Raw genomic sequence first — 57,671 nt, 5'->3', positions numbered from 1 at the left:
GGATTTCCTATAACCTCACGACGATTGGCCAATCATTCTCTGTCCTGACCGACGCCGTTCTTGCTGCACTTGATCATGACGATGGCCATGTCTCGACGCAAATAGTGCCCGTAGAGCTTATAGAGCGCGGCACCGTCCGTTCCTGATTAGCGAAAACCTTTCCAGTGAACGGATCTGGGGTTGCCATGCTTGCACACGTGTGCAACATTGAACACGTGTGCAAGGGAGAAGACTATGCCTGATAGTGAAGTTCCACGGAGCGACATCCAAGAACGCGCTGAACTGTGCCACGCGGTCATCCGCTCGGCAGGTGCATTGGCGCTTGAAGGTTTCAAGCAGGTGTCGAAGGGCGGTTTCACGATGAAAGGCCCTCAGGATTTTCTGACCGAGACCGATGCAGCCTCTGAAGATCACATCCGGAGCGCGATCTTGGCGGCTTATCCCAACGATGGCTTTTTCGGCGAAGAAGGCGGTGGTGAAATACGCGACCGCGTCTGGGTTGTCGACCCGATCGACGGCACCGCAAACTTTGCGAGGGGTATCCCCCATTTCTGTATTTCCATCGGCTACGTCGAAAATGGCGTGACCCAGTTTGGCGCCATCTTTAACCCGGCCCTTGATGAACTCCATTTCGCACTGCTGGGCCAAGGGGCGACGCGCAACGGAACTTCGATCGCGACCGCTTCAACGACACGGTTCGATACCGCTTCAGTGGAGCTCGGCTGGTCGACGCGGATTCCGAACGCGACATATCTCAAAGTTGCTGAAGCCCTTCTTTCGAAGGGTGCGAATGTTCGCCGTTCCGGCTCTGGAGCGCTTGGCCTCGCCTATGTGGCCGACGGAAGATCGGACGCCTACGTCGAATTACACATGAATTCCTGGGATTGTGTACCCGGTCTACTGATCGTCGCGGAGGCTGGCGGGGCTGTCTGCCCATTCACGGAGCTTGGCTCTTTGCGTCATGGAGGCCCCGTACTCGCATCCGCTGCGGGCCTCGCATCTGGAATCAGCGAAGCTGCGAACGTCCCACTGACGTCTGGGAAGACTGTTCTCAGCCCGGACAACGAGGGAGCCCGAGTACAGGTCGCCTAGGTCTTTGGCGAGACGAAAAATTGGAAGTGGCGTGCGGCCTGGAGAGCCGTTTGGGAGGACATTATGACGACTTTAGCGGAAATCGAGACGACGCGGCAAAGTGGACGAGCAGGACGATTGTCGCGACGTGTCGGCCAATTTCTCTCAGCCCCTGACCGCCTCATCGCGCTTATCATGGCAATTATCCTCTGCCTGCTCGTTATTGTCCCCTTGTTCCAGTTGATCCGGGAAACGGTCACAGTCCAACCTTACGATGCCGTCTACCTCCCCGGTCGCGCAGTTGGTGAATTGACCTCTTTCCACTACGAGCGCGTATTCACCGGTCGTATGTCCTGGGCGCTATTCTACAAGCCGTTCATGAACTCCCTGGTCACAGCGTTCGGAGCAACAGCAATCTGCCTCGCGCTTGGCGCACTGCTTGCCTGGGTGGTTGTACGCACGAACGTTCCTTATCGCGAGTTCGTCAACACAGCTGTCGTTTTGCCATACATGCTCCCATCATGGGTCATGGCGCTTGCCTGGGTAACGTTTTTCAAGAACGACCGTGTGGCAGGCGCTTCCGGCGTTTTCGCTTACCTTTTTGGTGTTCAGCCGCCGGACTGGATCGCGTTCGGCAGCCTCCCCATAATTATCTGCCTTTCGCTGCACTACTATGTCTATGGCTTCCTGATCATCTCTGGCTCACTCTCGACGGTGGACAGCCAGCTCGAGGAAGCCGGTGCCATTGCCGGCATGTCGCGGTTTCGCCAGTTCGTCTCGATTACGGTTCCGCTCGTTGTGCCAGCCGTCGGCTCCGCCGTCGTCATGACATTCATAAGGGTCATCGGATCGTTCGGCACGCCGGCCGTTCTGGGAATGCCTATCCGCTATTTTGTTTTACCCACGCAAATCTACGCCGCCATCGGATCGCGCAATGTGGGTGACGGCTATTTGCTGGCACTGGTTCTGGTGTTGCTCGCCGTGCTCTTCATCTGGATTAACCAGCGCATGATCGGCGTTCGCAAAAGCTTCGTCACGATGTCAGGCAAGGGTTTCCGACGCAGAGAGATCGACCTGGGCCGTGCCCGCTGGCTGGTGTTCGCGTTGGTCATGCTCCTCATGTCCATCACCGTCGTTATGCCACTCGGCTTGCTCGTGCTCCAGTCATTGTCTCGAACGGCCGGAAACTACGATCTATCGAACCTGACACTACACTACTGGATCGGTGACCGCGGCGGCGTAAATGCTCTCTATGCCGGCGTGTTCAAGAACCCGCATATACTGAATGCCGCTTGGAACAGCTTGCGACTGGCATTCTTCACGGCGTTGGCAACGGCTGTTCTTGGTTTTCTCATTGGCTACGTCGTCGTTCGCAACCGGGGTACGCTTTCGTCTCGGGCGCTCGAGATGGCGGCATTCCTGCCTTACATTTTTCCAGCGGTAGCGTTTGGCGCCATCTATATCGGCATGTTCTCCCAGTCCTTAGGGCCAATCCCTGCGCTATATGGCACGTTTGCATTGCTCGTGCTGATCGCGACGGTGAAGAACCTGCCATACACCTCGCGTACCGGCATTGCCGCGATGCTCCAGATTGACAAATCGCTCGAAGAATCGGCACGCGTCCAGGGCATTGGCTGGTTCGGCCGCATTCGGAGAATTGTAGCTCCGCTCGCCGCTTCAGGACTCGTTTCAGGTATGCTGCTGAGTTTCATCGGAACGATGCGAGAGCTGTCGCTCATCATTCTACTGGTCACGCCATCAACAGCAGTTCTAGCCAGCGTCATCTACACCTACCAAACGGATGACGTACCCCAGCTGATCGGGGCAGCCACCTTGCTTCTCGTCGCGCTGGTTGTTGGCTGCAACCTGCTGTTCAGGCTCGTTTTTCGAAATACGAAGATGGGATTTGCTTGAGGAGGCAACCCGAAAGAGGAGGAAGACTATGAAGACTTTAATGAAGGGCGCAGCAATCGCCACCTTGGGCTGGATGATAGGCTCTGCGGCGTTGGCGCAGGACGCGTTCGAGACATGGATTAAAACATCAGAACTGGGAGCCAACCAGCCTCCGGAAGAGAACTGGGACGAGATCACCCGCAAGGCGAATGAAGAAGGTGAAGTGACGATCTACTCATCGTCATCCAGCGTCAGCGCACTCGCCGAAGACTTCATGAAGCTCTACCCGAAGATCAAGGTAAACGCCTATGATCTTGGTTCGGAGAAGACGATTGAAAAGGTTGTCCGAGAACAACAAGCGGGCATCTTCAACGTCGATGTGGTGAACACTGCGGGCACGGCTCAAATGATCTTCGACCTTCTCCCCAACAAACGTATCGTCAATTATGTACCGCGGTACCTGACAGACAAGATCCCGGAGGAGCTTCGTGAACCACTCCTGACGCAGGTCATCGAAGCGACCGTCCTGATGTACAATGCCGACGCTTATAAGGACGGTCCGCCTGTCAAGAATGTCTGGCAATTGACAGAACCAGATTGGAAAAAGCGCTTCGCAATGAAGAGCCCCCTAGGATCGCTGACATCACTGGCATTGCTTGCTTCAATCGTGGAGCACTCCGATAGCTTTGCGAAGGCCTACGAGACGTATGCGGGCAAGCCAATCGAGCTGTCGGATGGTATCGAAAACGCCGGCTACGAGTTCTTGCATCGCCTGCTGAAGAACGATCTCGTTATTTACGATTCCGGTTCTAAGCTCGCGACCGCCTCGGGACTTAAAGGGCAAAATAACCCGCCCATTACGTTCTCCAGCATGCACTACATAAACAAAAATGGCAGCGACGATTACGCCAACGCTATCCTCTACGATATCGATCCTGCAGGTGTGTTCGCCTATTCGACTTATACATCCATAGCCGGGCAGGCTCCGCATCCCAACGCCGCGAAACTTTTTATCGCGTTCCAAATGGGTTCGAAGGACCTTACGCCAGACACCAAGGTCGAAAAACCTTACCGTGAGGGTGAGAGCCTGAAATTGCTTCAAGGCATGGCCGCCTATTTCAAGGTCGGCACGTTCTCGCCTCGCACAGACGTGCCGCTACCCAAGGGTGGAGAGAAGTGGCCGGAGGCAAAGAAGATCTTCGGATCCGCCGAGTTCCAGCGTGACAACGTTGCTGCGGTCAACGACTTCTGGGTCGTTGAGACGAGCCAGTAAAGAGCCTTGCTCAGCCGACCGGCGCGCCAGCGCATGCCGGTCGGTGCTTACGATCTCCGGAGGAAGTCATGAACGAAGTATCTCTCAAAGGCATCACCAAATCCTATGGTGCACACCTCGCCATTCCACCGCTTGACCTGGATATTCCCAAGGGGAAATTCGTCACTCTTCTGGGTCCGTCGGGCTGCGGCAAGACGACGACGCTCAGAATTATCGCCGGGCTCGAACAGCCCTCGGATGGGGAACTTACATTGTCCGGAAAGTCGGTATTTTCTGGTCGCAACAGCCATTTCGTACCACCGGAAAAACGCGGTCTTGGTTTCATTTTCCAGAGCTACGCTCTATGGCCTAATATGAAGGTTGATTGCAACATCACGCTCGCTCTACAGCAGGCGCGAAAGCCGAAGGACGAAATCCAGGAGCGGCTCGGCGAAGCGCTCAAGAAAGTACAGCTCGAGGGGTATCAGGATCGGTTTCCATCGGAACTGTCGGGAGGCCAACAGCAACGCGTAGCGGTCGCTCGATTGATCGCCGCTAGAAATTCAATTCTGTTGATGGACGAGCCGCTTTCCAATCTCGATGCGGTGCTACGCACGGAAATGCGCACGGAACTGAAGCGGTTGTCCCGAGACCTCGGTGCGACGACGATCTACGTCACCCACGACCAGGTCGAAGCCCTGACCATGTCTGACATCATCGTCGTGATGAAGGATGGCGTGATTCAGCAGATGGGCAGCCCCTATGAGATCTACCACCAGCCAAGCAACCTGTTCGTCGCTGAGTTCATCGGTGATCCGCGCATCAACCTGTTTGACGCGACTTTGGAACAGCGCGACAGCCGTAGCGTCCTGCACATCGGTGAAATCGAGATAAACCTGCCGCACGCCCTGCCGCAGTCCTCAGGACCGATGCGACTTGCGATCCGGCCGGAGCGGCTTACGCTTCATGATGCACCTGTCGCGAATAGTTTGCCCGCAGAGGTCGATGTCGTTCAACCAACCGGATCGCAGACGATCCTGTCCCTCACATCGCAAGGCAATGCGGTGACTGTGCTTATTCCTCGGTTCGTTGAGCGCTGGCCAAGCCGAAAGGTCTGGCTTGAACTGGACGCCGAGCACATCATGATCTTCGATAGTCGATCGGGGCAGCTTCTACAGACCACAGGCGGCCCAATCCGACAAGAGAATGCTGCTTAGCTCTTGCCGCGCTGGCTGCTCGCTTGTGTCACATATGCGCCGCCCAGCTTCGAGGCTTCTATAATAGAGATTGGCGCTGTCTTTCATTGCGCCTGAAAATGGATCGAGTGCTGCATATGGATGCACCCTTTTACGAACGACCGCCCATCAGCCTGATTACGCAAGGGCTCGGACCGCATGATTCCAAGCTGTACATCGGCGGTCTGGAAGGCGCGCGAGACCTTGGGCTTCTGAAAGCTCACGGTATCGGCATAGTCGTCAACTGCGCCGTCAATCTGGATATCAACTTCGTACGAGACCCTGCCAATGCTGAGGACGGGGAGCTTAGTGCAACAGGCTACGCTCCTATCCGCTATTACAAGGTCGGCATGATTGATGGGGGTGGCAGCCCGGACACAATGATGGTGGGCGGATATTATATTCTCCATGGCGCGCTGCATCAGACCATGCCCAAGCGTGCGACCTATCCATTCGAAGATGGAGGAAATGTCCTGGTCAATTGTCGCAGCGGTCGCAGTCGCTCGGTATCACTTGTGGGTCTCTACATCCACAAACAGCAACCCGACCGTTTTCCGACTCTCGAGGCGGCAATCGCCCATGTCAGGGAAAAGCGCCTCTTGCGACCGGACGAATGGTTCGAGGCGCCTAAACCCATGCTTTATAAAGCTGCTCGTCTCGCATCAGACTGGATTGATATGATCGAAAAAACCAGATTGCGTGAAGCAATTGCATAGCCATACCCCTGTCGCCGTCATCGCTGATGCACACTATCATGACCTCGAAGGCAGTTTCGGGCAGCAGGAACCTGTGTCCGGTGACGGGCTGACAGCCAGAAGCTGGTCAGAGACACGCTGCTCTACGCGTGTGTTTAACGAAAGCTTCGCGGCTTTTCCGGCTGCTCTTGATGCGATCGCCGGTCGTGGCATCAGACATGTTGTCCTTCTCGGCGACTATAGTGATGACGGACAGAAAGCAACGGTACAGGCTGTTGCCTCCCTCTTGAAAAGTTGTGCTGAGACGTTTTCGCTCTCCTTTTACGTCTTACCGGGCAACCACGACGGCTATGCGCTGAGGGGTCGACACCAGACGAAGGAATTCCTGACTCCGGATGGGGACGCCGTCGTCATCACCAGCGATCCCAATATTAAGCCTTCAAATATCGTGGCGCTTTGCTCAGAGACAATGTACTGCGCCGGCTACCCCGATGCACTGGAACCTCTCGTAGAGCATGGTCTGACGCGCCAGGCGGATTACCTTCACTGGGAAACGCCTTTCGGGACGTCTGACACGTTCGAGGACCGGCAATACCGATTAGCGTCCGCTGACGGGACGAACGAGGCGTTGTTGATAGATGCTTCCTATCTCGTTGAACCAGAAGATGGCCTTTGGCTTTTGATGATCGACGCCAACGTGTACCAACCTTCAGACAGAGCGACTGGCATTGATCTGGAAAGCGACTTTATTGACAGTACTGGTGCTGGCTGGAATGCCGTCGTCAAGCAACGCCCTTATTTGATTTCGTGGATTGCAGACGTTCACCGGCGTGCGGGCGCTCTGGGGAAAACACTTTTATGCTTTTCGCATTATCCCGTCGTGGACGTGTTCGCAGACAATCTGGCGAGTGAACAAGCGCTTTTCGGACAAACGAACGTCGCCAATCGCACTCCGCAGGACGGCGTGGCTACTGCTCTCATGCAGGCCGGCATGACACAGCACTTTAGCGGCCATATCCACGTCAACGGATCGACCAGGCGAACCGTCGGCAACACGACCTTGACCAACGTTGCTGTCCCTTCCCTGGTCGCGTTTCCGCCTGCATTCCGGATCGTGCACGGATCGACCAACGAAACCAATATCGAGACCATCAGTCTGGGCAACCTGCCGATTGATCGTCGTCTAATGCGTCTCTACCATCGCGAGTGCGAACGGAAGGGAGAGCCCAACCATTCTGCGTTTAGCGCGAAATCATACGGTGACTTCCTCTACGCTCACCAGGAAGCGCTCGTCACTCATCGGTTTTTCCCCCGTGAATGGCCCAGAGACATGGTTGAGATGTTTTCCGGTTCGACACTTGGTCGTCTGCTCACGCAGCTTGACCTGCCTTCATCTGTGCTGGTCAAAATTGCACAGTCCGCTGGTGTTGATCCGGAGAGCGCCGCGTCATTATCGTTGCTGCATTTCGTCACCGATTGGTACGCGTTGCGCCAGGCGCAGGAACTTGCCCTTCCCTTCATTCGCGCGGAAAACCTGTCAATTTATAAGGCGCTGGTCGTTCACCAAAAGGAATTTTCAGGTTCATCCGACCCAAAAGAAAATGCTTCGGCCGCATCCTTTATCAAGACATTTCTGACTGTGCTGAAGGTGTCATTGCAGCGGGCACGCGCATAGTCGACTGGGAATAGGATCGTAATGGCAGCAAAAAGGAGAAAGACTTGAGTTCCACGGTCGTCATGATCAATTTGCTGGGTGCTGTCGCTTTGCTGCTCTTGGGGCTCGCGCAAGTCAAAGACGGTGTATCACAAGCTTTCGGTGCGAAACTCAAAATTGGTCTAGCGACCGGGACCAGCAACGGACCGCGCTCATTTTTCTCCGGATTGATTGCAACGATTGCTCTGCAAAGTTCGACAGCCACCGCGCTCATGACCGCGTCGTTTGTTGAACGAGAACTGATTAAACCGCGGATGGCTCAAATCGTTCTCCTTGGAGCCAATGTGGGAACTGCCATTACCGCCTGGATCGTCGCGGCGGGACTGGAATGGCTTTCCCCTCTGGCTGTTTTAGTCGGTGTGATACTCCTTCGTGGCTCATCATCTGCGCGTCAGGGCGGCGGTAAAGCGCTTGTCGGTATTGGGCTGATGTTGCTCTCGCTCCATCTTTTGAGTGCAGCCACGGAACCCATGCGCAGTTCCCCGGCCCTCATGGCTTTCGTCGCTTTGTTGGACAATGCTTGGCCGGTCGCTCTCATTTTTTCAGCGATGATTGCGTTTGTGTCGTCCTCGAGCCTGGCGGCGGTCGTGTTAATCCTTTCGCTCGCGTCAGCCGGCGTGCTGTCCACCGGCCTCATCATTGTCCTGGTACTCGGAGCCAATCTCGGTGGCGCTGTTCCTCCCGTGCTGGCATCTTTGTCGGGTCCCGCTTCGGTCAAGCGTGTCACGCTCGGCAACCTCATCGTCAGAGGCGCTGGTTGCGTGCTGGTCCTCCCACTCGCAGACTATGGCGCTGGGTTGTTGACCATATTGCCATTGACGCCAGCCAAGCTTCCCGTCGACGCTCATCTCGCGTTCAACGTGTTTCTGGCCGCCTTGGCGTGGCCCTTTTCGCGCGCGGTCTCGGGGATCGTGAAGTCCTTAATCGCCGACGATGCAGCCGCAGAGTTCGGTCCGAAGTACCTCGATGAACAAGAACTCTCGACACCGGTCGTCGCGCTCGCCAGCGCCACTCGTGAAGTGCTGGGTATCGGCGATCTGGTAGAGCGCATGTTAGTAAGAACTGCAGATTCGTTCGACCGCTACAATCCATCACGTTTACAAGAGGTCTCGCTTCTTGAAGGACGGGTCGACCTACTGCAACAAGAGGTAAAGCTGTATCTCTCAAAGCTTGGACGTGCTGGCTTGAACATGGAAGATGGTGGGCGTTCGGCGGCCATCATCGATTATGCAATCAACCTCGAGCATATCGGCGACATCCTGGAAAAGAGCTTGGTACCGGAAATTGCCAAGAAAGGAACGCAGGGTCTCCAGTTCTCGGAGGAGGGACACGCGGAGGTCAAAACGCTCTTCGAACTGACACAGGAAAATATACGTATTGCCCAGACAATTTTTGTCACGAGGGACTTTAACCTTGCACGTCGAATGATGGAGTTGAAGGTGGAAGTTCGTAAAATGGAAAAGCAGTCGGCAGCCAAGCATCTCGCCCGTCTGCGCGATGGTCGCGCCGACAGCATGCGAACGAGCTCATTGCACCTGGATATCCTGCGCGACCTAAAGCGTATCAACGCTCACATCGTGGCTACCGCGCATCCGATCCTAGATGAGAGTGGGCTGTTGATAGAAAGTCGCCTTCGCTCTACCAGCTAGCTTTGAGCGGTCGAGACCACCATGATTTGTTAAAGCAGTCGGAGTATGTTGACCGGCCACTTGCAAGCGTTGCGTACTCGGCGCCTGCTGCTCGCGAAGCCGTTGGGCGAACATTGCCGAAATCCACCTTCTTTCTGAGTCGCAACAGCGCACGCTCCCTATCCGTTCCTTTTAGTCGGACTAAACGCTATCTTCGCTTAAACACCACAGAATGCAGATTCTCGGTAACATCTCAAGATACTACGTCTCGCTTCTGCGTCTGTGCTTCGAAACACCTCTAAGCAAGTTGTGCCATCGACTGCGCCGGGGGTGTGGCGTTGGCACCAGGCCCTACCAAACCGCTCATTAGAAACATCGCGAAGGAAATGCTCTATCCTGATCACTCCCTGTGAAAGGAGGAGATTCAACTCTCAGTGTTGGGGTCGACTGGTAAATAGATCATGCCATGTTGCGGCGCGCTGAACGCGACGGCCCGAACCCATCCGCCTGAGATCATTGACGAATTTTCTCCGGGAAGACTCTACATCTGACGTCACCGATTGCGCCGGTAGATATTATTATTCGCTCCGCTGTCAGCCCAGTCCCGACCGTTTTCGCGGCGCCAGTCGCAAATCCCTGCATAGGGGTGCGATATGTCGTTTTCACCGTTGCCGCATGAGCGGTTATGGCCCACGCCCGCAGAATACCCAGTCCCGCGGTAGCCGCGATCGTCTACGCAACCGCTTAGAATGCCGACAGACAATATGCAAATCACCGCGCTGAAAATCTTCATAACTTTATCTCCAAGTGAACGAGATTAACCACCTTTGCCTTTCCCAGTTCCATCTTTGCCAATCGGTAAACCTCAGAATACTGGAATGCCAGTCACCGAAAATCTACACCCAAGGAAAGGGCCATATGCGGCCGCCGAAATGCGGGGACACCAATGGCAGTGGGTTCAGGGCGTATTCGGTTCACGCTTCAAGGCTGCTTCAGCAACACCAGCTCTTTTCAAAATCACGAGAACCGCGTTCTTGCTTTGCCAACCGCTCAACAAGACAGACACCCAAGCTATTCTCGGCCCACCCTCTAATGAGCAGTTGGATATATTCCCGACATAAAACGCAAGTCGGATTGCTTAGTCGTCACTTTCTTTTTTTTGACGCAGGATCTTTTGGCGCAAACTCTGAGTGCGTGAAAGATCAACAACATTATCGAGGTCCAGCGCTGGCCGACCTGCAAACAGGCGCTCAAATTCCGCTTTGGCCTCAAGAAAAAAGGCAATTTTCAAGAAATATTAAAGGGAAAATTTGACGGTTTCTTCAGCTAACCTCAGAGACCCGTAGGAAGCTTTAAATCCTGCAACCGAACGCACTGGGTCGATTCATACTCGATCCGTCGACGTTTTACTCCGTCCGCCTTATCAGTTTTTCTCCACACGAGACGGTGGCTGTCTCATCGAACTTCTACTGAGGCTGTGGTTGCGCGGATCTCACGATCCCAACATAACCCGGAAAAACTTGAAGTTCAGCCTGATAGGCGATATTGCGGTAACCTCGTGATCAACATACGAGGACATCATGGCAACCGGCACAGTTAAATTTTTCGCACAGGATAAGGGCTTTGGCTTCATCACACCAGACAACGGCGGCCCAGACGTCTTCGTTCACATCTCCGCGGTCAGCTTCGGCGGCGCTCTGACCGACGGTCAGAAGGTTAGCTACGATGTCGGCCAGGATCGCAAGACCGGCAAGTCGAAGGCCGAAAACGTTACTGTTCTGTGAAAGAGAAATGGCCCCGTCAACCTTGTCGGGGCCACCCGTTCCTGGTCGATTGGTGCCTAATCCAACCGCTCCACGCGGTTCGTAATTGCGTGTATGCCGCCGGAGCACTTATCGTAGCACCAAAGGCCAGCAGCGCTCCTGCGCACGACGCTGTTCTAGGCTCGTTGCAAAATTCGTTTTAGTTAAGCACCGACTGCCGTCGCTAGCCTTCTTCATTAGCTGTATCAGCAACGAACGCGCCACGCTCTCGCGTGGGCTTGGGCACGCCAGTCGTTGGATCCTTTCACGTTTGATGCTCAAGCTCGGCGTCGATTTCAGCGCCAACCATCAAATAACGACTGAAATCTACACCCGGACGATCAGAACGATCAGGACACCGAGAGTGCCGTAGAAGCGCCAACCTGACTTCTTGCCATCCGCGCGTCAAAGTAGAACGAGCGACGCCAGCGACATAATGAGTGCCGGGAACATCACGACCGTACCGAGCTTCAGAAATTTCCAGCTACTGATATCGAGACCCTCACGACGAAGGGCCGACAGCCACAGGATCGTCGCCAGTGAGCCTGTGACCGAAAGGTTGGGGCCGAGATCAACGCCAATCAAAATCGCACCTGCGACCTTGTCCGAGACGTGCGCTGCCTGAACCACACTTCCGGCGAGCAAGCCGGCTGGCAGATTGTTGACGAGATTACAGATGACAGCGACAAACGTCCCGGCCACGCCAACGGCATAACCATCAGACACCGAAGCCAAAGACACCAATTGATTGGCCAGAATGGTCGTCACACCCGTGCGGTCAAGCGCTTCGACGATGACAAACAACCCTGCCACCAACGGCAGGACGCTCCAGCTGATACCCTTTATCGTCTCCATGGGGCTCTGCCGTGTCAGCAAGAGAACGAGGATAGTCGTGATCATCCCGGCAACAAAGGTAGGAACACCGAGGTCAGCATGCAGGGCAGATGCAACGATCAGGACGATCGCGGTGATCACGATGCCCCATCCTGCAAGGCTGGCGCTACGGCTAAGGACTGGTCGGTCCGCAGCGGCAGCGAGGCTCTCTTCCGACAAGGCACGCCTTTGCGTCCAATAGAGGCATATGAATGTTACGACGATGGAAATGAGCGATGGCAGCAAAAACGTTGCCAACCAGCGCGACAGAGGCGGCATTTCGCCGCCAGCGAAGATCACGAGATTGGCAGGATTGGAGATCGGCAACACGAAGCTCGCAGCATTGGCGATAAAGGCGCAGATCAAGAGGTAAGGCATCGGATCGCGAACCCGGCTCGCACGGCAGGCTGCATAGACGGCTGGCGTCAGCACAACTGCAGTGGCGTCGTTCGACAGAAACACCGTCACGACAAGGCCGACCAGATATACGAGCACAAAAAGACGCTTGGGCGAACCCTTGGCATAGGACGTCGCAATCGCAGCAACCCAATCGAAAAGGCCCTCTTTGCGAGCCAACTCGGATAAAAGCATCATGCCGATCAGGAAGAGATAGACGTCAATCCCTTTAGCAACACCTGCGAGCGCATCGGCTGGCCCAATCAGTTGGAAAAGGAGAAGGAGAACAGCACCAACAACCGCCCAGACGGCCTCCGGCCAACGGAACGGCCTGGTGATCACACCAGCCGCTGTCAGCCCCGCGATACCCCATACGATCGCATTCTGAGTCAAAGGATTCGTCCCTGATATTAGTGAGGCGCAACGGCCATAGAGTGCGAGAATCTGGATCTTCCAGCCGACCCCGATACATCACATCTTCATCATCAGCAACAGGTTCCGCCGACTGCGAGAACAGCCGAAACCCTTCATTAGGCTTGCCTTGAAAACGCGTTCGGTTCAAAAGCAATCTACAACATGATACCGAGCAGGCGCTTTGAACCGCGCTGGATCCTAAAGCCACGAGTCACATCGCCACATAGCGCAATTGGTAATAAGGTTCCGATTTCGCTGATGAACGGCTCATTGGCACCCCCACCGACCTGGGCCAAAACCCCGTAAAATTTCAGCTCACGCTGGCCCAAAATCGGAGATCACCTTACTGTGCCCAAGCGGGTGAGAGCAGTAGCGCTATAGGCTCAGCCTTCCACATCAAATGCTCGAGGTCGAGGCCCGAGCAGACATTCTCCCCTACCCAATCCACATTTCAGCCATTACGGAGCCGGATGCCATAAGCAATCAGAAAAGAATCGCTGCCTGCTTATCGTCATGATGGCAGCGCGCTTCGTCGGCAGATCGACGCTTTTTATATGGGAAAAGCCAGACTTCTGCAGATTTCTCAGTTGCCGCTCATGGTCGCTGCTCGGCTCCTGCACGATGCGCTCGGTGCGCGGATCATCAAGAAACATGTAATGTAGAAGCGAAGGCAGCCAGGCCGTGAACCAATCGCGGCCACGGCATGCCTCGTCACCCACGATCACGTGGCAACCACGGTCGTAGTCGCCCGCATCACAGAAGGTGCCGACAACATCTTCCTTTGCCCAGTAAACCTCGAAATATGAAAATGCTCTGCCATCGAAGCGGCCGATCAGCGGCATGATATGCGCGTCGGCGAACATGCCGTTCAGATATCGCCTGTGCTTGTCTAGATCTCCTGCCTCGTGCCAGAACTTGTCCACCCGAGGGCTGTTCATCCAGCGATGCACATCTGGCAGGTCTTTCAAGGTCGCCACATCCAGAGAGAGAACGCCGCCGAGCCAGGGGATGAAACGGGCATAAACCGTTCCCACCGGTTTTGGCGCACGCAAGGGGTGAGACACCCTGCCGTCGTAGACATCGCAACGAGGGAAAGAGCCGTAAGCAGGGGCACTCCAGAGACCTGTGGTCTGCCAGAACATTTCTGCCGACACGGCGGGCTGGTCGGAGTTGGACAGCACGTGGGTGTAAAGCCCGTGGGCCGTGAACTCCTCGTCCAGCTCCGTCCAACGATCGCCCGGCAGGGTTATCGATCGAAGGGCTGGTAACGTGGAAAACAAGTATTCGAACGCTGCGGCCGCAAGACGCCAACGACCTCCGGACGTGCCGGGCAGGTCAGCAACCTTAATCTCGCCGCCCGCGCCGCCCGTGGAAATATGGAAGGCTCCCGTGCTGCCATCAGGATCAGAGATCAGGAGTTGCGTGCCTTGGCGACGAACTTCGACGGGACCGCTTCCATGGAGATTAAAGGCGCGATAGAGGTCTGGCGCAGACCTCCCGGCCAGTCGGTACGGTGCGGCCGCTGTGATCATTTCCTGACGCATATCGCCCTGATGATCCATCAGAAAACTTTCGTCAGCGAAACGGCGAACGTGCGTCCGCGCCCCTTGTAGTCGAACACGGCCTGATTTGCCAAAGCCCCGTAAAGAGCGTTGGCGCGTGCGCCCCATATGGTCGTGTATTCTTTGTCGAACAGGTTCATCACACCGAACCGCAAGATCGTGTCCTGCGCTTCGAAACGATAGGCACCGGTCAGATCAAAAAGGGTGTAGCCATCAATCTCGCGGTTATCATCATCACTGAGGTTGAACACATGTTGTCCGGCAAGCTTGACGTTGAAGTTATCCTTCGTCCAGCCGACGTATCCGCCGAGTTTGGAAACACTGGCCGTGCCGATGCTTTCCTTTTCCCAGCCGCCATCTGACTTGATCTCGGACTTCACCCAATGCGCCGAACTGCCGACATCGAAACCATAGTCCAGCTTTGCGCTGGCGCTCGCCTCAATGCCATAGACGCGTCGTTCACGATCGACGACATCCACGGCCAAGGTTGTACGGTCCAATTCGATAGACCGGTCGGAGAGCGAATAATAGGCCGCCGTCTCGAAGCTGTATGTATCGTCATTGAAGCGGTAGCCGAGTTCAAAAGAATTCGTCTTGATCGCCTGAAGCGCGGAGTCGGCGACATTAACGCTGTTCAGTAGCACGTAACGCCCACCGACAAGGCTGTAGTTTCCGATCCCATAATATTTTGCCGGGTCGGGAAGCTCGAAGCCCTGGCTGAAATTGGCATAGACTTGCTGGGTGTCGGTCAGTTCATATGTCACGCCTGCATTAAACAGGGCAGCATCATAGCTGACGTCGCCGCCAGGGATGCTGTCGATAGAGGATCCGACTCCATTCAGAACGGCAACCTGCTGCGCAGCACCGGCAAAGCTCGAAACTTCGGTTGTGACATATTGATAGCGCACACCACCGTTGACCGTCAGTCGGTCCGTCGCCTCATAGGATCCCTGAATGAAGCCGGCTAGGGTGGAGACATCGATATCGGGATAGAGGCCGGTAATGCCACGCGTCTTGAAGTCCATAGCGCCTGTTGTGGCGACAGTCAGAAAATCGAAGACATTCTGCTTGGACTTAAGAGAATCCCGATCTGCATCAATGCCATAGGTAATCTTCAATCCGTCCAGTGGCTCCGAAATCATCGACGCCTTCAGGCTGTAATAGTCAGTGTCCTGCGAGCTACCGCCGAAGTAGACGAAGGGCGAGAAAATTGCGCTACCGGGGAACGGGTGGAAGCGAATTTCCTCTCTGCGGAAGCTGCCCTGCAGAAGGAGTTCCTGCCCCAGAAAATCATCGTCGGTGTAAGTCGCGTTCACCATGGTGCGGCGTGTGCGAGGATTGAAATCCGACCGGTAGCCATCGCGGGTTTCGACCAAATTTGGATCTCTTATACCCGCGAGTCCAGCTCCGAGATAAAGTCCAAAAGGAGAGTCCTGCGCACTGTCGTAAAATTGGCCCGATAACTCGAAGCGCCTGTTGTCATCGATCTGCACGCCGACAGATCCCATAAAATCGATGCGCTTGTTGAAGGCGGTCGAGGTCTGGGTGATATCAGGCGTCAGCATCGTGCCGGACCCATCGTAAAAGGCTCCGGTCTGGTTTCCGGCAATAGCGAAACGTGCGTCCCAGTTTTCGCTGTTATAGGTAACGGCGCCCGCACCATTGCGGTCAATGTCGCGGGTGCGGCCAAAGCCGCTGCCAAGGCCAGCTGTTACTTCGCCATGCAAACCTTCCGGCGCATCCTTGCCCTTCTTCGTGATGATGTTGATGACGCCGCCTGTGGCATTGCCGCCGTAGATGGCTGTCGCGCCGGACAAAACCTCGACGCGCTCGATGTTGAACGGATCGATGGAATCAAACTGACGGCTGAGCCCGCGCGCCGAGTTCATCGAAACACCATCGATGAGAATAAGTGCCGTGCGTCCCCGCAAATTCTGGCCGTAAGCCGTGCGCGCGCCTTCGCTGGCCGGATCGAAGCTGGGAACTTTCTCAGCAAGAATCTGCTGAAGCGACTTGCCGGACCGGGCTTCAGCCTCGATGGCCTCCGCATCAACGACATAGATCGTTCGCGCTGTTCGAGATATCTCCTGGGGTATGCGGCTGCCGGTTATCACAATCGGCTCCAGAACTGTCGGACCACTTCCGGACTGCGCGCTCTGTGCATCCTGTGCCTGCGCGACGTTGTTGCCACCGACCGCAACGACGATAGCCATAAGACTGACGCCGGCATTCCATTTTCCAATCATGTCGCCCCCAAAGCGCAAAAAATCTTCCGGTTGGCCCAACCGGATAAATACAAGACTATTTTTATCATGTTTTATGCGTTATGAGGCGGCTGGGCTTGGATGACGACGAACCAGATTTGGATAGATGCGAACATGAACAGAAAAGGGAGGTTTGATTTTTCATGGAAGTGATCCGACCCTTGAAACTTGGAACCCTGTCCCTGCCTGATTCAGAAAGCAGGCTCATGTGCCGAACGATCCTTCTGGATATGCTGGGAGAAGCAACGATCAGCGTTGAGGACGGTGATCTGTCGGGCGTGACCGGCCTTGTCTGGAAACATAAAAACCTGTCGCTAGCCACCGTCTATATGCCGAGAACGTCGCTGCGACTGACAGCGCACGGCGTCGGTACGCCGGATATTGTGATACTGAGGGCAGCGGACGGGCCGCTGCTGGTCCATCATCGAAAGCAGAGCTTCGAGATGGCGCCGCGCGACGTGATCCTTATTCCCTCCGACACGATGTCGGAAATCGTTCTGCCCGAGGGCGGGCGCCTCGACTGCGCCCATCTTCCTCACGCCGCTATCACGCTTGCACGAGAGTCCCTCGCGCAGATTTTGTTGCAGCCTTTTTCAGCGGAGTGCCTGCCGTTGCAGCTCCTCACCAACTATGCGGGTTACCTGCTGCGTCAGGACCATCAGGACAAAGAGCATGCCAGCATGATGGTGGCGCACTTTTACTCCTTGCTTCCCGTGCTGGCGCAATACGTCGCCAAAGGTACCCCTTCAGCGGTCTTGCAAGGTCGTCTTGAGGCGATCAAGGCGATGATCGAGGAAAACCTGGCCGATGGCTCGTTTTCCATCGCCGATGTGGCACAGGCTGAAGGGATTACACCCCGGGCGATCCAGAAGCTTTTCAGCCGGGCGGGAACAACCTTTTCACGCTACGTTCTGGAAAGGCGGCTGGTGCTGGCCAAGAACCTTATTCTTGCCGACCACGCCGCAACGCCGATCAGCCAGATCGTTTACAGCGTCGGCTTCAACGATCTGTCCTATTTCAACCGCACATTCCGCAGCCGCTACGGTGTACGCCCGACGGATTTGCGCCGAATGTCGGCGCAAATCCCTTGATCACTGCCGATGCAAATGAACAGTGGAGATGGCGCGGCTTCTCAAGCCGCATCCCTCTTCCGGTCGAAGTGGACGAGAGGATTGTCGACCATGCCCTGGAAATCCGGTACCGGTCGCTCATCATCGTCAGCATAACCGTGCGTGAATAGCCGCACGCGGTTAAGGCAAAGGCGGGGATATTCGTCCGCGAAAAGATCGAAGATCGCAAATCGCTCAGCCATGTCGGGAAAGCGAGCCTGATAGCGTCGAATGCTCTCCCCTGCCAAAGCCCAGAAAGCGGCCTCAGACACGCCCGACCGCTTGTCAAGCAGCACGGACATGTAACGGAAAACGCAAATGAACAGCGTCGTCTGGATGAAGTGCATCAGGAAATCTGCAGGCAGGCGCAACAACACATCCTTAACCTCTTCTGGCAGGCTTTCGCTCTCCGGGAAATTGAGGTCGCAGACGATCACATCATCGATGAAGTCGCGCAGCGCCAACCGCACCGGTAAACCGTCTTTCAGGATCACCGTCGCATTCTGCCCGTGGGCGGAAAAGGCCAGCCCGTGACGGGCGAGAAGGTGATAGACGGGAGGCAGGACGACATCAAAGAAACGCGCCAGCCAACCTTCGACGCTGACACCTGCTTTTTCCGCCAGCGCCTGCACCACGGGCTTGCCATCGCTACCGGCATGCATAAATGCAGCAAGCGGCATGCCGGTTTCGCCGGGCTTCAGATGTCCTCCGAGGCTATCGCGCCACAGGCATCCAAGCATCTCGTTGAACTGGTATGGCGCACCTGCAATTGTTGAGAACTGTGGATGCTCATAGTGCATGCCCGCTCGCTCTCCCAGAAGGGCCAACTCGCACTCGTTCGAAAGGAAGGTGTCACTTTCTACAAGTTCGTCCAGCCAGCCGGTGAACGGCGCCGCCGTGAGCGCCCGCTTACCGGGAATGCCGCGATACACTGCGGTGTTCAGGATCGTCATGCACAGTTTCAGCGTTGACTTTGAAGGGTTGCTGACATTGGAAAGGGTGCGGACAGATTGCTGTGGAAGATACAGGTCTTCGCCCTCACCCAGGAAGACGATTTGCCCGGAAGAAATGTCGGCGGCAAAGTGCGGCGCAATCATGTGGTCCCACTGCCAGGGGTGAACGGGCATGATGTGGTGTGTTTCAGCAGAGAAGCCAGCGGAATTCAACTTGCCGACAAATGACGTATAGAGCCGCTCACCAAGAGCCTCGGTGACCAGTCGTTCATTCGTCAGTCCCGCTTCGCCAACGAACGACGCCCGCTCGCGACTGACCCCGATCCAGACAATCTTCAATGCTGATCGATTTTCCGGTGTGTAGGCGAGGTAATCCGTGTAACCAAGGCCGATACGCCCTTTACTCACCGTGACCCACGGGTGCCCGGTCATCTCGCCTTCCATTTGGATATCGTCGAGTTCGGCAAGCTCCGCACCGGTTTTGTCAGCTCTCGCGGCGGTGTGAGCATCTGAGACAAGAGTGTTGCCAAGTTCCCGGATGAAGTGCGCAGCTGTCATCGGCTTGACGCCAAGCTCCGGCAGAATTTCCGCGCAGAAGGCCAGCGGATCGTGAACCGGCGTGCTGACATGGTCGACGTGCCTGACGATACTCTCAGGCTCGACCGAGAGATTATCAAATACATATTTCCTGGCCCTGAAACTGTACGACGCCGTCGAAAAATCGATCCGGTAATGGCCCGGCTTTTCTGACGTTACCGGGAAAACACGCTCATAGGCGAACTCTTCGATCACCTTTGCCAGCAGCCGGCGGGACGTGTCTTTCCAGAGGGTTGGCGCAAAGGCGGGCTCATAGAGCTTTTCAGACGGCGCGGGCATAGACATCTCCTGCGAATGTTGAGGACAGTGCGTGGTCTTGCGGAATTCCGAAATCCTGGAAGGCAGATCGCGCGTTGACCCGGTAGTATTCTGTCTTAAGCAACTGATTGATGATGACAGCGTTGCGGAAAGCACCCAGACCAAGGTCTGGCGCCCCGACGCCGTGCTGGAAGGTTTCGGCATTTTGCACGAAGATCGCGCCCGCGCCGCCGTCGCGACGTCTGGCGCGGAAGTCTGCGTCAACGATCAAGTCGCCACGCTCGCACGTTTCCAGTATCTGCTCCTTCAACGTGTCGAGCCATTGTGGCCACGCATGGCGATAGCCCGTAGCCGAGATCACCGCATCAGCCTCGACGGTGCTTTGCTGACCAGAGAGATTGTGCCGAAGACCGATTTTCAGTCCGCCGGTAAACCCGCTTGACTGGACATCGGTCACGTCGCAGTTGGGTGCCAATGTCAGCCCCGGGTCACGACCGCCGATTGATCGCTCGTAAAGCAGATCGAAGATGTCCCCGATCGTCGAAAAACTGATCCCCTTGTAGAGCAATCCCTGATCGGCAACGGTCTGCCGCCGTTTCTCGCGCGGCAGCTTGTGAAATTCGCGCATATAATCGGGCGTGAAGTATTCCAAACCGAGTTTTGAATATTCCATTGGGAAGAAGCCCGCGGAGCGCGTGATCCAGCGAATGGATGCACCTGCCGCCACCTTTTGTGGCGTCAATTCGCTGAAGAGCGCCAATACACATTCAGCTGCACTCTGGCCGGACCCTATAACCGTAACACGACGGGCTTTCGTCAATTCCGCCCTCCGCTTGGCAAATTCAGCGGAATGGAAAACCGGGGCGTTGGTTTGCAGGCACTGCCATTTCGGCAGGTAGGGCGACGTTCCGATCCCTACCGCAATATTCAGGCTGCGATAGCTGCGTGTGGCGCCGCTTGCAGAGGAGGTTTTGGTCACGAAAGTGTCGGTCGCAGCATCGTGCTCCACATCCACGACGCTTTCGCCGAACCTGCAGCTATCGAGCTGCTGCGAGGCCCAACGGCAATAATCGTCATACTCCTGTCGGGGGATCAGGAAATTCTCATAGAAGTAGAATTTGTAGAGACGGTCATGAGCAGCCAGATAATTGAGGAAGCTCAGGCGATGCGTCGGGTCAGCCATTGAAACGAGGTCAGCAAGAAACGGCACCTGCAGCGTCGTTCCCGGCAAGATCAAGCCCTCATGCCAACGGAAACCAGGTTTACGCTCCAGGAAGGCCGCTGACACCTGGGGGTGGGAGGACAGAAGCGAGGCGAGGCCAAGATTGAACGGTCCGATACCGATTCCGGCAAGATCGAGTGTGGTCATGGTCAAAGTCCAAATTGTTCGATGAAGCGCTGTCGATGGCAGAACATCAATTTCGCGCGTTTGTCCGGCAGGTCGATTTCCCCCTGCTCCTCAAAGGCGCAGACCGGCGCATAACGCAGCAGACGGCGCGCCTCGACACTCGGTTCACCCACCACCTTTTCCGTGGCGGGGTCATCGAGGAAAAGGAAGCGGGTAAACGCCCTTATCACCGCCGGAGCGATTCCTCTGCCAAAGAACGACGGCTCCCCCACCAGCATATGCCAGCCGCGATCCTTGTCGGCGGCGGGATAATGGCGGCCAAGAATATCGTCCTTCGCCCAATAGGCCTCCCAGTAGCTCATGGGCGCACCATCGATGAAACCGATATATGGATCCTGATGCGGGTCAGCCAGATTGGCGTCGATATAGGCAGCGATATGCTCTTTCGGCTTTGCCATCTTCCATTGCGGTACGACATGGGGCTGGTTCATCCAGCGCCACAGGAGATCGAGGTCACGCCCCTTGTCCAGCAGCCGGAAACTGATTGTCTTGTCGATGTCCGGATCATAACGGGAATAGGCAAAACCGGCGCCAATGGTCAGGTTATCCATGGGCTTGGGCCCGCGCGCTCTGGAACAAGGGATTGTCGATTTGAAGATAAACCGATTGCGTCTCCAGCGGACCGACCAACTCATCCATCTGCGCCAGTCGCGTCTTGAGGTTGGCCTTGCACCGTAGAACGGGTGCGAGCACCTTCTCTACCAAATGCGATTGCCCGCCCTCCTCTGCATTCAGTTTGATGAGTGCTGCCCGCAACTGCGAAATCAACACCTCTTCCGCTATCAGACCCTCCCGGCCCAACGCGCCGATCATCCCAAGAATAGAATTGATGAAGGCGTAATAGAGGATTCGCTCGTCCACTGGCTCTTCACCGAAAACAGATTCGCTTCGGATTCCGATCCCCGGGATCGCTTCATTCAACGCCGGATGACCGCGCTCGTGGTGGAAGAAGCCCTGGTTGTCACGATAGAAGGCGGCGACCGGATAACCATCAGCGAGTTCGATCAGGATATTCTGCTGGTGCGCCTCCATTGCAATGCCGTGCCGCAGATAGAGAGCAAATACTGGGGTCATCAAAACTGTTAGGAACCTTGAGAACCAGTCTGCGGCCACGGCGTCGAGCGAGCGTCCCTCTATGTCGGCCTGCCTCCTGATCAACGCCCCTAGCCTGCTGCCACGCTCCGGCAGATGCTCGCAGAGGGAAGCCAGAAGCGTGACATTGCGATCGGCGTCAGGGCCATAAAAGGGGTTCTCGCGCATTGTTACGGAAAGACCGTCAATCACGTTACCATTGACCGCAACACCCATATAGGCCGGGTCTGGCATGAGGTTCAGGCCGGCATATTGCTGTTCAAGGTTGTGCCATAAATGACTTGCCCGGAAGCGATACATGTCATCGCCCCGCAAAAGTTCGCGGGCGAGATTGATGCGAACGGAATTCGTGATGCCGATACCGAGCGATAGCTTCAGCATAAAGGGTGCATCTGGCCGGTAAAGCGTACGCACAGAGGATGTGGGAAACCAGGGCTTGCCTACCTCTCCGCAATCCACGATTTTCCCGGCGGCAACCAGGCTCGCAACATCCGCCTGCTTCAGCATGACGTCCGCCTGCCAAGGGTGTACCGGCAGGAAGGCGAAGTCGCTGTCGGGGAGGCCCTTGCGAAGGGTATCCAAGCTTTCGCTTTCCACGGCATCAAGCCACTGCTCGGCAGCGGGAGAACCTTCCGAGTGGCCTGTGTGATAGACCTCGCGCGAAACGGCAAACCAGCGCAGCGGGAAGCTTGCGGCGAATTCCGGCGAGTACCGTTTGCCCTCTTCTTCCGTCATGCCCTCCCGACTTTTTGGGCAAGGGTGTATACCATGACCTGCAATCAGCCCTTGCTCCGCTTCAATGAATGAAACTTTCTCGCCAACCAGCGTCGCAAGATCGTTCTCGCGGGCCTGAAGTGCCGCCTGGACCAAGAGACGGCTCGAATGAGCACGGCCTTGCAGGTCCTTGCGACCATCATCGGACGCCGTCGCCTCAATGCGCTGGATGATGATGTCGATCGCACTTTCCGGGCTGATCGTGTTGGTACCGGCTCCATCGCTCAGCACCAAGGGCTCACCGAAAAGATGATGCCCGGTTGCGGACCGATACAGCACCGGCACTCTCAGGCTGCCGCCATTTTCGGGGAAATTCAGAGCCAGTTTTTGCTTGGCTGCATCGTGCCCCCACGCACATAGCTCCGCATATTCGCGGGCCACGCAATTGAGCAGCGATCGAAGTGCAAGCGTTGCAGCTTTACGAGCGTACATGGTCGTTCTCCAGTTGACGCGCCATCTCTCCAACCGCGTCCAGCACACGGTCAATGACGTCGGGTGTGGAATGGGGGTTGAGAAGCGTCAGTTTAAAGTGGAGCCGTCCGCCAAGGACGGTGGTTGCTAGAGCAGCAATACCGCTCCGGAAAAGTTCTGCGCGAATGGCGAGCGTCAGTTCGTCAGATCGTTCTGGCCCCTGTGGAGAAACATAACGAAACAGGACAGTCGACAGCTCCGGAACTTGGGCGAGATGCAGGTAATCACGCTTGCGCACAGCCCCAGCCGCCGCCCTAGCGTTATCGAGCGTCTTGGAGATCAGTGCGTCGAGGCCATCACGGCCGATCGAGCGCAACGTCATCAGCACCTTCAGCGCATCACTGCGTCGCGTCGTCTGGATCGACGATTCCACGTAGTTGGGTACATCACCGAAGATCGAAACTTCCGGATTGAGATAATCCGCCTTCATCGCAAGCGGTGAGAAGTGGCTATGATCACGAAGAAGCAAAGCGCCACAGCTGATCGGCTGGAACAGCATCTTGTGAAAATCAAGGGCTATGGAATCTGCGTGCTCTATTCCACGCAGACGATGACGATGCTTTGAAAACAACAGGCCGCCGCCATAGGCCGCATCCACATGCAGCCACACCCCGTGCATCTTCGCCAGATCGGCGATGCCCGACAGTGGATCGATGGCGCCAAGGTCCGTCGTGCCAGCGGTTGCCACGATCGCAACCGTCGGCCGACCCTTCGCCATCGCGTCAACGATTGCGCCTTGCAAGTCAGGCACGGACATGCGGCCCGCGTCATCCGTTGCAATTGTCACGACGGCGTCTTTGGCGAAACCGAGTAGAGACGCACTTTTTTGGATACTGAAATGCGACTGTTCCGAGGTAAAGATGACGCCGTTGCCTCGCACCGGCAGCCCCAGTGTCTCTGCAGCAAGGTAAAGGGCCGTCATATTCGACTGACTGCCGCCACTGGTGAAACTACCGCTCGCCGTGTCCGGGATTCCGGTAAAGCCTGTCAGCCATGAGAGCACCCGTTCCTCGACCAACGTCGCGAACGGTGACTGGTCCCAGGAATCGAGCGACTGGTTGGTGGCGGAAATCAGCACTTCCGCTGCAAGCGCCGGTACAGCCACCGGGCAATGAAGATGCGCCATGGTCGCGGGATTGCCAACGTCCAGCGCATGCCGCACCGCAGGAACGCCGATTTCCTCCAGCGCTGCGAAGACGCCGGTTCCCTGCTCCGGGCAGACATCAAGCGTCGCCAGGAAGCCGCGCATCGCATCAGAATCGACACCGGAGTGAATTTCGGTCCGGACCGCGTTTTCGTTAATCATCGCCACCGCAGCCATCATCGCCTGACGATAAGCCGCACGTGCTGCGCCCCCCGGGCCAAGGATCGCAGCGGACAAGGCGTCGTCCGCCATCTCGATCTGCTTGCTATGCAACAAGGTGACATTCATGCCGCGTTGCGTCCAAGTCGCAGGAAGGCGTCGGAGAGGATGTTGGAGGCCTGATCGATCTGTGCGTCGGAAATCGTCAAGGGAGGGAGCAACCTCAAAACGCTGCCATGACGACCGCCGGTTTCCAGGATCAAACCCTCGCGGAATGCGCTGCTCTGGATCGCTTTGGCAATATCGCCGCCATGGGGTGGATGGCCGAAGCTGTCCCCTTTGCGGGTGGGGTCGATTACCTCCACGCCAAGCATCAGGCCTTCTCCACGGACCTCGCCAATATAGGACGTATGGCTCTGGATGCGCTCCAGATTTGCCCGCAGCCTGCGGCCTGCAATCGCTGCGCGTTCGACGAGCCCATCGCGCTTGATGATTTCTAGGGTTTTTGATCCGGCTGCCATGGCCAGCTGATTGCCTCGGAATGTACCGGCATGCGCACCTGGCTTCCACACATCGAGCCCTTCGCGATAAATCATGACCGACATCGGCAGACCACCGCCAATCGCCTTGGACAGGACGATGACATCGGGCACGATGCCCGCTTTCTGGAAGGCGTAGAATGTCCCGGTGCGCCCGACGCCGCTCTGTACTTCGTCAAGAATGAGCGGAATGCCGAGTTCGCTTGTCACAGCACGGATCTTGCGTAGCCATTCGGCAGGTGCCGGGATAACACCACCCTCGCCCTGAACAGCCTCGAGAATAACCGCCGCAGGAAGATTTATACCACCTTCGGGGTCGCGTAGGGCATTTTCGAAGTAGTCTGCCGCAAGCGTCGCGGTCTCATCGCCGCCACGTCCGAAGGGGCATTGGTAGGCATAGGGGTAGGGAAAGAAGTGCGTTCCCGGCACCAGTTGGCCGATGGCGGCCTTTGGTCCGAGCGATCCCATCAGAGACAGCGACCCTTGAGACATACCGTGATAGGCGCCACGGAACGCTATGACATCCGTGCGCCCCGTGGCGGTCTTGGCAAGTTTGATCGCCGCCTCCACCGCATCCGTTCCGCTCGGTGAGCAGAACTGAATTTTCGCCTGCTCTCGAAGGCCGGAGGGCAAGGTTTCGAAAATATCGGAAACGAACTTGTCTTTGATCGGGGTCACAAGATCGAGTGTGTGTAACGGCAGGCCAGAGGCCAGCACATCCTGGAGGCTGGCAATGACTTCAGGATGGTTGTGTCCAAGCGCAAGGGTCCCGGCACCGGCGAGGCAATCGAGATAGGTGCGTCCTTCCACATCAGTTACGAGGCACCCCGAGGCTGATTTCAGCGCAAGAGGAAACCGTCTCGGATAGCTGCGTGCGTTGGATTCACGACGTGCCTGACGCTTGAGGTAAAAATCGTTATCGTGCCGTGGGAACGGGTCCATTATATCAACTCCAATGGAATTGTTGTGGATTCGCGTCCGTATCAGGCACCTGCCGAAACAGGTGCCCTCGGACAGCGCCCGAGCTTTCGAAGGAACCAGACCGATAGTCCCATTCCCGCAAGCGACAGCACCGTTGCCGTCGAAAATAGAGCCGAGTAACCTACGCGGTCGGCGATAAGGCCAGCTGCAGACGCCCCCGCCATGTAAACGATCAGCTCAGCGCAGGTGAGAATGGTGAAATCCGTTCCCGGTTGATCATCCGATGAGTTCTTCATGAAGAAGGAATAAATGGCCACCAGCTCCATGTAACGGATCAGCGTCTGGAATGCCGAGGCCGACATTGCGACCCACATACCGGGCCACACGCCGAATGCGTTCAGGGCGAAGGCGAGGAAGCAAAGGCTTCTGAGGCCGCCAAGCAGGATAAGTGTTGTTGTCAGACCAAACTTGCGGATGATGAAAGCAGCGATCGCTACGCCAATGAGGCCCGCAGTGGCTGCCGCTCCACCGGAAAGGTAACCGATCCAGTCGGTCGGAACCTCGCTGTCAACCAGATAGGTGCCTTCCATACCGCGAACGAGACCTTCACTCGCCCGGTATGTCAGCGCAAAACCAAGGATCAACCAGGCATTAGGGCGACGGAAGAACCCGGCTAGGCTGGCGCGCTTTTTCTCTTTCGCCGTGGGCGCTTCGGGCTTCATCGCCATGGCGGCCAGCAGCGGCAACAACGATAGCGCGGCGACCAGCAGAATCATCGTGCGCCATCCCGCAACATGAAAGACGACGAGCGCCGCTGTGCCGCCGATGATAACGCCGAGCGCAACAGCCCCCGCCTGGACGGCGTTACCCATCGAGCGGTTCCTGTCCGTCAGCCGTCTGACAGCGTAACCGTCCGTTGCAATGTCCTGCACGGAGGACACAAGCGTAATCGATATGCAGATTGCGAACAGAACGGCAGCCTCGCTCGGCTCCACCAGCGCCATCGAAGCAATCCCCGCGCTGACGAGCAGCTGTGTTGGGATCACCCAGCCGCGGCGATGGCCGAGCTTAGGAAACGGAGACCACCGATCTACCAAAGGCGCAACCGCAAACTTCAAGATGAGCGGCAACATCAACAACGAGAACAGCCCGATAGCCGTGCGCGATGCTCCGCTTTCACGCATGATCGGCGGTAATGCCACCAGAAGCAGATAGGTCGGTATCCCCTGAGCAAGGTAAAGCCCTCCCAGCACAACCATTAACCGCCGCTCGAAAGCAGAGGTCGGGGTAGCGTTACCGGAGATCGCGTCGTCGATTTGGGCCATGCAAGAACCGCATTGATGAGCCAGGAACACCGCAGACCGTTGAAGTTTTTCAGCGTCTCAAACGCCGGTCTGTTCCAAAGCATTTAAACAGGAGTATTTTTATCATCTTTATATCATCTTCAAGGACATGCTTGGATATGAACGAACTTGTTTAGGACAATTGCGAACAGGTTTCGACGTGTCAGAACTGAAGCTGGCAGTTCAACAACAATTGCGTCTATGGACAGATTTGCGTCCTTCGTCAGGCTCTTATCTCGATCGCGTGAAGTCTTGTTCCACTAATTTCTAGAGCACGGGGACCCGCTTCAACCCGGACCTAAAGGAGAATGCGGTCGCCCACTCTCGCGAATTGGAGATTGCTGCCAAATCGAGAACTTGATACTGAGACACAAGTTATATCCTGGAGCACAACCAGCAGCGGATGGAAAACAGACTCGAAGATCTCTCTGTCGTGGGTGTACTGCGTTTTCGTTACTGCGGATCCGGCGTCATTGTCTCAGTGCTCAGGCGAGTGCGGATCGTTTTCTATTGTTACAAGACGCTGCTTAACTTCTTCGCCGCGCCGATCGGAGGACCTTATTTTCTCTGGTTGCTGGGACGAAAGGAAACATTTTCCTGATGGCAGACCGTTGTGTACCGTCAAAGGCCACCACATGGTCGTCGACTCCCTGCACGAAGGAAGCATTCCTTCAGCGTGCGCTTGCTGCGCAAGCGGCATATCTTCCTGAGGTCCGCGCAGAGATCGGATCGGAAAGTGCCGAATGGATCAGCGCCCAAACATTTTTCTCCGACCACACAGCCATCGAGGAGTTTATCCTTTTCGAACAATCGCGATATGCAGGCGTCGATCTCAAGACAGCCGGGGCGCTGCTGATGAACGACTACAGCTACATATTGGCCGCTGCAACCGTTCCGCTGTTTACCGGTTTCGGCCTTATTCCCGACCTCTCACCCACATCCGTCGGACTTTGTTTCTATACGACCGAAAAATTGCATGAAGGAAAGATATACCGTGCTCGACGTGCCCACGTTCAGTTCGTCGAATCTCTCTTTTGGTACGGTCAGTTGGACAATGACATTGATGGCGAGAGGTTCAGAAACGAGCTTGAGAAGCATTTTCGTCCCGTTGTCGAGCAGATCCATACGAACACGGGGCTTTCACGTGCTGCCCTTTGGCGCTTAGCGGGCGACGCGATCGCCTACCTCTTTCTGGAGACCGGACGCCGGTTTGACACCGCCGAAACGGCGAAGGCAGCGGCGATGCGCATTCTGAAAGTTCCCGGCTCGCCGTTGGCCAATCGCGAGCTTCATTACTTCGAGCTGGCTGAATTCGACCAACATCAACAGGAGGTTCGCGAAACTTTCCTGCAGCGCGGTGGCTGCTGCCGATTTTATCAAGTGGAAGATGGCACATATTGTTCTACCTGTGTCTTGAAAACCCCGGCAGATAGAGACGACGAACTTCGTCGCGCGCTGCGCGACCAACTTGGCGTTTCCTAATTGATCCATTGCACCACCCGTCACGACGCCAGCGACCACCACCAACCCGGCCTTCCACGGATTTTTGTGCGCCCAGCGCATCGGATCACTCACTAGCGAAGCTGAATCCTTTGCCGGTGAAGCAGCAGTCACCGGAGCCGGAGCGCTCTCCCCCTCAGCCTGAGCAATCGCTAACGCAGCACAGATGACGCTAGAGATCACTGCACACCACAGTCCCATCCTGCTTCCTAATAGGCCGCAAATCCCAAACCTTTAACTCCGCTTTTGCCGCGGTGACCTGCCACTGAGAATTTTCATCCAGAATGGATTAGAGTCCTGTCCATTGAGGACGGACGCATGAAGAAGCAGAGATTTACGGAAGAGCAGATTATTGCAGTGCTGAAGGAGCAAGAAGCGGAGGCTAGAGCCGTCGACCTGTGCCGGAAGCACGGGATTTCTGAGGCAACATTTTACAACTGGAAAGCCAAATACGGTGGGATGGAGGTCTCTGAGGCAAAACGTCTGAAGGCGCTCGAAGAAGAGAATGCCAAACTGAAGAAGCTGCTGGCCGAACAGATGTTGGATGTGGCTGCACTTCGCGAGCTTCTTTCAAAAAAATGGTAGGGCCTGCCGCCGAGCGTGACGCCGTCGCGCATCTGAAGTCCGTCATGCGCCTTTTGGAACGGCGGGCCTGCCAGATCATATCCGCTGACCGAAAGACGATACGCTATCGGTCCTGCCGCGCGCCGGAAGTCGAACTGTGGACGAGGCTGCGCGATCTCGCCAACGAGCGACGACGCTTCGGATATCGGCGACTGTTCATCCTGCTTCGGCGGGAGGGAGAGCCGTCCGGCGTCAACCGAATCTACCGGCTATACCGAGAGGAAGGCCTGTCGGTCCGCAAGCGAAAGGCCCGACGACGTGCCGTCGGCACACGCGCTCCGATCCGGTCGAGGCGAAGGCCAATGCCCGCTGGTCACTGGATTTCGTCTACGACCAGTTCGCCTGTGGCAGGCGCTTCCGCGTGCTCAATGTCATGGACGACGTCACACGCGAATGCCTCGCCGCAATCCCGGACACATCGATCTCCGGCCGTCGTGTTGCTCGCGAACTAACGATGCTGATCGAACGACGCGGTAAGCCCGGCATGATCGTCTCCGATCACGGCACGGAGTTCACGTCGAACGCAATCCTGGCCTGGTCGAAAGATCACAAGGTCGAATGGCACTACATTGCGCCCGGAAAACCGATGCAGAATGGTTACGTCGAATCCTTCAACGGCCGCATGCGTGACGAACTCTTGAACGAAAGCCTGTTCTTTGGCCTCGATCATGCCCGTAGCGCCATCGACGAATGGACCAACGACTATAATCATTTCCGGCCACACTCATCGCTCGGATATCAAACCCCGGCAGACTATGCCGAGCTCATCGCCGCAACCGGCTCCAACGGTGCGCAAGATGAAGGCTACAAGTTTCCGCCGGTTGCTCAAACAGCGCCATTTGGCGTATCGAAAACCACCGAGGCTCTAATCGCCGCCGGATGAAAATTCAGTGGCAGGTCACCAGGGGCGTGAATACTTTCTGATGTTCCAACAACTCATAACCGAGCTCATACCCTTATCCCTTTTCTCTACAGATTTTTTGACCCTTTAGTTGCGACTGCAAGCTTTTACCTTCAGCGTGCTTTCAATAGTGAGGCGGGGTCAGCCACGTGACAAGACCATCGCCGACCGCAAACCACTCATTATACTGCCCGCTGATACTAGAAACAGCTCTTCATAGCCAGTGTCAGCATTGGTATGCTCTGAGCCGAATGTAAGGGAGAACGTTCTTGCTGACCTCGCTAAAGCGATCGCAAGGCATCCATACGCAGCACCAACATCACCGAACTGCAACGCAGGAAAAACGGGTAGCAGGTCACTCTTCAAGCAGGCAGAGTTCAGGCGGTGAATAGCAAAAGACAATTCGGTGGCGCGGTAGCGACTGTTGTTCCAATCGGCGATCCAGGCACTGATCGACATTTCTCTACGCCCGCTAAAGGCGAGATCTGTCGCCACGAATGCTGCCTCGCTTAACGCATTGAAGACACTGTCAGCCTCTTGGTACTCTCTGACAGGCTCCACCCTATGTCCCGCACCCACAACCTTCAAAGATGGGGTGACCTCGGTCTCTCTCCTGAATAAAAGGATGCCAGCTGCTTCACCTGGAATGAAGCCAAATTGATTTTGTTGGTTGAAGAGGCGTCTCTGATCATTGAGCCGGTTCAGCCGCTGCCGATCATTATAGCTGTCCACTGCCGCAATCAAAACGACATTATCGCGCTCCTTTGACGGCTCCATGAGGCAATCCGCAACTGCAGATCCTACCCCGGCGTGGCCGGCGGCCCTTATCACCGTTTCTGAGATGACAATACCTAACCTGTTAGATAGGCTATTGCTCATGTCATTTATCAGGTTGCGACCGACAACTGCAAGTGAGGCCTTATCGAGCCCGCTCGACTCGTCGACTTCCGGAAGGATGAGGATCAACTTTGCTCCTCGGCCACTTAAAGCTGACAACGGTTCATCGCGAAAGGCCAAGCGCGCAATTAGATCAGCAGTTGCCTCATGAAGCAACTCACGCAAACGGTATGCAAGTTTGCCGATCCTGTCTTTTTGCCTGAAAGCGCAGAGTTGCGGTTGAAAATCGCTGCCAATAAACGTTTCATACCGAAAGAGGGCAGATTTCTCTTCCTCCAGTGAGGCATGTGTCGCATCGACGCCCGCGCCTAAAGCGGACGAGAGACCACATTCAAGAACCGTAAACATAGACGTCAACCGTCGCTCTCATCGCTAATGACCAGACGGTTGATGTCACCGCCAGAGATGACGTTCAGAAATTCCACAACCCCGTATTTTTGTTCATGATAGTCTCCAAGAAGCAGTTGGATCTCATCGCCACACTTACGTTCGAATATTTCAGCTTCGTTATCTCGAATTTGTTGGTCAAGCTTATCCATGGACGTAAATACGCCGCTGTCGACCAAACGGAGAAAATAGTCCTCAATTTTTTCAAGGTCTTGGGATGGAAGAAACTTATCGACTGGCGATGTAATAATCAGTCTATCCAATTTCACACCGCCGTTGTCCATAAAGTCCTCATTCATCGCTCCTTGCAGCGGCGCGTAAGCAGGGAAGATTATCCCTTCCTCGGCATAGGTTAGGACATCTGGAGTGACCACCATCCGCTGATCAGCGCGATCCATCTCGGATATGACCAAAGAGGCTACGGTCTCGCGAAAGGCCTTGGGTTTGGGCAACGCGTCTATATCGTCTCTGAGCAGGCTCTTGAGAGATTCATATGTCTCAAGATTCGTATGATGAAGATTGACGACCAACCGGACCGTGGCCACCAGCGCGTTATAGTGCAGGCCATTGCCTACAACATCGACGGTCATATGACTATCTGCGTTCCACTCCAGCGTCACCTTCGCCGTTTCGCGGGTGGGGAAATAATCCCAGCAGAAAAAACCCAACTGAAAAGCGTCCTGCAACTCTGCAAAAGCCTCTTCGATCGTATCCTGCCGCTCGATGTCAGGAAACATTCCCGCGCAATAATGCACATTGATCCGGAACGTTCGGAGATAGAGCGGCAGGGAGCCCGATTGTACGATTATTTCTTTGATGGCGCTGGACATAGATACTCTCAGTTCTGGGGAGCGCGGCTTAATCAAAACGTGTCAGATAGGCTTCTACCTTATCCTTCTGTTCCGGCGTGCCGGTGCCACCGAACGCGAATGCTTCCAAAGCGCCATGTGGCATGCGAATAGGAGCAAGATAACGTGCTACTGCCTTATAGGCTCCGATATCTTCACCCATATTTAGGTCACCCCAGATCGGGCGATCGCCAGCGGTTATGCAAAGAACGCCGCCGGATTTTTCCACTTGTACATCCAGCGTTTTGTTGAACTCCGAGTGATCGGGGAGACGATCCCAGAACTCAATGCCCACAAACGTGCGCCAGCCGATATCGCAGATGCCCGGTCGCTCTCCTGGCTTCCATCGATAAGCTGAGCCTTCCTTGCGGAGGCCGTCCATGAGCATATCTGGCGTGACATCGATCGCGGCTCTATATCTAGCTGTCGTGCCGCCCATCATAAACTGCAAGCTACTTTTGTAAGGAGGCAGAAAAAAGCCCATCCCCATGACACCGCTGATCACCGGCGCCTTGATGAGCTGCTCTGTCACGAAATTCGCAAAATCCATCGCAGCGTTATTGTCTTCAGGTATAGCAATCTCGAGAAAGTTGAAATAACTTCGCTGCTCAACTCCGAAAAACGGAAGGGCTGGCTCCTTAAAACTATCGAGAGCGTAGCCGTACCGTCTGAGGCCCTCGCCATATTCTGTACTCTGATTTTCGAAAAACGAACGACCGTCTTCAATGATCTTGAGGTTCGTCCACCGAATCTTACCTGTATATCCCGTGAAATTGTAGGAAGAAACATTGGCTCTCTCACCGAAAAGCGCCTCGAATTTTGCGTAGATCGAAGCCAGTATCTTTCGATTGCGATCGGCATGTATGTCACCATCGATGATCGCGATGATGCGAAAAGCCGGCACGGCAATCGGCTCTCCTTCATAAAGAATGAAATCAGGCATCAAGGCCTCCAATTACGTTTACTAGCTGGAAGGCACAACCAAGCCGCCCTTCTTGTCGCACCGGCAGGTGTCATTGTCGATTTTTTTAGGTGACCTGCCCGAAGCACGCCGATAGGCTTGCTCTTGCTGCTGCTTCCTCTGCCATTCATCCTGGTAACCCGTCTCAGGATCGTCAAACTTATAGTCATAGACTTCGATCAGATCACCGTCCTTACCCTGAATACCAACGTCGGGGACCACTTTGATAGCCTTGTCTATGACCGTTTGCGACTGCTGAATCATGTCGTAAATTTCATAGCCAGTGTAAGCGAGGTCTGCGGCATCCACTATCGTGGAGAGCACATTGAGGCCGGGCACAAGCTTCATCCAAGCTTTACCGGCCATCTTCATACCCTTCTCGACGATTCTCCTTTTTACTAGTTTGTCGATCTGCCGCTTTATAGCGGCCTTCATAGCGGACTGATCATAGATCTTTCTGGCTCCGTCGAAAATTTTGTCTGCTGAACCGAAAAATGTCTTCTCGGCATGTCCAACAGCGCCGGGAAATTTTCTGGCGATGGCCTTCGACAGGCGGCTGTCCCCGCTTTTGAGCGCGTCGGCTGTTCGCTCTTTGGCCAAGGTCGAAGGACGCTTGCAACTGCCGCCTTTTTTTTTGCACTCGTGCCATTCATCGCGAACCTGACAGAAAATCCTGCAAAGCTCCTTCACCAGTTCTTCCAACTGGGCAGGTGGCTCGTAGTGTCCGCCGGCGCCGGATATGCAGTTCTTGTTGTTCATAAACAGCTTGTCCGATAAACGGCATATGTTCCTGCCTTCGGCATAGACATTCGGCGAATAGGTGATCCAAGTGGATTCGTGCATATTTGTACCGGACATCACCCCTTTTTGGGTGCCCGGCTCGTCGCCGTAACCAGGAGTATGTGCAGACCCCTTGACTGCCACCGAATGCCCGCCATCGGCAAAAACCGTCCGCGTTCCACGAATAAGGTCTTTAGAAAAAGAGATGATTGAGTAGGGAACAGGGACAGGGCCGGAGGGAGTTAAGCAAACATCTGGAGTCGAGTTCTTCTCATACCCGCCGGTGCCCTTATGCGACATTGTCAGCCCATTAGTGGAGACAGTGTTGGGCATCGTCAAACCTCCATGCCAAGACCGTCGAAGCAGTCCATATCGTCCGGCCGCACGCGGAAACCAGAATGGCCACGCAGTACAAGTTCACTGCGCTCGACCAGCACATCGTTGGTAGCGCTTAGTAGAGGCATAGCGCCGCAATAGGCTAACGTTAGCAAACCCTCATCCGGAAAAAGATGGATAGTTTGCAGCGTCATGGACGTCTCCTGCCAACGGTGCTTGAAACGCGTTGTCAGCTCGAACTCCAACGTCGGCATTTCGGTCGTGAAATGCCTCAGAGACGCATCGCCGCCGTCCGGCAGCACATTAGTGAGTGTGATCGTCTGACCCACGGGCGGCGTTTTATCGAGTTGCTGGTCTGCAGGCACACATTGCCAGTAGTCTTCCTGAAGGTCGTCGGGTAGCAGCGGCGATTTTCTCCGCATCCAATTTTCGTCGTAGGTGCCTGAATATTGCGCCCGTTGTGGCCAGGATTTCGGGATAGCGGAAAAAGCTGCCGGCTTTGCACGGTCGTTCCATTTGGTGAGGGGGGAAGCCCCCGGCACGTAAAGGCGCGGAAGCGCCTTTCCTCTTGCGGCGGCTTCGGACACCCAGTAACCAAGACCCAATGGGTTCTCCGCAAATTCCTGCGAACGGCCGGCTTCGCTGTCCGCGTCGGTGCCGCCGAAAGCATTGCTAAAGCCAAGAAAGACTGGCGCGTCGTCGTCATCCTGCAATAGCTCCGCCGTTCTTCCAAAGCGGATCATAGCGGGCTGGACGGAAAGGGACTTGGACCAAGATCCGATAGAGGCTGAAACCTCGAACGCCTCGTTTCTGGATGTCGAAGCCGGGCGGTAGGCGTGGCCGGTCAAAAGGAAATCGGGCCTTGCTTTGGGAAGACCGATATCAGTATCAGCCATCAACTCACTTGTGCCGACTTCGGCGCGGTAGACAGGGGCACGAAAAAGATCGATTTGCTTGCGCTCGAACAGGCACGACCGTCCGTGGCGCATGCGAAAAGTTCCTTTTGCCCAGACGAACCAGTAGCTGCGGCCTTCCTTGTCGCGGTCAAAGCCCGCGAAAGCGGCAAATGGCGTTCGGTTGGCAAGCGTCCACATCGAGCCCATCCTCTTGGTTTCAATTGAGTTCGACCACCGCACCTTTCAGAGCCGTGCGTCCCAGCGCCTCAATGGACACATCGTCCCCTAGTATACGGATGCGGCCATCTGGATAGAGCCGTAGTTCCGAACGACCGCATTTCAGGCAAAGGGGCTTCTCAGACACCGTGCTTACTGTCGACGTTACACCCTGTGAGAAGGTCCGGGCGATTGTGTCGATGGTCACATGACCGATCAACAGCACTTGGCCAGTCGCCAGCTCCATACCGATCGCCAAGCATCCCACAGCATCCTGAGCAAATGGATTTCCTGCCATCACTCGGCCGGGATCGATGCCAGCGACGGTTGGCACGCCTGCGGCCGAAACGTCAAGGATCAGATGGAGGCCGAACCGATCCAGACCGGAGGCGGCCTCGATCGGTTGAAGACCCGACGAGAGATCAGCAGAGATATCGTGCTTCATGATGATGTTGCTCCCCTGGTTAGCGAAAAAGATAGCGTTTCGCCTTAAGAAGGTGTTTCAGATTGTGCCGCTGAAGAAACGGTTGAACACTATGAAATACGCGACGACAACTGCGAAAAGCAGGAATGCCGGCCCGCCCTTGAGTTCAAAGCCTGCATCAGTTGTTCCCCCAAAAGGATGGCAATGATGTATCCAATAACTATGAAAGAGGTCAGAAAATCTAGAATGAAGGCGAGAACGGCCCTCCATGTAGAGACTTGGTTGTCTTCCATAGTGCTCATGGGTTACTCCTGACTCCACTCTGCGCGTCGCAGTAAGCTGGCGACCGGATCAACGTCCAACCGCTCGCAGTTCAAACTCCTGCTCAATCTCCTTGTATGCTTGCCCTAGTGAGATTTTCGCCGCCGAATATGCGGAAACCCCCGTTACCCATCCCTTGAAAATAATCTGCTGGGCATCCTTGTCGAAGGAAGCGATGTTCCTGCGCGCGTCGTAGGTGTTCAGTCCCAGAACCGAGATAGAAGACGGCGTAGCGTTTTTCTGGACATAAATCTCCGTCACGAAATGCCCGCCGCTCTTCGTGTCCCATCCTCGCGCATAGGAATGTGCAAGAATTTCGCCCGAGTGGCTTTTGATGGTTTCCATGTCCGCGTCCCCAACAAATGAGGCCTGCGCACTGTCATCTATCTGCTTAGTAAAGGTGGATATCATATCCATGGCGATTTCTGTGCCTTTCGCCAAATCCACAGGGCGGATATGGACGACGATATTGGGATATTCCTCGCCACCTAAAGAGAGATTGTAATCAGACGTTCCCTCCGGCTTGTTGCTGCTATCGACTATTTTCAGGTCCCAGCCACGCGGGTAGAGGAAAACCTCCCCGGATTTAGCAGTTTCTTGCTTCAGGCTTTTAATGGCTTCGCTGTCGTTCTCCATCTGGATCCCGCCAAAAAAGCGCGACAGAGCATCCTCGAAGCGAGGATAATCCCCATAGTCGAAAGTTGCCTGAATGATTAGAACCTCGCGTCCATGACTGATAGCTGCGAGCCGGGCCATACGACCATAGCCAGTTCCCTCCTTAAACTCGCTTGCCGCGAGGAAACCAAATACGCTGTTCGTCCTGGTCGTGTCCTGGAGAATCCGATTATAGCCGTTTAGGGCTAGGAAGCCGTATCCAGCAGTTTTTGCATCGGCGAAAGAGGCAAACTGAATGCGCTGCACCTCGATCATCAGCTTGTCTCGGTTTTCCGGATCGTAGATACGCGCGATCACGCCCTCTTTAGAGGGTGAAGGCTCTGTCCAAATATGCAAGCTGTCATCCAAGATGGTTGAGAAACTGAATCCGGTCTCACCGAGATCAATTTTTTTTCGTGAGAACTTGCCTGAGATTTCGGTGGTCGTTGCAAGAATTCTCTCTGTAGAATAGGTCTGGGCCATCGCCACCTCGGAGAGGAAAAAGTTGGAAAGCATGGACATCCCGATTGTAAGAAGTGCGTTTCGGCATACTTTACCGATGTCCTGCGGGTTAGATTTTCCTTTTAGCATCACTAAGCCTATTTTGTCGGAGATTGCACGCCAAGACCAAGCTTTGCTCCGGCACTAGGTCCAAGTGCCGCTTTTGCTTTAGCCCTAAAACCCGTTTTGCCGTCATCGAGGGTGCCTAGTTCGGCTTCTGCCGTCGCTGAGGCGCCAATTCCCGCCTCTCCTCCAAGCTCAATGAAGACGCCCCAATCCCAGCTTTTATCGATCTCCCCAAGCCGCGCATCCCACTCCGCCCATTCGGCAATGCCGTTGAAGGCATGGACGACGAAATTGCCCGCACGATACGGTGTAACCGATACTCCCAATCCGCCTTTCACCTGCGCGAGGGTCAGATCCACGCCGACCTTGCCCTGGGCTGTTACAGTTGGTGAGCCATTATATGCGCCAAGCTTTACGCCCGCTTCGGCAATTGCTTCCCCTTTCATAACATCGACGCCGCCGTTAGCATTTACCAGTCCATCTTTATTGAGTGTGCCACTCATTTCTAGAAGGCTGGCAGACGCCGATGCTCCCGCTTTCGCGGTAATATTTGTATTACCCCCTGCCCAATCGTCGGAAATCGCTACGCCGGCTGACGATTTGGTCGTTCTGTTGAGAAAACCTGTCTTGCCCTGAGCAAAGCCATCCTTGTCCTCAGAAGAAAAATATGACTTTTCATCATATTTCTGCTCGACACTTGCACCCATCTCGTACTTTCCTTTGATGGGTTTTCCGGTTTCCTTGTATGTCGAGGTGTGCCCTTGCTTACTCCCCCTGGACCCGTCGGCCCATCTCGTATTCGACCTTTCGTAAGCCTCTTCAGATTCAACCTTGGATTTCGCGGTTGCTGCGACTTCTGGATCGCTCGACTTATCCTCGTCCTTTCCGTCTTCTTCCTTTATGAGCTCGTTGGCAGGACGATGCTCCGCTTCCTCGGCGACCTTATGGGGGTCGCCGTTTGTCTCGGTATAAGATGCATCCGTCGCAAAACCGTCGCTGGACAGAAGCGTATTCTGATGCGGCTGTGGCGTTTGCCCGCCAACCAGCGGACTGACGGCGCCGTATGGGTTAGGAGGGAATTGCCAAGGATTGTATGAGACAGGCTCGTAGCCGGGTAGGAAGGGAGGCCGGACATTTTGCGAGGATGGAGCCGGACAGAACCCTTCCAAATCTTTGCGAACAACTTGTCGTAGCGCATGCTCCTGCCTTGAGCTCCGTAAAGGCAGAGGCGGTAGAATAGGCGCAAAGTTGGGATTGCCGCGCCACGCCTCAAGATTTTTCGCCTGCGGTTGGGACTTGTCGCTCATGGCGATTAGTTCTCATCGATTCGGTCGGCCTTGAACCGAATACGCTTGGCCTTAATCGTCACGTCACCTTCCTTCGACATCGTGATCAGCACATTTTCACCGACACGAATATTGAACTGCTCGCCGACATTAATATTGTGAATCCTTCCGATATCGGCATCGTAACGTCCACGCACAATCAAACTCATCTTCTTCCCAACGGTGGTCTGAAAAAGATTCCCGACGATTATTGATTTCGCGACGCCCACGATTTCAGAGCTGCCACCATGGACGATCTCTGATTTGTTCTTCTCAATAAACATTTGATAGTTGCCTTTGGCGAAGTTGAACGGATCGGGAATCCGCATCTTCTGCATGAAGTCTGAGAAATTGCCGAACATGTTCATCGTGCGTGAAAGAAGATATTCGGTCAGCTTGTTTTGTCCCACCGCAATCGACACGTTGCCGGCGACCACCTGCTCATAGTCGCCACCAACGAAGCCCGTCTTGTCATTTGCCACATGCTGATGGCGATCGTGTTCCACCCGCTCGCGGGTGTCGTTCAGCACGTGGACATCATGATCCTTTTGCGCATGCAGAAAAAGCTGCTCCTTGCCTGCCTCGTCCTCGAAGGACAGTTCGTTAAAGCCGGTGCCTTTATGGGTATTAGAGCGCAGCACCATGCGCGTTTTGTTAGCGGGAAGCTCGTAAGGGACGCCATTGGCTGGGTTGGGGACGACACCGGTGACCAGTGGTCGATCCGGATCGCCATCGACGAAGGCAACCATCACCTCCATACCGATGCGGGGGATGATCTGGCCGCCCCAGGTGGCGCCCGCCCAATTCTGTGCCACCCGCACCCAGCAGGTATCGGTGCCATCCTTCTTCGCCTTGCGGTCCCACGGAAACCATAGCTTGATGCGGCCATATTGGTCCGGGTGGATTTCCTCTCCCGCCGGTCCTGCAACGATCGCCACCTGTGTGCCCTCGATCCGCGGGCGCTTGGTGGTACGGTGCGGGGTCAGCGGCACGCGCGACGGGATGGCCTCAAAGCTGTTGCGGTATTCCGGTTCGTTGCCGTTTGTCTCATAGGAGCGATCCACGATAGTGTGGGTCGCCTTGATGATCACATGCTCTTCATACTCATGCTCGGGATGGGCTACTTCATGAGGCGTAAAGCGCCGTCCGGCTTCGAGGATGCGGGAGGTGGATGCGCCGAAGACGCGGTCGTGGTCGGCTTCGATCGCCTGGGTTCGAAGCTTCTGAGCGCGTTCGGCTTCTGCCACCGTCTTGATGCGGGAAGGATATTCGTAAAGCTCGCGCTTTGTCGCGTCCGGCATCTGCACCAGAGATGGCGTCATGGTGCCTGGCACCATCGAAGGTGTCTCGAAGTTCCAGTCGGCACCGGCACGCTGGCCCGGCACGTAGGAGAAGCGGCGCGCCCAGTCATTGATGTGGTTGCGGTCCGAAGAGCCCTGCGCCAGCCTCACTCTGCCTTCACCTTGAGCGGAAGGAGATGGTCCAAGCCAACCATTGGCGCTATCGGCCACATGCAGCTTGTGGGAGCCATCCTCATGACTGAACCAGTAAAACAGCCCGTCCTCCTCGAACCGGCGCAGGAGGTAATCGAGGTCCGTTTCGTTCCATTGAACGCTGTAGTGCTGCGGTGGCGGCGGTGTGATGATGCCGGATGTGTCGGAAGCCGGAATGCCGTGTTCGGAAAACAGCGTCTCGGCAATTTCAACCACCGTCTTGTCCATCCAGATGCGGCAGTCGGAGCGGCGTGACAGCAGCCACATTTGCGGGCGGATGGTCATGGCGTAGGAGCGAAGGCCGCGAGTGATGGGTGGGCCCTCATGCAGCTCCGTCACCAGACCGTTGAATGGGCGACGCACACCACTTCCTTCTTCGCCATCGCCCTGTTGCACCTCCACAGAGACATCGACCAGACGCCCGATCAGTTCCTCGGGCTTGACTGCTTCCTTCTTGGCGCGGACGCTGAGGTTGATCTCGAAGAGTTGCGATACGCCTTCCTGGATCACCATGCGCTCGGGGAGAAGCTGGTCTTCACCCAGCGGGGACTTGACCTTCAGAACGCGGCTCGCCTGGATAAAGTCAGACGATGAGGGCTGGTCGGTCATGGTCTCTCTCCGCGATCAATCAAATGAGAAGCGACACGCATGGACTGTGGCTTTCACTATGACCTGTTGTGAAGCAAAGCGGCTCAACCCTGCTTCCAATACTTGGAACTGCCTGTTCGCCAAGCGAACGAGCTTACACAATTTGCTCAAACGTCCGTCAACGACGTTCCCCTACGAGATAAGCGTATTTGAATTTCGTCGCGTTGTTTGGAATGGCATCCGCTTTAGGCCCAAACATCACGTCCGAGGTGAGAACGGTCCCAATCTCCTTTGCCGTGGGCGCGGTGCCAAGAAGATATATATCCCTCGACAAGAACATCTGATTGCCGAAAGAGTTTGCAACAGCATAGTTTACTTGAAGGGCGAATGCGCTGTGCCCGTGCTGAAGGAGAGCCTGGCTAATCTTTGCTTCATTGGCCCGTATCCACTTCCGCAACCACACGGAAATCGCGCCCTCGTTCAGAGCAGCTGCAGCCTGGCTGAAGACAGCAGCAGCAGCCCCGCCAACTGCGGCCCGCTGATTAAATTGTCTAGGGCCGTCTGGGAGGCTCATATAGGAGAGATCTGGTCCCCTACCCATTTTTTGAGGGGCTACGACCTCATCTTGCCGAACCGGCCGGACGATAAAATTATCTGTAGAAACGGAAAAATTGGGCATTCAAGACGCCTCCCTTGTGGACGGTACAACCGATTTACGCGGCTCCATCAGCGCTTCAGCGCTATTGGCCCGCAGAGCCCGGATGGGGTGATCCGGTGCCCTGTGAACGGGCACCGGATCAACTTCCTCAGGCGGCTTTGGTCGTCGCCAGATCGTAAGATGCGATCATTGGAGACTGCGGCGAATTGTTTTCGTCTGCAGGCGTATACTTCACTTCGATCTTCGTGAAATTCAGCTTGATCGTCTCGACGGGACGGTCACCGCTGGAATCGACCGAATAGCTGGCAATCAGCGTATTGGTAAGGAGATACTGAATATAGGTATTGCCGGGATCCCCAGTTGTTACCAAGTGAATGGTAGCAGTCTTACCCTGGCGACCAGCGCATGCTTCTTGAAACAGCTTGGTGGAGGAGGAGTCGCTGACCTTTGTGAGAATGACTTCCGAAATGGTCGGCTCGGATGCTTCACGGTTTGCTGCAGAGCCCGCAGCGGTGTTCATGTTTCGCGTCACATTCCAGTGGATGGCTTCGATGTCCATCCACTTGCGATGTTCCTGATGAGTCGCATCACCCTGAATACCGTCCAACTGCAGATAAATTGGCATGCTGTAAGCTCCTGTTTGAAACGACCTCTTGCTCCGAGGCCCTGTTACCTTTCAACCTGACGCCGCACACGCCGGGTTGCCCCTTTGGATGCGACAACTTCATCCACCCCGGCAGCATCTGCCGAAGCGAAATCGCCTGTTTCCCCAGCCGCTTCGGCATAAACGCCGAACCGTGTACCGTCAAAATCGACAGTGACCATGCCTACCTTTTCACCGGCAACAACCCTCTCAAGGAAGAAGCTGGAAAGGGGTGGCAGGAGATCCTTGCCCATCATGATTTCGATTGCGCGTGCTCCAATGTCGCTGGAGCCCGCCTTATTGACCAATGCCGCCCGCGCCGTTTCGGAGAGCGACAACTCCGCGCCGTAGGTCGCCCTGACCCGATCGCGGATTTTTTCGATCTGAATGTCGACAATCCTTGAGAGCTGTTCGGCTCCCAGGGGCATGAATGGCAGAATGATCGTGCGACCAAGGAAGGCTGGCTTGAACTGCTTCGTCAGTTCCGGCATCAGCAGCGCTTCCAGGGCCTCGCCTTCGGGCATCGTCTCAGGATCCGCAGCGAGCGCCGACAACAACTCCGATCCGGTGTTGGCGGTCAAAATGATTGTCGTGTTCTTGAAATCCACATCGCGGCCTTCGCCGTCTCGAAGAACACCTTTGTCGAAGACCTGGTAGAAGATATCCTGAACACCCGCATGCGCCTTGTCGATTTCGTCGAGCAGAAGAACACCAAAAGGAAGACGTCTCACGGCCTCTGTCAGCACACCTCCCTCTCCATATCCCACATAGCCAGGAGGCGAGCCGAGGAGCAGCGAGACTTTGTGCTCCTCTTTGAACTCGGACATGTTGATGGTCGTGAGGTGGTTGCTGCCGCCGTAGAGGAAATCGGCCAGTGACAAAGCTGTCTCCGTCTTGCCGGTACCGGACATGCCAACCAGGAAGAAAACCGCAGGGGGACGTCGTGGATCGGATAATCCTGCGCGCGCAGCACGCATGGCGTCGGCAATTCGATTGATTGCCGCGTCTTGTCCAATCACCCGCTGCTTCATCCGATCATCGAGTGTTCGCGCACTTTCGATCTGGTCTGCAAGCAGCTTGCCAAGCGGAATGCCGGTCCAACGCGATACCACCGATGCTATGACCTCACGGTCGACCACGGTGGGGACAAGTTTATCGGCCTCTGACTTCGAAGAGGCAAGCCTTAGAGGCGCGACGTTCGACTGGGTCAGCTTCTCATCTGTTTCGTCCGATGCAAGGAGTTCCCGCATCTCAAGATCATAGCGCGCCTGCAATTCGTCGATTTGCTGCCCGACAGAAGCGATCGTCTCCTCTATCGCTACCATACGCGCAGCCAATTCATGACTGGCTGGTTCACGCTTCAGCCAATCCCGCTCAATCATGAGAAGGCTCCGCTCGCTTGTCAGGGCGCGCAGCTTCTCCGGCAAGGTTTGCCGGGCGAGAGAAACCGCCGCTGCGGCCGTATCCAGCAGGCTGACCGCCTTGTCGGGGAGCTGACGCGCAGGCAGATACCGCGCTGAGAGCTGCACCGCCGCAACGATCGCATCGTCTCGAACAATAACGTCATGATGTTTGACGAAAGTGTCCGCCACACCTCTCAACATGCGGATGGCTGTCGCTTCATCCGGCTCGCGAACATGCACGGGTTGGAAACGCCGGGTCAAGGCAGCGTCTTTCTCGAAATACTTCTTGAATTCGCTCCACGTAGTAGCGGCAATCGTTCTCACCTCTCCACGCGCAAGCGCGGGCTTGAGAATATTGGCCGCATCGCCTTGTCCTGCAGCACCGCCGGCACCGATGAGACCATGCGCTTCGTCGATGAATAAGATGATTGGCTCAACCGATTTCTTGACCGCGTCGATCACGCTGTGGAGCCGACGCTCAAATTCGCCTTTGACGCCCGCCCCTGCCTGAAGGAGCGAAAGATCAAGCGTCAGCAGCCTGACGTTCTTCAGCTTTTCGGGCACATTGCCGGAAACGATCTCGAGTGCGAGTGCTTCCGCCACAGCCGTCTTTCCAACGCCCGCCTCGCCAACAAGGATGGGATTGTTCTGCCTGCGCCGCGTGAGGATATCCACAATCTGGCGCAGCTCGTCATCTCGCCCGATGACCGGATCAATCCGGCCACCTCGTGCGTCAGCGGTCATGTCTTGGGTATAAAGCCGCAGGAACTCGTTCTGCTCGGCAGAGCGCACCTTACCGTCCTCAAGCAGCTCTGCCTTGCCTGTGGGAGCGTCGTCCTCAACGCTCCGCAGTCTCTGAAGAGCGTTGCGATCCATGCATTTTAAAGATGGCAAAGTGGACCGAACGAGGGTTCTAAGCGATTCCTCCTCATCGAGTGCCAAAAGAAGATCGGCCAGCACGACGTGCTTACGGCCAGCCTCAAGCGACGCTAGTAGCCAAGCTTCTCGACCCGCTGCGAGCACGTTCTGCGACAGCGAGAGATCCTCTCCATTGCCGACAACGGCGTCCTCAAGGCTACGATCAATCTCCGCCAGAAAACGCTGACGCGGAATGCTCAACTCGTCGAGGACACCAACAAACTTCTCAGATTCTACAACCGATTTCAGCCAATGAGGGACGTCGACGTAACGGTGACCCATCCTCACTGCAACCGAAGCAGCAGCTTCCAAGGCTACGCGCAGCTCAGGCTCAAGCGCTCCGATGAGGCGATTGAGATCGATATGCGACATGCAAGTGCCTCCTGCCCTTGGTCAATCCACAACGTTGCGTAGTACAATTAAGATGATGAAACCGGCTTGTCTAGCCAGAAGTTGATTTTTTTATTTCGCAGCTTAAAACGTAGATGCCGCAATTTAGACACATTTTGAAGAAGTCTGTCTAAAGTCTGATTGATTAATATCCTTACGTTACGGAAGATGGCGTCATAAAACTATTACATTTACTAGAGGAAAAACTGCATTTGGACGCGACATCGGACATAGGTACTCTAGAGTTTTCGGGAGATTGCGAAGAAAATATTCGCGTCAATACGAGAACTCGTGAACTATATTACAAGATAAAGGACGAAAGAAACCAAGCGCGTGCAGAAGAACGTACTGTATCGCCTCAAGAGGTTTTGAAAGTCTCCAGTAACTGGGAGAACGTAAACAATCTTGGATTGCATATTATATATTCGGAAAGCCTCGATGTTGAGATCTTGGCCTGGCTGATGGAAGCGAAGCTGAGGCTTGAGGGCTTCGCTGGTTTGCGTCAGGTTTACGAGATATGCGAGCATATTTTTCACAACCATTGGGAAAATATTTATTCGATCGACGACGATAGCGAGGAAGATAAGTTTGCTCCCTTTGCCGGATTAAACGGTATCGGGAGCGAGGGCTCACTCGTTCAACCGTTGCGGCTCACGTCCCTCGTTCCGGGAAAAAAGTTTGGCGAAAACAGCCTGTGGGACTTTCAGCTTGCTCAGCGACCAAATGAAATGGCGCTCAAAGAAGAGCTTTATCGGGCCGCCATGGAGGCAGGGAGCGCCGCGATGACGGCCCATCTCGCGGAGGTGAATGGCTGCCTTTCGATCTTCGACGGGTTGATGCGGCTTTTGACGGAGCGTTGCGGTCAGTACGCGCCGCCAAGCTCTAATATCCGCAATGTGCTGATCGAAGCGGCAGCCGCTATCCGTGCTCTTGGTGGCCGCGATGCAGATCAAACCCAGATCGACGGGACGGAGCCCGCGGCAATCAACGACGATGCATCCACCCCCGTCGCAACACGCCCCTCGCCTTCTCTCAACCCAGAGGGCATTGGGTCTCGCGATGAGGCGTTTGAAACTCTTCTTCTGGTTGCGCGTTATTTCCGTCGAACTGAACCGCATTCACCAATTTCGTTGGCAATCGAGACATTGGTTCGCAGGGGGCGCATGGATTTTTCAGAACTGCTCGCCGAACTTCTTCCCGAAGCTCAGGCCCGCAATGCTGTCCTCACCGCAGCAGGCATCAAGCCTGGCGGCGAGAGCAATGGGAACCAATGAACCGGGTACAGATGCTGTGCTCTTCTCAATCAACCATGCGGATACGCATGAAGGAGGTCTAGATGGCAAGTGTTCATGAAAAGCTGGAGCGAGTTCGTAAGCCGCGCGTCCACATCAAATATGAGGTGGAAACGGAAGGCGCCATGGTGGTCAAGGAGTTGCCCTTCGTCGTGGGTGTCCTCGGCGACTTTTCGGGCAATCCCACTCAGCCACTCAAACCTTTTGGCGAGCGCAAGTTCGTCCAGGTCGATCGGGATAACTTCGACGAGGTGATGCGTCGCATGACGCCCGGCCTGAATATCTCGGTCCCCAACACGTTGGAGAAGGATGGTAGCGACATTCAGGTCAATCTGAAGTTCGAAAGCATGGAAGACTTCGAACCCGGCTCCATTGTTCACCAGGTGCCGGCACTAAAGGCGCTTCTGGATGCCAGAAACGAACTTCGCGATCTCCTGTCAAAGGCCGATCGCTCCGAAGATCTTGAGCGCATGCTGGAAGACATCCTGCAGAACAAGACAGACCTGGCAAAGCTGGTTTCGGAACTGAAGGAAAAGAACGGTGCTGCCGAGTAATCGCGCGCCATCAAAATTTTCGAACAGCCCCACGACCGGGGATTTGAACGGTTCAAGCGGCGGCACCGGCCGCAAGTGGAAGGATTGAGATATGAGCGCCGAAAGCCTGCTGAAAAACGAAACACAGGCCACAACCGCCGAAGACCACGGACTGCTGTCCAAAGTCGTTGCCGCCACCAGGCAAACCGAACCGGACCGCGCGCAAAATCTGCTGCGCACACTGACCGACCAAGCCTTGAAGGGAACGGTCAAATACGACCGCAATCTGACGGTCACGCTAAATCACGCGATTGCCGAACTCGACAAGACAATTTCGGAGCAGTTAGCGGCAATCATGCAGGCACCGGAATTCGCCAAACTGGAGGGGACTTGGCGCGGGCTGAATTACCTGGTCAAGAATTCCGAGACGAGCGTAAATCTCAAGATCCGCGTGATCAATGCCGGTAAACGGGAAATCTCCCGCGACCTGGAAAAGGCAGTGGAGTTCGATCAGTCGCGCCTCTTCAAATCGATCTATGAAGACGAGTTCGGTACGCCGGGCGGCGAGCCGATCGGCGCCCTCATCGGCGACTACGAGTTTGACAACTCCTTTGATGATGTCCAAACGCTTCAAGGTGTGTCCGCCATTGCGGCTGCGGCGTTCGCACCCTTCATCTCGGCAGCAAGCCCGCGAATGTTCGGCTTCGAGGATTATCGCGATCTCGCGCGTCCACGTGATCTCGAAAAGATTTTCGACACGGTGGAATATGCAAAATGGCGCAGCTTCCGCGAAAGCGACGATTCCCGCTTCGTGACGCTCGCTCTGCCCCGCGTGCTGGCGCGCATGCCCTATGGCCCAAAGACCAACCCGGTTGACGAGTTTAACTACGACGAAACAAGAGGAGCGCCGAATGGCGACCTGAAACACGACGAATATTGCTGGATGAATGCCGCTTACGTCATGGGGACCAAGCTGACCGATGCCTTTGCCAAGCATGGCTGGTGCACGGCAATCCGCGGTGCGGAAAATGGCGGCAAGGTTGAAAATCTGCCCATGCATGTGTTTTCCAGTGATGACGGCGATCTGGACCTCAAATGCCCGACCGAAGTCGGCATTACCGACCGTCGCGATGCCGAACTGGGCAAGCTCGGCTTCCTGCCGCTCTGCCACTACAAGAACACCGATTATGCCGTGTTCTTTGGCGCTCAGACGGCCCATAAGCCGAAGCTTTACGACCGGCCGGAGGCAACTGCCAATGCCGCCGTGTCGGCTCGTCTGCCCTATATCATGGCGACCTCTCGTTTCGCCCATTATCTCAAGGTCATGGGTCGCGACAAGATCGGCTCCTTCATGGAAGCTTCCGATTGTGAAGTCTGGCTCAATCGCTGGATTTCCAATTACGTCAATGCCAACGAGCAGGCGGGCGAGGAGAGCCGTGCCAAATATCCGCTGCGTGAGGCAAAGGTGACCGTTCAGGAAGTTCCAGGCAAACCGGGTGCCTATAACGCGGTGGCGTGGATGCGTCCATGGTTGCAGATGGAAGAACTCACGACCTCGCTTCGCATGGTCGCTCGCATTCCGTCCAAGAACTGAACCATGTTGGACATATGCCTGCCATATGTCCAAAGCATTCCTCGGAGCGTTGCTCATGGCGCCAAGGTCCTTCACGGACACCCGCAGTCTGGTCGATCAGCTCATCGCCTTTATTGACGAGGCGCTGAACGAGCAGGTCAATGCGATTTTGCACCATCGCGAGTTTCAAGCGATGGAAGCGAGATGGCGCGGGCTTGCCATGATCGTGCGTGAGGCATCGCGCAGCGATGAGGTAAAGGTCAAGCTGTTGAATGCCAGCTGGAGGGAGCTTGCCCGCAATCTCGAAAAAGCAACCGACTTCGACCAGAGCCAATTGTTCGAGATCGTCTACAACCGGGAATTCGGCATGCCGGGTGGCGAGCCGATCGGCCTGTTGATCGGAGATTACGCCTTCTCGCCGGATACCAGGGACGGTGTCGACTGCGTGACGGCACTTTCGCAGATCGGCATGGTCGCAGCCGCTGCCTTCTGCCCCTTCATCGCCGCCGCTTCTCCCGAAGCCGTCGGATTGCAGGATTTCTCAGAGATGAGCAGGGTCCATGATTTTTCCTGGCTTCGACAGGAAAAATCCCGGCTGAGGTGGAACGCGCTGCGTGCCCGTGACGACTCCCGCTTCATCGGCCTCGTCGCCCCGCGCATTCTGTTGCGATCGCCCTATCGGCCTTTTTCGCGACGCCGCAGCGATCCCTTCCCGTTCCAGGAACAAATCGCCGAGGACGGCGCGACACTTCTGTGGGGCAATCCAGCCTTCGCCTTCGGCACGGTCGTCGTGCGAAACTTCATCGATAGCGGCTGGTTTGCCGACATACGTGGTGTCACGCAGGACACGGTTGATGGAGGAATGCTATCCCCCTACCAACTGCCACCGCTCGACTTCGGGCTGGAAAGCAATGGGCTCTCCGCGCAGCCACCGGTCGAGGTGCAACTGTCGACGGGCCAAGAGCAGCAATTTTCCGATCTCGGACTCGTCCCGATCTCCACCACGTATTTGTCCAGCGTGGCAATCTTCAATGCCAACCAATCGCTGCATGCGCCAGGGCATTACTCAAGCGAAAGCGCACGACAGAACGCCCGCATTGCCGCCATGCTGCAATATGTGCTCTGTGCCTCCCGCTTCTCGCATTATCTCAAAGTCATCATGCGTGACGATATCGGTCAACTTAGCGACGCAACCGCGATCGAACGCAAACTCGAAACCTGGCTGTCATCCTACACGCTCGGAAACGATGATGCTGAGGTGGCGCTGAGAACACGTTACCCACTTCGCTCGGCTGGCATCAGCGTCTTCGAGATCCCCGGCAAACCCGGAAGTTTCTCCTGTACCGTGCGTATCCAGCCGCACTTCCAGCTGGATGATGTTTCCACCAGCTTCCATCTGATCGCCGAGACGGCGGTACCGTCTGCGTCCCCATCGTGGACACCGGCCGAGCCTAAGAGGATCTCCGCATGACATTGCGCGCCGACATTTCCGATCTTCTTGACGAGAACCAGGTCGCGACCGCCCTTGAACTCGCGAGGGATAAGGTCAAATCGTCACCGTCCGACAAGGAGGCCAGACACCTCTACATCGATCTTTTAATTCTGGTCCGCGATTACGAAAAGGCCGACGCGCAGTGTAACCTGGCTGCGACCTTCTCGCCGCAGGACAGTGTCGGATTTTCGCTGTTGCGCCAGCATTTGCGCGCCATGGCGGCGCGGGAGGCGTGGTTCGAAAACGCCGCCGTACCGGAATTCCCTGGCGGACCAAGTGAACTTGATCAACTGGCGATTAAGGCGAATATCGCCGCACGTGAGAGCAACATTATCGAAGCCGCTGACGCCTTGAGCGAGCTGGATGAGAAACGAGGCGACGTATCGATCGTCGTCAATGGCAAAAAGGCCAGTGATATCCGTGACCTTGACGATCGTGTTCCGCATGCACTTGAAGTTCTGACCAATGGCGGCAGGTATCTGTGGATCGGGTTTGACCGCATTGAAACTCTCACGATCGGGCCGATGACGCGTCCGCGCGACCTCGCTTATCGCGATGGCGAGCTGACGCTCAAGGATGGCGCCGTGGCATCGGTGCTTTTGCCCGCGATCTATCACGGGGCGGACAAGGCGGCTGTTCTGCTGCTTGGCCGAGAAACACGCTGGGACGAGGAAAGCAGCCCACTTGTCACGGGTGAGGGTCAGAGATGCCTGTTGATCGGCGACGACCTCGTGCCATTCCACGAAATCACAAGAATTTCCGCGGCACCCCAGTCAAGTGAAAGGAAATCCGCGCGTGGTTGATCCGCTGGAGCAATATCGGCCGAAGCAGAGAACCCTATCTCGCTCCGTGCTGGACAGGCTGCTGGACGATGCGCCCGACATGGAGGCCGATCCGCTTGTCAGCCTCTCGGATCAAGTCAGGGAGATGCGTGAAGTGATACGCCGCGACCTTGAGGCACTTCTCAACACCCGCCGAAGTCCCTCGGGCCCACCGGGCGCGCTTAAAGAACTTAATGATGCGCTGGTTTCCTATGGCATGGACGGCGTCTTGTCGGCGAATCTTGTGACGGATGCGTCCAAGGATAAGCTTGCGCAAAGCATCGAGCGTCGCATTTCCATGTTCGAGACCCGCCTCTCCGATGTGCGGGTTACGATCCTAAAGAACCGTATGGAGGGCGAGCGCGCCTTGCGCATGAGGATCCAGGCAACGTTTCGACTGCATGAGGGGATGCCTCCGATCAGCTTTGAATCGAAGATAGATCCATCGACACAGCGTTTCCTCGTGGAGACCACCAATGGCTGATGGTTTTCTCGATAAATACAATGATGAGCTTTATGCACTGAGAAAGCGGGCATCACGCTTTGCGGCGGCCTTTCCCAAAATCGCCGGACGGCTGCGCATGACAGGAGATGTCGCCGACGATCCCCATGTCGAGCGTTTGATCCAAAGCTTTGCCTATTCCGCCGCTCGCGTGCGCCAAAAGCTGGATGATGAATTTCCTGAGCTTTCCGACAGTCTGCTCGAAACGCTTTACCCCCATTATTTGGCGCCGCTGCCGTCCATGAGCGTCGTACAGTTCGAGCCAGGCGCTACACTTGCGACGGTTCAGAGGCTCGCGCGCCATAGTGAGATTCTGGCAGAGCCCATTAATGGCGAAAGCTGCCGCTTCCGCACCACGCAGGATGTTGAAATCACGCCTCTTGCCATCTCTGGAGCAACGCTTTCCGGCCAACCTATCGATGCGCCGTTTTCAACCGCGTCGGCAGGTGCAGCGAGCTGCTTGCGGATCTCACTGCGTACCACCTCTCCGAGGCCCTCTACATTTCAGGAAATGGGGCTCGCGAAGCTACAACTGTTCATTTCCTCGGCTTGGCAACAAGCGACAGCGCTATATGAATTGCTCGCCAATAATTGCGTCGGAATGGCGCTGGCACGCCATGCGGATGATCCGCAGGCGGTTTTCCTTCCTGCGAACAATCTAAAACCTTCCGGCTTTGCGCGCGACCAAGCCATGCTGCCCTATCCCCCAAACAGCTTTGATGGTTACCGTCTCCTCACGGAATTCTTTGCGCTACCGCAAAAGTTCCTGTTCATCGACATTGACGGGCTCGACCGCTGGCCCGGTGGCGACTGCGAGCTCTACATCTATTTGAACACCGCAGATGCTAGGCTTGAACGCATGGTCTCAGCCAAGGATCTGGTGTTGAACGCATCCCCAGTCATCAATCTCTTTCAGCAAAGCTGCGAGCCTTTGAGCCTAGACGGGACGAGGACGGAGTATCGGCTCTTGCCGGACGCGCGCCGTCAGCGCACGCGCGAAATCTACTCGGTCGAGAATGTCCAACTCACAACCCGCGACGGGCAGGTCGAGAAGACATCACCGTTCTTTGGCCGCACGCAGAAAAGCAACGGTTCGAATGTCTTCTGGCAAACCTACCGCCGCTTCGATGAGGATGATGCTTCTTCCGACACCGATATTGCCTTTGTCGACGAGAAGCGCGGACCGCTGGGGCCGATCGATATTGTCGCCAGTGTCGATACGCTGTGCATCAACCGCGAACTGCCGAGCCAGTTGCCCTTCGGCGGCGGACACCCCTACTTGCAACTCTCTGCCGGTAACGAGGCAGTTCAGTCTATCCACGCGCTGATGCCGCCTACACCCGCCATTCGCATGAACGAGCGGACTGCTCGCGAATGGCGCCTGATCTCACACCTGCTGCTGAACCATCTCTCTCTGTTCGACAATGGTGGCGCGCCGCTAAAAGACATTCTGTCGCTCTATGCTTTTCGGGATTCGCCCGAAACGCGTCAGCTGGTCGATTCAATTTCCAACGTCGAGGCGCAAAATTCCCACGCGCGACTTGGTTCCGCTATGGTGCCCGGAACGGATGTGACGGTAGAGTTCGATCCATCGCTGATCGACAGGGCAGCAGCCTATGTCTTTGCCAATGTTCTCAACCATTTCTTTGGTCTCTATACCTCCATCAACAGCTTTACGCGCCTGACCGTGACCATGCGTGGCCATTCCGAGCCGATTGCCCGATGGCCTGCGCGCGCGGCAGATCGCCCGCTGCTTTAGGAGAGCCCATGCAAACCCAAGCAGAAAGCCTCAAGCAAAAACAGGAAACGCTCCTCAGCCGCGATCCCGGTCGTTTCGATCCACCGACGGCGTTTCGTGTGGCACAGCACATCGCCGACGCCGAGAAACTGACTGTCGGCGCGCACGGCGGGACGAGCCCTATCACGGCTTTCGTCGGTGGCTTCCGCAAAAAGGGTGCGGATGCGGACCTGCGCTCCGCACTTGCTCCTATCGTCGGACCGCTCGGCTCATTGCCTCCCGCCTATAATGAACTCCTTCAGCGAGAAGAGCGCAATCGCTCCAAGGCGCTTGCCAGCTTCTTCAACCTATTTGCTACCCGTTTCAGTGAACTCTTTGTTTCTGCGACGGAAAAATACCGGCTGGCACGCGGACTTCGCTGGTCGGACAATCACAGAGCAAGTGCATTTCGCAGGACGCTACTGTCCCTGACGGGTTTCGGCACAATGGGTACCGCACAAAAAGCCGGCGTGAAGCAGGATGTGTTGCTTCGCTTCAGCGGCCTGCTTGCTAACCGCACCAGAAATGCAACGGGGCTGACCTCGATACTTTGTGAGTTCACGGGGCTACCTGTTAAGGTCAAACAGTTCCGGCGCCGGTGGGTATCGATCCCAAGCCATGAGCAGAGCCAGTTGGGCCAGCACGGCGGGCTCCTTTTGGGGCAGAACACGACAGCCGGAAGCAGTATTGAGGATTTCGCCGGCGGTTTCCGGATCGTCATCGGGCCGGTCGGCTACGCCGATTATCTGGCGCTTTCGCCCGGCTCCCACCGTCTCTCGGAAATCTTCGCGTTGACGCGGCTTTTCACCGGCAGCGCACTCGAATTCGATGTGCAGGTGATCCTGAGAAAAGAAGATATCCCCTTCTGTCAGCTCGGCCAGTCAGATACGCCCGCACGGCTTGGCTGGAATAGCTGGGCGCGCATAGCACCTGCGGACAAAGACAGCGCGGATGCGATCGTGACCGAACGCGAGGGTATTGCGCTCGATCGTTTGGGGGCTAAAGCATGAAACTGGTGCTGAAGGAAAAGCAACCGGATGGCCGCTTCCAGCCGTCGCGCTGGAGTTTCGAACACGGCAAGCGCATGCTCGGCCGATCCAACGACTGCGACTGGCAAATCGTTGATGGCGAACGGCGCGTCTCCAAGCTTCACTGCACCCTGATGCGCGAGGGGCAGCGCTTCTCCATCATCGATCAGAGCGCGAATGGCACAATGGTCGATGGTCGATTGCTGCTCGAAGGCCAATCGGCGCCCTTAAATAACGGCTCGCGGATCGATATCGGCAGCCAAACCTTCGAAGTCGCCATTATGGGCGAACCGGACATGGATTTCGGCGATCCTGACCAGGCGTTGAGGGTCAGCGACGAACAATTGACGATCTCCGCCATTCTTTCCGATATCGCGCCGGCGGGGCGCTCGGCCAGCGGAGTGCTTGGTAACGCTATCGCCAATGACGACTGGCAGGATGACATCAATTACAATGTCCCCAAAAAGGGGAAATCGATCTCCCGCAATGTGGAGATCGGCTGGAGCGGGCCGCCCTCGTCTACGGGCATTGGAGCCATCCTGCCGGACGATTGGAATGAAGCGCCGGCGGAAAGCAGCAGGCACGAGCATACGGATGCTCTGAACACTCCGGTCAAGGTCTCACGGCCCGTCACCCCAACGCGTGACGACTTCGACACCATTTTTACCGAGCCTGATCAGGTGCTCGGTGCCGAACCCGTGGAATCCGTTGCCTTACCGTCCGACAGCGGTCTCACTGAACTAATGTCACAACTGGAGAAGGCGTGTGCAGACAGCCTCGCAGCCCTCGGCATTGAGGATGAGCTGGATGGCCATGTGGAACATACCAGTGTGGCTGCACGGCTCGAGACACTGGTGCGACAACAGAGACTTCTTTCAATCTCACTCGACAATCTGATGCGTGTCTCCACGCAAAGGCTGGAACCGAGATTGTTGGAGGCGAAAGCCGATCTCGGCAACGATCTACGCTCAAAGATCGAGCGCAAAGACTGGCGAGGCATATTTTCCGGACCAGACTATTGGGCCTTCTACAAAAAGCAATTCGAAGAAAACGGACGCCAGTTGTCGGTCCGGCAATTCCTACAGCGCGCCGCGCTTGGAGAGGCCATGGAGCTGGACGATACGACGAGCAAAAAATCACAGTATCAGGGGATGAGCAAGCAAGATGAGGCATGAGAATCGCGTTGCCTGGAGCGAAGGAATGTTCCTTCGCGTTCAACATTTCCAGCAGTCCGATCGCTGGACCGAGCGATTGGTGCGCAACACGACGCGCAACCTTTCAGCCTATCCTTGGGGCATCGCGGAAGTCGGCGTGGACCGCAGCGCGCTTGCGATCGGCCAGTTCGCGCTTTCGAATATTCGAGGGATACTACCTGACGGCACACCATTCGAAGCTCCGGGAGATACCGACCTTCCTCCTCCCCTGGAATTGGACGAGACGGTCAAGAACGCCACCCTCTATCTGGCGCTTCCGGCGCGCCGACCCGGTAAGGCCGATATGTCATCGATTCCGAGGCCTGAGACCAACAGTGTTCGTTTCGTCGCCTCGAGCTACGAGGCGACGGACGCCAATGTGGATACCGATTTCGTCGCGCCGATCGATGTCGGTCGCCTTAGCCTGAAATTCCTGAAGACCGGCGACGATGTCTCCGGCTATGATTTGATAGGACTGGCGCGCGTCATCGAAGTGCGATCCGATCGTGCCGTCATTCTTGATCCCGATTTTATCCCGCCTAGCCTCAATTGCGCAGCGTCATCCCGCCTGAATGAGTTGATGACGGAGCTTCTCGGCATCGTTCGCCATCGCGCCCAGGCAATCTCCGAACGCATCGGCGACCCGACGATCCGTGGCACGGCGGAAGTCGGCGATTACTTTCTACTGCAAATCCTGAATCGCGCCGATCCGCTGCTGGCCCATCTTGCGGCTAACGCCACGCGTATGCATCCGATCCGCTTCTATGAAGAGTGCCTCCAGCTCGCCGGCGAGCTTGCCACCTTCACAACGGAGAAGAAGCGCGCCACGGACTTTCTGCCCTACCGCCATGACGATCTGAAAGCCAGTTTTGCCGCTGTCTTCGATGACCTGCGAGCATCGCTCTCTGCGGTACTCGAACAGGCCGCCGTCGCAATCGAGCTCGTCGAGCGTCGCCATGGCGTACGGGTCGGAACGATCCACGACCGCGGGCTTCTCCGCGATGCAGGCTTCGTGCTTGCGGTGCGGGCCGACATGCCAGCCGAAGACATTCGCCGCCGGCTGCCAGCGCAGATCAAGGTCGGGCCGGTCGAGCGGATCTCGGAGCTGGTCAATGTTGCGCTGCCCGGTATTCCGGTGCGCTCGCTGCCGGTCCTGCCACGCCAGCTCCCTTATCGCTCCGGTACCATCTATTTCGAAATCGATACCAAGGCACCCTTGTGGAAACAACTCGAGACATCCGGCGCAATCGCTCTGCATCTGGCAGGCGATTTCCCCGGACTTGAGATGGAAATGTGGGCGTTACGCGAATGAGTGACCAAAAGTCCTCCTCATGGCAGGATCTGCCGACGGTGGTGGAAATTACCGAGGAAAGCCGTCTACGCAATCAGAATTCCCGCAATATGGCGGCGTTGCTTGACGACATCATCGAGCCCACCGACCCGGTCGAGCGACCGCACGGCGAAAAGGGCGCATTGCCGATCGATTCTCTGCTGTCGAACTTCCGTTTCGGTGGAGAGGAGGTGCCGACGCTGGTGCAATCTGCCGCGCCGCTGCTCAACCTTGCCCACGTGCTTCGTTTCAGCGATGTGCAGCCGGATCCGGACCATCTACGCCGCGCTTGCCTCGAAGCCATTACGCGCTATGAACGCGACCTTGCGTCCGCTCGGATCAGCCCTGAACGTGCCAGAGCCGCCCACTATGTCGTCTGCGCCACTGTGGACGACGTGATCCTCAGCAAGCCCTGGGGTGTCAGGGCTGGTTGGGCGCGCTCAGGCCTCGTCTCCACCTTCCACAACGACGTGACGGGCGGCGATCGCGTCTTCGATATTCTGGATCATTTCCATCAGTCGCCTGGCGCCAACAAGGACCTGCTGCTGCTGATCTATCTGTGCCTTTCGCTTGCATTTGAAGGACGCACCCGTGTTTCTCCCAAAGGCGCACTGGAACTCGCCCGCATCCGTGAAAGTCTCTATAAGACACTGATCGGCCAATATGGCGTGTTCGAACGCGAACTTTCTCCCCACTGGCAGGGCGTGGAAGCCCGGCATACGCCCTTGAAAACCATGTCGGCGCTGTGGACCTTGCTTTCGCTTTTGGCACTCGCCTTTGCACTTGGCTATCTCTTCTTCACGCTGTCACTCAACGACGCCTCCGATGCGACA

44 protein-coding genes and 1 pseudogene (2 of these 45 only partly in view) are annotated in these 57,671 nt (G+C 56.0%); 23 read left to right on the top strand and 22 right to left on the bottom strand.

Annotated features, from left to right (window positions below):
• The 9 genes from ACTJK5_RS18530 to ACTJK5_RS18490 all read left to right on the top strand — a co-directional run.
• Positions 1 to 146, top strand: partial view of a LacI family DNA-binding transcriptional regulator gene (locus ACTJK5_RS18530; protein ID WP_112359076.1) — the end only. The gene continues 844 nt to the left of window position 1, outside the view; 146 of the gene's 990 nt are visible here — the last part of the coding sequence; its start codon lies beyond the left edge, outside the window; the stop codon is at positions 144 to 146.
• 88 nt (positions 147 to 234) lie between these two features.
• Entirely contained in the window at positions 235 to 1,092 is an 858-nt protein-coding gene (locus ACTJK5_RS18525) for an inositol monophosphatase family protein (RefSeq protein WP_062426876.1), read from the top strand.
• A 63-nt stretch (positions 1,093 to 1,155) separates the two neighbouring features.
• Positions 1,156 to 2,985, top strand: coding sequence for an ABC transporter permease (locus tag ACTJK5_RS18520; RefSeq protein WP_112520297.1), 1,830 nt, complete (start codon positions 1,156 to 1,158; stop codon positions 2,983 to 2,985).
• Positions 2,986 to 3,013: 28 nt separating this feature from the next.
• A complete protein-coding gene (locus tag ACTJK5_RS18515) occupies positions 3,014 to 4,237 on the top strand; it encodes an ABC transporter substrate-binding protein (protein ID WP_062426874.1) in 1,224 nt (407 codons plus the stop codon).
• Between the two features lie 68 nt (positions 4,238 to 4,305).
• Positions 4,306 to 5,433 carry an ABC transporter ATP-binding protein gene (locus ACTJK5_RS18510; RefSeq protein WP_440612976.1) on the top strand — a complete coding sequence of 376 codons (1,128 nt, stop codon included), beginning with the start codon at positions 4,306 to 4,308 and terminating at the stop codon, positions 5,431 to 5,433.
• A gap of 116 nt (positions 5,434 to 5,549) precedes the next feature.
• Positions 5,550 to 6,167 (top strand): dual specificity protein phosphatase family protein, encoded by a 618-nt coding sequence (locus ACTJK5_RS18505; protein ID WP_144622129.1) that lies wholly within the window; start codon positions 5,550 to 5,552, stop codon positions 6,165 to 6,167.
• Positions 6,151 to 7,821, top strand: a complete 1,671-nt coding sequence (locus ACTJK5_RS18500) for a metallophosphoesterase family protein (protein WP_144622131.1) — start codon at positions 6,151 to 6,153, stop codon at positions 7,819 to 7,821. Before ACTJK5_RS18505 ends, ACTJK5_RS18500 begins: the two co-directional genes overlap by 17 nt.
• Positions 7,822 to 7,865: 44 nt before the next feature.
• Positions 7,866 to 9,509 (top strand): Na/Pi cotransporter family protein, encoded by a 1,644-nt coding sequence (locus ACTJK5_RS18495; protein WP_144622133.1) that lies wholly within the window; start codon positions 7,866 to 7,868, stop codon positions 9,507 to 9,509.
• 1,559 nt (positions 9,510 to 11,068) lie between these two features.
• A complete protein-coding gene (locus ACTJK5_RS18490) occupies positions 11,069 to 11,272 on the top strand; it encodes a cold-shock protein (protein ID WP_062426870.1) in 204 nt (67 codons plus the stop codon).
• A gap of 423 nt (positions 11,273 to 11,695) precedes the next feature.
• Here the strand turns inward: ACTJK5_RS18490 and ACTJK5_RS18485 are convergent, their stop codons facing one another.
• The 3 genes from ACTJK5_RS18485 to ACTJK5_RS18475 form a co-directional block, all read right to left on the bottom strand.
• Positions 11,696 to 12,952, bottom strand: coding sequence for an arsenic transporter (locus ACTJK5_RS18485; protein WP_144622135.1), 1,257 nt, complete (start codon positions 12,950 to 12,952; stop codon positions 11,696 to 11,698).
• A 479-nt stretch (positions 12,953 to 13,431) separates the two neighbouring features.
• The gene (locus tag ACTJK5_RS18480) at positions 13,432 to 14,535 is read right to left on the bottom strand and encodes a GNAT family N-acetyltransferase (RefSeq protein ID WP_144622137.1); all 1,104 of its coding nucleotides are present in this window, start codon (positions 14,533 to 14,535) and stop codon (positions 13,432 to 13,434) included.
• Positions 14,535 to 16,781, bottom strand: coding sequence for a TonB-dependent receptor (locus tag ACTJK5_RS18475; protein WP_144622139.1), 2,247 nt, complete (start codon positions 16,779 to 16,781; stop codon positions 14,535 to 14,537). Before ACTJK5_RS18475 ends, ACTJK5_RS18480 begins: the two co-directional genes overlap by 1 nt.
• 248 nt (positions 16,782 to 17,029) lie before the next feature.
• On the opposite strand from ACTJK5_RS18475, the gene ACTJK5_RS18470 reads away from it, so the two are divergent.
• Positions 17,030 to 17,890 carry a helix-turn-helix transcriptional regulator gene (locus ACTJK5_RS18470; RefSeq protein ID WP_440599332.1) on the top strand — a complete coding sequence of 287 codons (861 nt, stop codon included), beginning with the start codon at positions 17,030 to 17,032 and terminating at the stop codon, positions 17,888 to 17,890.
• A gap of 41 nt (positions 17,891 to 17,931) precedes the next feature.
• On the opposite strand, the gene ACTJK5_RS18465 is transcribed toward ACTJK5_RS18470, so the two are convergent.
• From ACTJK5_RS18465 to ACTJK5_RS18435, 7 genes are read right to left on the bottom strand one after another with little or no spacing between them, the layout of a single operon-like run.
• A complete protein-coding gene (locus ACTJK5_RS18465; protein ID WP_144622144.1) occupies positions 17,932 to 19,737 on the bottom strand; it encodes an IucA/IucC family protein in 1,806 nt (601 codons plus the stop codon).
• Positions 19,721 to 21,085 (bottom strand): putative histamine N-monooxygenase, encoded by a 1,365-nt coding sequence (gene basC / locus ACTJK5_RS18460; protein WP_144622146.1) that lies wholly within the window; start codon positions 21,083 to 21,085, stop codon positions 19,721 to 19,723. The genes ACTJK5_RS18465 and basC overlap by 17 nt, the downstream gene beginning before the upstream one ends.
• Before the next feature lie 2 nt (positions 21,086 to 21,087).
• A complete protein-coding gene (locus ACTJK5_RS18455) occupies positions 21,088 to 21,675 on the bottom strand; it encodes a GNAT family N-acetyltransferase (RefSeq protein ID WP_144622148.1) in 588 nt (195 codons plus the stop codon).
• Entirely contained in the window at positions 21,668 to 23,422 is a 1,755-nt protein-coding gene (locus ACTJK5_RS18450; RefSeq protein ID WP_113260294.1) for an IucA/IucC family protein, read from the bottom strand. The genes ACTJK5_RS18455 and ACTJK5_RS18450 overlap by 8 nt, the downstream gene beginning before the upstream one ends.
• The gene (locus tag ACTJK5_RS18445; protein WP_144622152.1) at positions 23,409 to 24,893 is read right to left on the bottom strand and encodes a pyridoxal phosphate-dependent decarboxylase family protein; all 1,485 of its coding nucleotides are present in this window, start codon (positions 24,891 to 24,893) and stop codon (positions 23,409 to 23,411) included. The genes ACTJK5_RS18450 and ACTJK5_RS18445 overlap by 14 nt, the downstream gene beginning before the upstream one ends.
• Entirely contained in the window at positions 24,890 to 26,245 is a 1,356-nt protein-coding gene (locus tag ACTJK5_RS18440; protein ID WP_113260296.1) for a diaminobutyrate--2-oxoglutarate transaminase, read from the bottom strand. The genes ACTJK5_RS18445 and ACTJK5_RS18440 overlap by 4 nt, the downstream gene beginning before the upstream one ends.
• A gap of 41 nt (positions 26,246 to 26,286) precedes the next feature.
• Positions 26,287 to 27,549 (bottom strand): RhtX/FptX family siderophore transporter, encoded by a 1,263-nt coding sequence (locus ACTJK5_RS18435; RefSeq protein WP_313556568.1) that lies wholly within the window; start codon positions 27,547 to 27,549, stop codon positions 26,287 to 26,289.
• A 618-nt stretch (positions 27,550 to 28,167) separates the two neighbouring features.
• On the opposite strand from ACTJK5_RS18435, the gene ACTJK5_RS18430 reads away from it, so the two are divergent.
• Both ACTJK5_RS18430 and ACTJK5_RS18425 read left to right on the top strand, forming a co-directional pair.
• Positions 28,168 to 29,049: a (2Fe-2S)-binding protein gene (locus ACTJK5_RS18430; protein WP_144622156.1), complete on the top strand. Its 882-nt coding sequence runs from the start codon at positions 28,168 to 28,170 to the stop codon at positions 29,047 to 29,049.
• A 336-nt stretch (positions 29,050 to 29,385) separates the two neighbouring features.
• Positions 29,386 to 30,574, top strand: a pseudogene (locus ACTJK5_RS18425) (IS3 family transposase).
• A 159-nt stretch (positions 30,575 to 30,733) separates the two neighbouring features.
• Here the strand turns inward: ACTJK5_RS18425 and ACTJK5_RS18420 are convergent.
• The 12 genes from ACTJK5_RS18420 to tssH all read right to left on the bottom strand — a co-directional run bounded on the left by ACTJK5_RS18420 (position 30,734) and on the right by tssH (position 45,279).
• Positions 30,734 to 31,837: a hypothetical protein gene (locus ACTJK5_RS18420; RefSeq protein ID WP_113260299.1), complete on the bottom strand. Its 1,104-nt coding sequence runs from the start codon at positions 31,835 to 31,837 to the stop codon at positions 30,734 to 30,736.
• A gap of 5 nt (positions 31,838 to 31,842) precedes the next feature.
• The gene (locus ACTJK5_RS18415; RefSeq protein WP_440612975.1) at positions 31,843 to 32,706 is read right to left on the bottom strand and encodes a hypothetical protein; all 864 of its coding nucleotides are present in this window, start codon (positions 32,704 to 32,706) and stop codon (positions 31,843 to 31,845) included.
• 28 nt (positions 32,707 to 32,734) lie between these two features.
• The gene (locus tag ACTJK5_RS18410) at positions 32,735 to 33,667 is read right to left on the bottom strand and encodes a hypothetical protein (protein WP_440612974.1); all 933 of its coding nucleotides are present in this window, start codon (positions 33,665 to 33,667) and stop codon (positions 32,735 to 32,737) included.
• Positions 33,668 to 33,688: 21 nt separating this feature from the next.
• Positions 33,689 to 34,798, bottom strand: coding sequence for a DUF4150 domain-containing protein (locus tag ACTJK5_RS18405; protein ID WP_113225788.1), 1,110 nt, complete (start codon positions 34,796 to 34,798; stop codon positions 33,689 to 33,691).
• A gap of 2 nt (positions 34,799 to 34,800) precedes the next feature.
• Complete coding sequence (locus tag ACTJK5_RS18400; RefSeq protein WP_162739548.1) at positions 34,801 to 35,895, bottom strand: DUF2169 family type VI secretion system accessory protein; 1,095 nt, start codon at positions 35,893 to 35,895, stop codon at positions 34,801 to 34,803.
• Positions 35,896 to 35,914: 19 nt separating this feature from the next.
• Complete coding sequence (locus ACTJK5_RS18395) at positions 35,915 to 36,358, bottom strand: hypothetical protein (protein ID WP_440599171.1); 444 nt, start codon at positions 36,356 to 36,358, stop codon at positions 35,915 to 35,917.
• A 330-nt stretch (positions 36,359 to 36,688) separates the two neighbouring features.
• Positions 36,689 to 37,903, bottom strand: coding sequence for a hypothetical protein (locus ACTJK5_RS18390; protein WP_440599172.1), 1,215 nt, complete (start codon positions 37,901 to 37,903; stop codon positions 36,689 to 36,691).
• 8 nt (positions 37,904 to 37,911) lie between these two features.
• Positions 37,912 to 39,186, bottom strand: a complete 1,275-nt coding sequence (locus ACTJK5_RS18385) for a hypothetical protein (RefSeq protein WP_062597836.1) — start codon at positions 39,184 to 39,186, stop codon at positions 37,912 to 37,914.
• A gap of 5 nt (positions 39,187 to 39,191) precedes the next feature.
• The gene (tssI, locus tag ACTJK5_RS18380) at positions 39,192 to 41,306 is read right to left on the bottom strand and encodes a type VI secretion system tip protein TssI/VgrG (RefSeq protein ID WP_440612973.1); all 2,115 of its coding nucleotides are present in this window, start codon (positions 41,304 to 41,306) and stop codon (positions 39,192 to 39,194) included.
• A gap of 157 nt (positions 41,307 to 41,463) precedes the next feature.
• Complete coding sequence (locus ACTJK5_RS18375) at positions 41,464 to 41,964, bottom strand: hypothetical protein (protein WP_113225783.1); 501 nt, start codon at positions 41,962 to 41,964, stop codon at positions 41,464 to 41,466.
• Positions 41,965 to 42,091: 127 nt separating this feature from the next.
• Complete coding sequence (locus ACTJK5_RS18370; RefSeq protein ID WP_062426859.1) at positions 42,092 to 42,568, bottom strand: Hcp family type VI secretion system effector; 477 nt, start codon at positions 42,566 to 42,568, stop codon at positions 42,092 to 42,094.
• Positions 42,569 to 42,612: 44 nt separating this feature from the next.
• Positions 42,613 to 45,279: a type VI secretion system ATPase TssH gene (gene tssH, locus ACTJK5_RS18365; protein WP_440612972.1), complete on the bottom strand. Its 2,667-nt coding sequence runs from the start codon at positions 45,277 to 45,279 to the stop codon at positions 42,613 to 42,615.
• Between the two features lie 230 nt (positions 45,280 to 45,509).
• On the opposite strand from tssH, the gene tssA reads away from it, so the two are divergent.
• The 11 genes from tssA to tssL all read left to right on the top strand — a co-directional run.
• On the top strand, positions 45,510 to 46,571 hold the full coding sequence (gene tssA / locus ACTJK5_RS18360) for a type VI secretion system protein TssA (RefSeq protein WP_440612971.1): 1,062 nt from the start codon (positions 45,510 to 45,512) through the stop codon (positions 46,569 to 46,571).
• A gap of 62 nt (positions 46,572 to 46,633) precedes the next feature.
• On the top strand, positions 46,634 to 47,143 hold the full coding sequence (gene tssB, locus ACTJK5_RS18355) for a type VI secretion system contractile sheath small subunit (RefSeq protein ID WP_440612970.1): 510 nt from the start codon (positions 46,634 to 46,636) through the stop codon (positions 47,141 to 47,143).
• 91 nt (positions 47,144 to 47,234) lie between these two features.
• A complete protein-coding gene (gene tssC / locus ACTJK5_RS18350; RefSeq protein ID WP_440612969.1) occupies positions 47,235 to 48,716 on the top strand; it encodes a type VI secretion system contractile sheath large subunit in 1,482 nt (493 codons plus the stop codon).
• 55 nt (positions 48,717 to 48,771) lie between these two features.
• Positions 48,772 to 50,166: a type VI secretion system contractile sheath large subunit gene (gene tssC / locus ACTJK5_RS18345; RefSeq protein ID WP_112520304.1), complete on the top strand. Its 1,395-nt coding sequence runs from the start codon at positions 48,772 to 48,774 to the stop codon at positions 50,164 to 50,166.
• On the top strand, positions 50,163 to 50,990 hold the full coding sequence (locus ACTJK5_RS18340; protein WP_440612968.1) for a type VI secretion system accessory protein TagJ: 828 nt from the start codon (positions 50,163 to 50,165) through the stop codon (positions 50,988 to 50,990). The genes tssC (ACTJK5_RS18345) and ACTJK5_RS18340 overlap by 4 nt, the downstream gene beginning before the upstream one ends.
• A complete protein-coding gene (gene tssE, locus ACTJK5_RS18335) occupies positions 50,983 to 51,492 on the top strand; it encodes a type VI secretion system baseplate subunit TssE (protein ID WP_062426852.1) in 510 nt (169 codons plus the stop codon). The genes ACTJK5_RS18340 and tssE overlap by 8 nt, the downstream gene beginning before the upstream one ends.
• Positions 51,485 to 53,269 carry a type VI secretion system baseplate subunit TssF gene (tssF, locus tag ACTJK5_RS18330; RefSeq protein WP_440612967.1) on the top strand — a complete coding sequence of 595 codons (1,785 nt, stop codon included), beginning with the start codon at positions 51,485 to 51,487 and terminating at the stop codon, positions 53,267 to 53,269. The genes tssE and tssF overlap by 8 nt, the downstream gene beginning before the upstream one ends.
• An 8-nt stretch (positions 53,270 to 53,277) precedes the next feature.
• Positions 53,278 to 54,297 (top strand): type VI secretion system baseplate subunit TssG, encoded by a 1,020-nt coding sequence (gene tssG / locus ACTJK5_RS18325; protein ID WP_440612966.1) that lies wholly within the window; start codon positions 53,278 to 53,280, stop codon positions 54,295 to 54,297.
• Positions 54,294 to 55,490: an FHA domain-containing protein gene (locus tag ACTJK5_RS18320; RefSeq protein WP_440612965.1), complete on the top strand. Its 1,197-nt coding sequence runs from the start codon at positions 54,294 to 54,296 to the stop codon at positions 55,488 to 55,490. The genes tssG and ACTJK5_RS18320 overlap by 4 nt, the downstream gene beginning before the upstream one ends.
• Positions 55,480 to 56,820, top strand: coding sequence for a type VI secretion system baseplate subunit TssK (gene tssK, locus ACTJK5_RS18315; protein ID WP_343107326.1), 1,341 nt, complete (start codon positions 55,480 to 55,482; stop codon positions 56,818 to 56,820). The genes ACTJK5_RS18320 and tssK overlap by 11 nt, the downstream gene beginning before the upstream one ends.
• A protein-coding gene (gene tssL, locus ACTJK5_RS18310) for a type VI secretion system protein TssL, long form (RefSeq protein WP_440612964.1) crosses the window boundary here: on the top strand, positions 56,817 to 57,671 show its 5' portion. The gene runs 657 nt beyond the window's last position; 855 of the gene's 1,512 nt are visible here — the first part of the coding sequence; the start codon lies at positions 56,817 to 56,819; its stop codon lies beyond the right edge, outside the window. Before tssK ends, tssL begins: the two co-directional genes overlap by 4 nt.

Source organism: Agrobacterium sp. 22094, from assembly GCF_052046015.1.
Classification (GTDB): domain Bacteria; phylum Pseudomonadota; class Alphaproteobacteria; order Rhizobiales; family Rhizobiaceae; genus Agrobacterium; species Agrobacterium cavarae.
The sequence above is the reverse complement of the archived record's forward strand: the minus strand, read 5'-3'. Positions and strand labels throughout refer to the sequence as shown.

What these genes read in the sequence shown, in the direction of transcription:
- ACTJK5_RS18525 (WP_062426876.1), top strand. Translation starts at nt 235, where the DNA reads ATGCCTGATAGTGAAGTTCCACGGAGCGACATCCAAGAACGCGCTGAA.
- ACTJK5_RS18520 (WP_112520297.1), top strand. Translation starts at nt 1,156, where the DNA reads ATGACGACTTTAGCGGAAATCGAGACGACGCGGCAAAGTGGACGAGCA.
- ACTJK5_RS18515 (WP_062426874.1), top strand. Translation starts at nt 3,014, where the DNA reads ATGAAGACTTTAATGAAGGGCGCAGCAATCGCCACCTTGGGCTGGATG.
- ACTJK5_RS18510 (WP_440612976.1), top strand. Translation starts at nt 4,306, where the DNA reads ATGAACGAAGTATCTCTCAAAGGCATCACCAAATCCTATGGTGCACAC.
- ACTJK5_RS18505 (WP_144622129.1), top strand. Translation starts at nt 5,550, where the DNA reads ATGGATGCACCCTTTTACGAACGACCGCCCATCAGCCTGATTACGCAA.
- ACTJK5_RS18490 (WP_062426870.1), top strand. Translation starts at nt 11,069, where the DNA reads ATGGCAACCGGCACAGTTAAATTTTTCGCACAGGATAAGGGCTTTGGC.
- ACTJK5_RS18480 (WP_144622137.1), bottom strand. Translation starts at nt 14,535, where the DNA reads ATGGATCATCAGGGCGATATGCGTCAGGAAATGATCACAGCGGCCGCA.
- ACTJK5_RS18475 (WP_144622139.1), bottom strand. Translation starts at nt 16,781, where the DNA reads ATGATTGGAAAATGGAATGCCGGCGTCAGTCTTATGGCTATCGTCGTT.
- ACTJK5_RS18470 (WP_440599332.1), top strand. Translation starts at nt 17,030, where the DNA reads ATGCTGGGAGAAGCAACGATCAGCGTTGAGGACGGTGATCTGTCGGGC.
- ACTJK5_RS18465 (WP_144622144.1), bottom strand. Translation starts at nt 19,737, where the DNA reads ATGCCCGCGCCGTCTGAAAAGCTCTATGAGCCCGCCTTTGCGCCAACC.
- basC (WP_144622146.1), bottom strand. Translation starts at nt 21,085, where the DNA reads ATGACCACACTCGATCTTGCCGGAATCGGTATCGGACCGTTCAATCTT.
- ACTJK5_RS18455 (WP_144622148.1), bottom strand. Translation starts at nt 21,675, where the DNA reads ATGGATAACCTGACCATTGGCGCCGGTTTTGCCTATTCCCGTTATGAT.
- ACTJK5_RS18450 (WP_113260294.1), bottom strand. Translation starts at nt 23,422, where the DNA reads ATGTACGCTCGTAAAGCTGCAACGCTTGCACTTCGATCGCTGCTCAAT.
- ACTJK5_RS18445 (WP_144622152.1), bottom strand. Translation starts at nt 24,893, where the DNA reads ATGAATGTCACCTTGTTGCATAGCAAGCAGATCGAGATGGCGGACGAC.
- ACTJK5_RS18440 (WP_113260296.1), bottom strand. Translation starts at nt 26,245, where the DNA reads ATGGACCCGTTCCCACGGCACGATAACGATTTTTACCTCAAGCGTCAG.
- ACTJK5_RS18435 (WP_313556568.1), bottom strand. Translation starts at nt 27,549, where the DNA reads ATGGCCCAAATCGACGACGCGATCTCCGGTAACGCTACCCCGACCTCT.
- ACTJK5_RS18430 (WP_144622156.1), top strand. Translation starts at nt 28,168, where the DNA reads ATGGCAGACCGTTGTGTACCGTCAAAGGCCACCACATGGTCGTCGACT.
- ACTJK5_RS18420 (WP_113260299.1), bottom strand. Translation starts at nt 31,837, where the DNA reads ATGTTTACGGTTCTTGAATGTGGTCTCTCGTCCGCTTTAGGCGCGGGC.
- ACTJK5_RS18415 (WP_440612975.1), bottom strand. Translation starts at nt 32,706, where the DNA reads ATGTCCAGCGCCATCAAAGAAATAATCGTACAATCGGGCTCCCTGCCG.
- ACTJK5_RS18410 (WP_440612974.1), bottom strand. Translation starts at nt 33,667, where the DNA reads ATGCCTGATTTCATTCTTTATGAAGGAGAGCCGATTGCCGTGCCGGCT.
- ACTJK5_RS18405 (WP_113225788.1), bottom strand. Translation starts at nt 34,798, where the DNA reads ATGCCCAACACTGTCTCCACTAATGGGCTGACAATGTCGCATAAGGGC.
- ACTJK5_RS18400 (WP_162739548.1), bottom strand. Translation starts at nt 35,895, where the DNA reads ATGTGGACGCTTGCCAACCGAACGCCATTTGCCGCTTTCGCGGGCTTT.
- ACTJK5_RS18395 (WP_440599171.1), bottom strand. Translation starts at nt 36,358, where the DNA reads ATGAAGCACGATATCTCTGCTGATCTCTCGTCGGGTCTTCAACCGATC.
- ACTJK5_RS18390 (WP_440599172.1), bottom strand. Translation starts at nt 37,903, where the DNA reads ATGCTAAAAGGAAAATCTAACCCGCAGGACATCGGTAAAGTATGCCGA.
- ACTJK5_RS18385 (WP_062597836.1), bottom strand. Translation starts at nt 39,186, where the DNA reads ATGAGCGACAAGTCCCAACCGCAGGCGAAAAATCTTGAGGCGTGGCGC.
- tssI (WP_440612973.1), bottom strand. Translation starts at nt 41,306, where the DNA reads ATGACCGACCAGCCCTCATCGTCTGACTTTATCCAGGCGAGCCGCGTT.
- ACTJK5_RS18375 (WP_113225783.1), bottom strand. Translation starts at nt 41,964, where the DNA reads ATGCCCAATTTTTCCGTTTCTACAGATAATTTTATCGTCCGGCCGGTT.
- ACTJK5_RS18370 (WP_062426859.1), bottom strand. Translation starts at nt 42,568, where the DNA reads ATGCCAATTTATCTGCAGTTGGACGGTATTCAGGGTGATGCGACTCAT.
- tssH (WP_440612972.1), bottom strand. Translation starts at nt 45,279, where the DNA reads ATGTCGCATATCGATCTCAATCGCCTCATCGGAGCGCTTGAGCCTGAG.
- tssB (WP_440612970.1), top strand. Translation starts at nt 46,634, where the DNA reads ATGGCAAGTGTTCATGAAAAGCTGGAGCGAGTTCGTAAGCCGCGCGTC.
- tssC (WP_440612969.1), top strand. Translation starts at nt 47,235, where the DNA reads ATGAGCGCCGAAAGCCTGCTGAAAAACGAAACACAGGCCACAACCGCC.
- tssC (WP_112520304.1), top strand. Translation starts at nt 48,772, where the DNA reads ATGGCGCCAAGGTCCTTCACGGACACCCGCAGTCTGGTCGATCAGCTC.
- ACTJK5_RS18340 (WP_440612968.1), top strand. Translation starts at nt 50,163, where the DNA reads ATGACATTGCGCGCCGACATTTCCGATCTTCTTGACGAGAACCAGGTC.
- tssF (WP_440612967.1), top strand. Translation starts at nt 51,485, where the DNA reads ATGGCTGATGGTTTTCTCGATAAATACAATGATGAGCTTTATGCACTG.
- tssG (WP_440612966.1), top strand. Translation starts at nt 53,278, where the DNA reads ATGCAAACCCAAGCAGAAAGCCTCAAGCAAAAACAGGAAACGCTCCTC.
- ACTJK5_RS18320 (WP_440612965.1), top strand. Translation starts at nt 54,294, where the DNA reads ATGAAACTGGTGCTGAAGGAAAAGCAACCGGATGGCCGCTTCCAGCCG.
- tssK (WP_343107326.1), top strand. Translation starts at nt 55,480, where the DNA reads ATGAGGCATGAGAATCGCGTTGCCTGGAGCGAAGGAATGTTCCTTCGC.